The 56168-nt window shown below is 64.3% G+C and carries 56 protein-coding genes (1 of these 56 cut by a window edge); 26 read left to right on the top strand and 30 right to left on the bottom strand.

The genetic code is table 11. The annotated features are described in order from the left end of the window. From EO99_RS0102970 to EO99_RS0102960, 3 genes are all read left to right on the top strand, one after another. A protein-coding gene (locus EO99_RS0102970; RefSeq protein WP_029617160.1) for a BA14K family protein crosses the window boundary here: on the top strand, positions 1-159 show its 3' portion. 294 nt of this gene lie to the left of the window's left edge; 159 of the gene's 453 nt are visible here — the last part of the coding sequence; the start codon falls outside the window, past its left edge; it ends in the stop codon at positions 157-159. A 183-nt stretch (positions 160-342) separates the two neighbouring features. After that, positions 343-2121 carry an acyl-CoA dehydrogenase gene (locus EO99_RS0102965; RefSeq protein WP_029617159.1) on the top strand — a complete coding sequence of 593 codons (1779 nt, stop codon included), beginning with the start codon at positions 343-345 and terminating at the stop codon, positions 2119-2121. Positions 2122-2131: 10 nt separating this feature from the next. After that, on the top strand, positions 2132-2893 hold the full coding sequence (locus EO99_RS0102960; RefSeq protein WP_029617158.1) for a crotonase/enoyl-CoA hydratase family protein: 762 nt from the start codon (positions 2132-2134) through the stop codon (positions 2891-2893). 24 nt (positions 2894-2917) lie between these two features. Here EO99_RS0102960 and EO99_RS0102955 read toward each other — a convergent pair whose 3' ends face one another. From EO99_RS0102955 to EO99_RS0102945, 3 genes are all read right to left on the bottom strand, one after another. Next, positions 2918-4504, bottom strand: a complete 1587-nt coding sequence (locus tag EO99_RS0102955; RefSeq protein WP_029617157.1) for a peroxidase family protein — start codon at positions 4502-4504, stop codon at positions 2918-2920. A gap of 144 nt (positions 4505-4648) precedes the next feature. Next, the gene (locus EO99_RS0102950; protein WP_029617156.1) at positions 4649-5893 is read right to left on the bottom strand and encodes a class I SAM-dependent RNA methyltransferase; all 1245 of its coding nucleotides are present in this window, start codon (positions 5891-5893) and stop codon (positions 4649-4651) included. Beyond that, positions 5890-6642, bottom strand: a complete 753-nt coding sequence (locus EO99_RS0102945; RefSeq protein ID WP_029617155.1) for a TlyA family RNA methyltransferase — start codon at positions 6640-6642, stop codon at positions 5890-5892. The genes EO99_RS0102950 and EO99_RS0102945 overlap by 4 nt, the downstream gene beginning before the upstream one ends. Before the next feature lie 220 nt (positions 6643-6862). Between EO99_RS0102945 and EO99_RS0102940 the strand changes: the two genes are divergently transcribed. Further along, complete coding sequence (locus EO99_RS0102940; RefSeq protein ID WP_029617154.1) at positions 6863-8911, top strand: methyl-accepting chemotaxis protein; 2049 nt, start codon at positions 6863-6865, stop codon at positions 8909-8911. 79 nt (positions 8912-8990) lie between these two features. Here the strand turns inward: EO99_RS0102940 and dxs are convergent, their stop codons facing one another. From dxs to EO99_RS0102900, 8 genes are all read right to left on the bottom strand, one after another. Beyond that, positions 8991-10910: a 1-deoxy-D-xylulose-5-phosphate synthase gene (dxs, locus tag EO99_RS0102935; RefSeq protein WP_029617153.1), complete on the bottom strand. Its 1920-nt coding sequence runs from the start codon at positions 10908-10910 to the stop codon at positions 8991-8993. Between the two features lie 91 nt (positions 10911-11001). After that, a complete protein-coding gene (locus tag EO99_RS0102930) occupies positions 11002-11925 on the bottom strand; it encodes a pirin family protein (RefSeq protein WP_029617152.1) in 924 nt (307 codons plus the stop codon). Between the two features lie 102 nt (positions 11926-12027). Next, a complete protein-coding gene (locus EO99_RS0102925; protein WP_029617151.1) occupies positions 12028-12972 on the bottom strand; it encodes an acetamidase/formamidase family protein in 945 nt (314 codons plus the stop codon). Between the two features lie 71 nt (positions 12973-13043). Then, positions 13044-13415 carry a DUF1850 domain-containing protein gene (locus EO99_RS0102920; RefSeq protein WP_029617150.1) on the bottom strand — a complete coding sequence of 124 codons (372 nt, stop codon included), beginning with the start codon at positions 13413-13415 and terminating at the stop codon, positions 13044-13046. After that, the gene (locus tag EO99_RS0102915; protein WP_051679681.1) at positions 13412-15523 is read right to left on the bottom strand and encodes a TRAP transporter permease; all 2112 of its coding nucleotides are present in this window, start codon (positions 15521-15523) and stop codon (positions 13412-13414) included. The genes EO99_RS0102920 and EO99_RS0102915 overlap by 4 nt, the downstream gene beginning before the upstream one ends. A gap of 79 nt (positions 15524-15602) precedes the next feature. Beyond that, a complete protein-coding gene (locus EO99_RS0102910; protein WP_156034619.1) occupies positions 15603-16538 on the bottom strand; it encodes a TAXI family TRAP transporter solute-binding subunit in 936 nt (311 codons plus the stop codon). 132 nt (positions 16539-16670) lie between these two features. After that, positions 16671-16937 (bottom strand): exodeoxyribonuclease VII small subunit, encoded by a 267-nt coding sequence (locus EO99_RS0102905; RefSeq protein WP_029617147.1) that lies wholly within the window; start codon positions 16935-16937, stop codon positions 16671-16673. Positions 16938-16939: 2 nt separating this feature from the next. After that, positions 16940-17872, bottom strand: a complete 933-nt coding sequence (locus EO99_RS0102900) for a histone deacetylase family protein (protein WP_029617146.1) — start codon at positions 17870-17872, stop codon at positions 16940-16942. Positions 17873-17998: 126 nt separating this feature from the next. Here EO99_RS0102900 and EO99_RS0102895 point away from each other — a divergent pair, with 126 nt between their 5' ends. The 3 genes from EO99_RS0102895 (at position 17999) to EO99_RS0102885 (ending at position 20527) form a co-directional block, all read left to right on the top strand. Continuing rightward, positions 17999-18397 carry an acyl-CoA thioesterase gene (locus EO99_RS0102895; RefSeq protein ID WP_051679680.1) on the top strand — a complete coding sequence of 133 codons (399 nt, stop codon included), beginning with the start codon at positions 17999-18001 and terminating at the stop codon, positions 18395-18397. 274 nt (positions 18398-18671) lie between these two features. After that, positions 18672-19928 carry a PQQ-dependent sugar dehydrogenase gene (locus EO99_RS0102890; protein ID WP_029617144.1) on the top strand — a complete coding sequence of 419 codons (1257 nt, stop codon included), beginning with the start codon at positions 18672-18674 and terminating at the stop codon, positions 19926-19928. Further along, on the top strand, positions 19928-20527 hold the full coding sequence (locus tag EO99_RS0102885) for a c-type cytochrome (protein WP_029617143.1): 600 nt from the start codon (positions 19928-19930) through the stop codon (positions 20525-20527). Before EO99_RS0102890 ends, EO99_RS0102885 begins: the two co-directional genes overlap by 1 nt. Here the strand turns inward: EO99_RS0102885 and EO99_RS0102880 are convergent, their stop codons facing one another. Genes EO99_RS0102880 through EO99_RS0102870 form a run of 3 tightly spaced genes read right to left on the bottom strand, consistent with a single transcriptional unit; the run spans position 20528 to position 22399 of the window. Continuing rightward, on the bottom strand, positions 20528-21091 hold the full coding sequence (locus tag EO99_RS0102880) for a biotin transporter BioY (RefSeq protein ID WP_029617142.1): 564 nt from the start codon (positions 21089-21091) through the stop codon (positions 20528-20530). A 10-nt stretch (positions 21092-21101) separates the two neighbouring features. Beyond that, entirely contained in the window at positions 21102-21722 is a 621-nt protein-coding gene (locus EO99_RS0102875; protein ID WP_029617141.1) for an energy-coupling factor transporter transmembrane component T family protein, read from the bottom strand. Continuing rightward, complete coding sequence (locus EO99_RS0102870; protein ID WP_029617140.1) at positions 21719-22399, bottom strand: energy-coupling factor ABC transporter ATP-binding protein; 681 nt, start codon at positions 22397-22399, stop codon at positions 21719-21721. Before EO99_RS0102870 ends, EO99_RS0102875 begins: the two co-directional genes overlap by 4 nt. Before the next feature lie 110 nt (positions 22400-22509). Between EO99_RS0102870 and EO99_RS0102865 the strand changes: the two genes are divergently transcribed. Genes EO99_RS0102865 through EO99_RS0102855 form a run of 3 tightly spaced genes read left to right on the top strand, consistent with a single transcriptional unit; the run spans position 22510 to position 24912 of the window. Next, positions 22510-23700, top strand: a complete 1191-nt coding sequence (locus tag EO99_RS0102865) for a winged helix-turn-helix domain-containing protein (protein ID WP_029617139.1) — start codon at positions 22510-22512, stop codon at positions 23698-23700. A 60-nt stretch (positions 23701-23760) separates the two neighbouring features. Further along, entirely contained in the window at positions 23761-24213 is a 453-nt protein-coding gene (locus tag EO99_RS0102860; protein ID WP_235776747.1) for an antitoxin Xre-like helix-turn-helix domain-containing protein, read from the top strand. Beyond that, positions 24214-24912: an RES family NAD+ phosphorylase gene (locus EO99_RS0102855; RefSeq protein WP_029617137.1), complete on the top strand. Its 699-nt coding sequence runs from the start codon at positions 24214-24216 to the stop codon at positions 24910-24912. Between the two features lie 7 nt (positions 24913-24919). On the opposite strand, the gene ribB is transcribed toward EO99_RS0102855, so the two are convergent. The 3 genes from ribB to EO99_RS0102840 form a co-directional block, all read right to left on the bottom strand. Then, positions 24920-26020, bottom strand: coding sequence for a 3,4-dihydroxy-2-butanone-4-phosphate synthase (gene ribB, locus EO99_RS0102850; RefSeq protein ID WP_029617136.1), 1101 nt, complete (start codon positions 26018-26020; stop codon positions 24920-24922). Positions 26021-26031: 11 nt separating this feature from the next. After that, positions 26032-27129: a chorismate synthase gene (aroC, locus tag EO99_RS0102845; RefSeq protein WP_029617135.1), complete on the bottom strand. Its 1098-nt coding sequence runs from the start codon at positions 27127-27129 to the stop codon at positions 26032-26034. 93 nt (positions 27130-27222) lie between these two features. Continuing rightward, positions 27223-30351, bottom strand: a complete 3129-nt coding sequence (locus EO99_RS0102840) for a bifunctional diguanylate cyclase/phosphodiesterase (RefSeq protein WP_235776746.1) — start codon at positions 30349-30351, stop codon at positions 27223-27225. Between the two features lie 294 nt (positions 30352-30645). Between EO99_RS0102840 and EO99_RS0102835 the strand changes: the two genes are divergently transcribed. Further along, on the top strand, positions 30646-30906 hold the full coding sequence (locus tag EO99_RS0102835; RefSeq protein ID WP_029617133.1) for a DUF1344 domain-containing protein: 261 nt from the start codon (positions 30646-30648) through the stop codon (positions 30904-30906). A gap of 18 nt (positions 30907-30924) precedes the next feature. Here the strand turns inward: EO99_RS0102835 and EO99_RS0102830 are convergent, their stop codons facing one another. The 4 genes from EO99_RS0102830 to EO99_RS0102815 all read right to left on the bottom strand — a co-directional run bounded on the left by EO99_RS0102830 (position 30925) and on the right by EO99_RS0102815 (position 34299). Then, positions 30925-31515, bottom strand: a complete 591-nt coding sequence (locus tag EO99_RS0102830; protein WP_029617132.1) for a histidine phosphatase family protein — start codon at positions 31513-31515, stop codon at positions 30925-30927. A 17-nt stretch (positions 31516-31532) separates the two neighbouring features. Beyond that, entirely contained in the window at positions 31533-32351 is an 819-nt protein-coding gene (gene fabI, locus EO99_RS0102825) for an enoyl-ACP reductase FabI (protein ID WP_029617131.1), read from the bottom strand. Positions 32352-32486: 135 nt separating this feature from the next. Continuing rightward, positions 32487-33668: a J domain-containing protein gene (locus tag EO99_RS0102820; RefSeq protein WP_029617130.1), complete on the bottom strand. Its 1182-nt coding sequence runs from the start codon at positions 33666-33668 to the stop codon at positions 32487-32489. A 178-nt stretch (positions 33669-33846) separates the two neighbouring features. Then, a complete protein-coding gene (locus tag EO99_RS0102815; RefSeq protein ID WP_029617129.1) occupies positions 33847-34299 on the bottom strand; it encodes an RT0821/Lpp0805 family surface protein in 453 nt (150 codons plus the stop codon). Between the two features lie 62 nt (positions 34300-34361). On the opposite strand from EO99_RS0102815, the gene pdxH reads away from it, so the two are divergent. Beyond that, positions 34362-34982, top strand: a complete 621-nt coding sequence (gene pdxH / locus EO99_RS0102810) for a pyridoxamine 5'-phosphate oxidase (RefSeq protein WP_029617128.1) — start codon at positions 34362-34364, stop codon at positions 34980-34982. Between the two features lie 61 nt (positions 34983-35043). Here pdxH and EO99_RS0102805 read toward each other — a convergent pair whose 3' ends face one another. The 5 genes from EO99_RS0102805 to EO99_RS0102785 all read right to left on the bottom strand — a co-directional run bounded on the left by EO99_RS0102805 (position 35044) and on the right by EO99_RS0102785 (position 39604). Further along, a complete protein-coding gene (locus tag EO99_RS0102805; RefSeq protein ID WP_029617127.1) occupies positions 35044-36099 on the bottom strand; it encodes a polysaccharide deacetylase family protein in 1056 nt (351 codons plus the stop codon). A 96-nt stretch (positions 36100-36195) separates the two neighbouring features. Beyond that, entirely contained in the window at positions 36196-36987 is a 792-nt protein-coding gene (locus EO99_RS0102800; RefSeq protein ID WP_029617126.1) for a sulfite exporter TauE/SafE family protein, read from the bottom strand. A gap of 99 nt (positions 36988-37086) precedes the next feature. Beyond that, positions 37087-37524 (bottom strand): bleomycin resistance protein, encoded by a 438-nt coding sequence (locus EO99_RS0102795; protein ID WP_029617125.1) that lies wholly within the window; start codon positions 37522-37524, stop codon positions 37087-37089. A gap of 10 nt (positions 37525-37534) precedes the next feature. After that, positions 37535-38950, bottom strand: coding sequence for a metalloprotease TldD (gene tldD / locus EO99_RS0102790; RefSeq protein ID WP_029617124.1), 1416 nt, complete (start codon positions 38948-38950; stop codon positions 37535-37537). A 78-nt stretch (positions 38951-39028) separates the two neighbouring features. Then, positions 39029-39604, bottom strand: a complete 576-nt coding sequence (locus EO99_RS0102785) for an invasion associated locus B family protein (protein ID WP_029617123.1) — start codon at positions 39602-39604, stop codon at positions 39029-39031. A gap of 307 nt (positions 39605-39911) precedes the next feature. On the opposite strand from EO99_RS0102785, the gene coxB reads away from it, so the two are divergent. The 12 genes from coxB to EO99_RS0102725 all read left to right on the top strand — a co-directional run bounded on the left by coxB (position 39912) and on the right by EO99_RS0102725 (position 49920). Further along, positions 39912-40802 carry a cytochrome c oxidase subunit II gene (coxB, locus tag EO99_RS0102780; protein ID WP_029617122.1) on the top strand — a complete coding sequence of 297 codons (891 nt, stop codon included), beginning with the start codon at positions 39912-39914 and terminating at the stop codon, positions 40800-40802. A gap of 15 nt (positions 40803-40817) precedes the next feature. Next, positions 40818-42518, top strand: a complete 1701-nt coding sequence (ctaD, locus tag EO99_RS0102775) for a cytochrome c oxidase subunit I (protein WP_029617121.1) — start codon at positions 40818-40820, stop codon at positions 42516-42518. Between the two features lie 56 nt (positions 42519-42574). Continuing rightward, positions 42575-43531, top strand: coding sequence for a heme o synthase (gene cyoE, locus EO99_RS0102770; protein WP_029617120.1), 957 nt, complete (start codon positions 42575-42577; stop codon positions 43529-43531). Beyond that, the gene (locus EO99_RS27295) at positions 43528-43668 is read left to right on the top strand and encodes a hypothetical protein (RefSeq protein WP_156034605.1); all 141 of its coding nucleotides are present in this window, start codon (positions 43528-43530) and stop codon (positions 43666-43668) included. Before cyoE ends, EO99_RS27295 begins: the two co-directional genes overlap by 4 nt. Positions 43669-43672: 4 nt before the next feature. After that, positions 43673-44284, top strand: coding sequence for a cytochrome c oxidase assembly protein (locus EO99_RS0102760; protein ID WP_029617118.1), 612 nt, complete (start codon positions 43673-43675; stop codon positions 44282-44284). A 50-nt stretch (positions 44285-44334) separates the two neighbouring features. Continuing rightward, a complete protein-coding gene (locus EO99_RS0102755; RefSeq protein ID WP_029617117.1) occupies positions 44335-45210 on the top strand; it encodes a cytochrome c oxidase subunit 3 in 876 nt (291 codons plus the stop codon). A 94-nt stretch (positions 45211-45304) separates the two neighbouring features. Continuing rightward, the gene (locus tag EO99_RS0102750) at positions 45305-46066 is read left to right on the top strand and encodes an SURF1 family protein (protein ID WP_037111000.1); all 762 of its coding nucleotides are present in this window, start codon (positions 45305-45307) and stop codon (positions 46064-46066) included. A gap of 77 nt (positions 46067-46143) precedes the next feature. Further along, entirely contained in the window at positions 46144-47160 is a 1017-nt protein-coding gene (ispH, locus tag EO99_RS0102745) for a 4-hydroxy-3-methylbut-2-enyl diphosphate reductase (RefSeq protein ID WP_029617115.1), read from the top strand. A 96-nt stretch (positions 47161-47256) separates the two neighbouring features. Further along, positions 47257-48234: a homoserine kinase gene (locus EO99_RS0102740; protein WP_029617114.1), complete on the top strand. Its 978-nt coding sequence runs from the start codon at positions 47257-47259 to the stop codon at positions 48232-48234. Continuing rightward, positions 48231-48671: a ribonuclease HI gene (gene rnhA / locus EO99_RS0102735; RefSeq protein WP_029617113.1), complete on the top strand. Its 441-nt coding sequence runs from the start codon at positions 48231-48233 to the stop codon at positions 48669-48671. The genes EO99_RS0102740 and rnhA overlap by 4 nt, the downstream gene beginning before the upstream one ends. Positions 48672-48730: 59 nt before the next feature. Next, on the top strand, positions 48731-49540 hold the full coding sequence (locus tag EO99_RS0102730; protein WP_029617112.1) for an endonuclease/exonuclease/phosphatase family protein: 810 nt from the start codon (positions 48731-48733) through the stop codon (positions 49538-49540). A gap of 71 nt (positions 49541-49611) precedes the next feature. Then, positions 49612-49920, top strand: a complete 309-nt coding sequence (locus EO99_RS0102725; RefSeq protein WP_029617111.1) for a Dabb family protein — start codon at positions 49612-49614, stop codon at positions 49918-49920. Positions 49921-49975: 55 nt separating this feature from the next. Here EO99_RS0102725 and EO99_RS0102720 read toward each other — a convergent pair whose 3' ends face one another. After that, positions 49976-50461, bottom strand: coding sequence for a peroxiredoxin (locus EO99_RS0102720; protein ID WP_029617110.1), 486 nt, complete (start codon positions 50459-50461; stop codon positions 49976-49978). A 56-nt stretch (positions 50462-50517) separates the two neighbouring features. After that, entirely contained in the window at positions 50518-51372 is an 855-nt protein-coding gene (locus EO99_RS0102715; RefSeq protein ID WP_029617109.1) for a protein-disulfide reductase DsbD domain-containing protein, read from the bottom strand. Positions 51373-51510: 138 nt separating this feature from the next. Here EO99_RS0102715 and EO99_RS0102710 point away from each other — a divergent pair, with 138 nt between their 5' ends. Both EO99_RS0102710 and EO99_RS0102705 read left to right on the top strand, forming a co-directional pair. Continuing rightward, a complete protein-coding gene (locus EO99_RS0102710; protein ID WP_051679687.1) occupies positions 51511-52143 on the top strand; it encodes a YqgE/AlgH family protein in 633 nt (210 codons plus the stop codon). A 92-nt stretch (positions 52144-52235) separates the two neighbouring features. Further along, entirely contained in the window at positions 52236-52427 is a 192-nt protein-coding gene (locus EO99_RS0102705; RefSeq protein ID WP_029617107.1) for a CsbD family protein, read from the top strand. A gap of 77 nt (positions 52428-52504) precedes the next feature. On the opposite strand, the gene EO99_RS0102700 is transcribed toward EO99_RS0102705, so the two are convergent. Next, positions 52505-55366: an EAL domain-containing protein gene (locus EO99_RS0102700; RefSeq protein ID WP_235776749.1), complete on the bottom strand. Its 2862-nt coding sequence runs from the start codon at positions 55364-55366 to the stop codon at positions 52505-52507. 41 nt (positions 55367-55407) lie between these two features. After that, a complete protein-coding gene (locus EO99_RS0102695) occupies positions 55408-56019 on the bottom strand; it encodes a GNAT family N-acetyltransferase (RefSeq protein ID WP_029617105.1) in 612 nt (203 codons plus the stop codon). Between the last annotated feature and the right edge of the window lie 149 nt (positions 56020-56168).

Genomic DNA, 56168 nt, shown 5'->3' with positions numbered 1-56168 from the left:
TACGTCGAGCCGGCTCCGGCTCCCGTCTACCGCGCCAGCGGCATCAACCCGCGCCACTACCAGTGGTGCGAGGCGCGCTACCGGTCTTACGACAGCTATTCCAACACCTTCCAGCCCTACAGCGGGCCCCGGCAGACCTGCCTCTCGCCCTACTACTGATCGCCTCCTGAAGGAGTGCGCGTTCGAAGCCCGTCCGGTCTTGCACCGGGCGGGCTTTTGCATGCCTATTGCCGGTCTCTGAAGCGGCAGCGATTGACAAGCTGAATTACGTTTACGTAAAATGCAGCAACGCTGCTGGGTCCGCCCTGTCGTGTCTCAGCGGGTCATGAGGAGGATCCAAGCATGTACAAAGCCCCCGTCGAAGACATCGCCTTCACGCTGAACCACGTCGCCGGCCTTGCCGATGCCATCGCCGCCGGAAAGCTGGGCGACCTGGGCGCGGATCTGGTCGAAGCGATCCTGGACGAGGCCGGCCGTTTTGCCACCAACGAGATGGCCCCTCTGGGAGAAATCGGTGACCGGCAGGGTGCGCGCCTGCAGGACGGCGTGGTGACGACGCCGGACGGCTGGGCCGATCTCTACCGGTCCTGGCGCGAGGGCGGCTGGAACGGCCTGACCGGTCCGGAAGCCTACGGCGGCCAGGGCCTGCCGCACATGCTGAATGTTGCGGCGCTCGAAATGTGGAATTCCTCCTCCATGGCCTTCGCATTGGCGCCGACGCTGACGATGGGCGCCATCGAAGCGCTCGACAAGCATGGCAGCGAAGCACTGAAGGCAAGATACCTGGAGAAGCTGGTCTCCGGCGAATGGACCGGGACGATGAACCTGACCGAGCCGCATGCGGGCTCCGACCTCGGCGTCCTGAAGACCCGTGCAGAACGCAGTGATGACGGCAGCTACCGCATCTTCGGCCAGAAGATCTACATCACCTGGGGCGAGCACGACGCCGCCGACAATATCATTCACCTCGTGCTGGCCCGGCTCCCCGATGCGCCGGCCGGCACCCGCGGCATCTCGCTCTTCCTGGTGCCGAAGTTCCTCGTGGAAGAGGATGGCGCGATCGGCGCCCGCAACGATGTCTTCTGTCACTCCATCGAACACAAGCTCGGCATCCACGGTTCGCCAACCTGCACGATGATCTATGGCGACGGCAAGTTCGGTGAAAAGGGCGCGATCGGCTGGCTGATCGGCGAGGAGAACAAGGGCCTCGCCTGCATGTTCACGATGATGAACAATGCCCGCCTCGCGGTCGGCATGCAGGGCGTCGCGATCGCCGAAGCCGCCACGCAGAAGGCCGTCGCATTTGCCCGCGAGCGCACCCAGGGCAAGGCACCCGGCTGGACGGGTGCGGGCATGAGCCCGATCATCGAACATCCCGACGTCGCGCGCATGCTGCTGACCATGACGGCGCTGACGCAAGGCTCGCGTGCTATCTGCTACGCCTGCGCCCATGCCATCGACATGGCCCATCGCACCGAGGGCGAAGAGGCACGGATGTGGACCGAACGGGCCGCACTCCTGACGCCGATCGCCAAGTCGTTTGCGACCGATGCCGGCGTCGATGTGGCCTCGCTCGGCATCCAGGTCCATGGCGGCATGGGCTTCATCGAGGAAACCGGGGCAGCTCGCTATCTGCGCGATGCCCGCATCGCACCGATCTATGAAGGCACCAACGGCATCCAGGCGATCGATCTCGTCGCCCGCAAGCTGCCGCTGTCGGGCGGCGCCCAGGTCAGCGGCTTTATCGGCGAGCTGAGAACGATTGCCGACCGTGTCGCCAGCGCGGCGGACGCAGGGCTCGGCGAAACGGCCGAGCGGCTGAAGGCATCGATCGACGAACTGGAGGCCGCAACGCAGTGGCTGCTGAAGGCGCAGGCCGCGGGGCAGGTGGCCGAGGCACTGGCAGGCGCGACGCCCTATCAGCGCCTGTTCGGACTGGTCCTCACCGGGGCCTATCTCGCCAAGGGTGCCCTGGCGAAGGTCGATGACGGCAAGACGGATGGTCGCATTGCCCTCTGCCGGTTTGCGGCGGAAAATCTGCTGCCGGAAACGGCAGCCCTGAAGCGGCAGGTGGTCGAAGGCGCCGAAAGCCTCGCCGCCGCCCGCATCGTTCTGGCGTGAGGAGAGAGCAATGACCGAGACCCATGTCCTCATCGAGCACCCGCAGGCGCAACCGGGCGTGATGGTGATCCGGCTCAACCGGCCGGACAAGAAGAACGCCATCACCACCGCCATGTACGACCGCTTGACGGCGGCATTGCACGAGGCGAACAACCATCCTGCCGTCCGCGCCGTGGCCTTCCTCGGCACCGACGGCTGCTTCTCGGCTGGCAACGACATGGCCGATTTCCTCGCCTTTGCCATGAGCGGCGAAGGGCGTCCGGCGGCGGCCGTTTTCCTGCAGGCGTTGGCCACCTGCGACAAGCCGATGGTCTCCGGCGTCGACGGCCTGGCGATCGGCATCGGCACGACGCTGAACCTCCACTGCGACATGACGATCGCCTCCGACCGCAGCCTCTTCCGCACCCCCTTCGTGGATCTGGCGCTCGTCCCGGAAGCCGCCTCCAGCCTCCTGGCGCCGCGCATCATGGGCCACCAGCGCGCCTTCGCCATGCTTGTCGCGGGCGAAGGGTTTTCTGCCGAGCAGGCCCGCGAGGCCGGTATCGTCTGGAAGGTCGTGGCGCCTGGGGAGGTGGAGGCGCAGACGCTGGCACTGGCCGCAAGCCTCGCCGCCAAGCCGCCGCATGCGTTGAAGATTGCCCGCAACCTCATCCGCGGTAATGGCGACGATGTGCTCGCCCGCATGGACGAGGAACTCGTTCACTTCACGGCGCAGCTGCGAAGCGCCGAGGCCCGCGCCGCCTTCGAGGCCTTCATGACCCGCAAGGGCTGACGCGGTCTCGGCACCAGGTCGCGGTCAGGCCGCAGGGCCAATCGGGTTGACGTCGCCGACGAAGCGGATCAGGTCTGCCATGGTGAAGTGGCCCTCGGTTGCGCAGGGCAGCTCCGGCTTCCAGTTGGAGCGCTTCCAGAGGAAGGACTCCTGGTCGCCATGGACCATGCCGAGGAAGGTCTCCGCCACGATGGTGGAGGCCATCGGTCCAAGTCGTGCACCCTTGTAGTGGTGCTCCGCTTCCTTCAGCACGTAATACCAGAGCGGCGTCGTCTCGTGCAGCCCGTGCTTCTCGGCAACCTCGCCGTCCGGTCCTGTGGCAATCTCGTCGGGTGTCATCGGCTCGATGCCCATCGCCCGGCAGATCGCCTGGCCCGACGGCAGCCCGATCTGCACGCCGCGCCGCAGGTTGCGGAAGGCGAGGTTCGCCTCGCTCCGGCCCTGCTCCGTCGGATCGTCCCGAAGTCCTGGAAGGCTGTGCAGCGAGGGGGCGATGAACGGGTCGAGCTTGCGCGAGAAGTTGAAGGTGAAGTCCGGCCCGCCCTGACCGGCGATGTCGAAGAAGCGTCGCCAGTCGATCACCCAGTTCGACGGCAACTGCTTGAGGGGTGGCAGCGGCGGTGGCGGCGGAGAGGGGTCCGGTGCCAGTTCTCCGACGATCTTCCCGGATTTGCCCGTGAAGAAGAACAAGAGGTCCAGGCTGCCGTTGGCGAATGTGCCGTCTTCCGGCCCGAAGACCCGGTTGTGGCTGTAGGTCTCCCGCACCATCGAATGGCCGAGCCGGTAGCAGGCTGCGGCAAATTCCGACGGCATGTAGGGGCGCAGCTTGAACCGGTAGAACTGGCGGCCATGCGTCTTGATCTTCGTGACCAGCCCCGGCTCCGTCAGCCGCTCCACGAAGTCGAACAGTACGATCCACTGGTAGTGCCAGGTGACGATCCGGCGCGCTTCGCTGAAAAGCGCCATCCCTTTCAGCGTCGGATCCTTGTGCTGGAGCCAGTAGACGACAGCATTGTGGAACCTCAGCATCAGCAGGTGCATCTGCGCCACCAGCAGGTTCTCGTCGTTGCGTTCGTCGAAGATCAGCGCGTGACCCACCTGGTTGCGCGGCAGATCGTTCGGCAGGGAGGGTATCTTTTTCCCCGCCTGGTCGGTCGATTCCGCCGTGTGACCGATCAGCATCTTCGGAATGATGGCGAAGCTCGTCACGTCGCGCTGGTAGAGATAGGGATGGATGCCCGGTCCGTCGCCGTAGACGGAATCGAGATCCAGCGCCGGCGTGCGAAAGTTCTCCGTCGCCTTCGGATCGGCCTTCTGCTGGTCGAGCGGCGTCGTGTCGAGTGTGATGTCGTGGTCGATGAACTGGCCGAGATAGGTGTATCCCGCCGGGATGCTCCGGTTGTCGCCCTCGGGATCCGGGTTGTCCCCCGGTTCTCCCTTGTCCCGCATCGCCTCTGCCAGTTCGAACAGGGCGTCGTCCTCGGCATTCAGCGGCACGAGACCGGGAAACATGATGCCGAATTTGCCGGGATCCCCGATCCCGTTGAAAGAATGCAGCGTCCCGCGCTTCATGCCGCGGACGCCATGGCCATGCATGGCGATGTCAGTCATGATAAACCCCTCCTGATGGCGCAGCCTCTGGTTATTCCCCTCTGGAAATAATCGCCATGATTGCATCACTCGGCAAGTGCCACAACCAACCGGAGACTCAACCGGTGGATGTCGCGGGTTGTTCATTGGGCCGTGGCCGGAAGCTCAGCGGTCGAGCAGTGCGACCGCCTCGACATGGGTCGACCAGAGAAACTGGTCGACGGGAGTAACCGACCGGATGCTGTAGCCGGCCTCCACGAGGATGCTCAGATCCCGTGCGAGCGTCAGTGGGTTGCAGCTGACGGCGGCGATCTTCTTGACGCCTGAGCGTGCCAGTTCCCTGACCTGCACTTCCGCACCGGCACGCGGAGGGTCGAAGACCACGGCATCGAAGGGCTTGATCTCCTGCGGGGTCAGCGGCCGGCGGTAGAGGTCGCGCCGTTCGATGCTGATCGGCTTCAGCCCCTGGGTATTGCGCGCCGCATGGTCCAGCGCCTTCAGCGGCTTTTCTTCGCCTTCCACGGCATGCACGCGGGCAATGCGGGCAAGGCGCAGCGAGAAGGTCCCTGAGCCGGCAAACAGATCGAGCACCCGCTTCGCCTTGCCGATATGCGCCAGCACGAGCGCGGAAATGGCATCCTCGGCCTCCCGGGTCGCCTGCAGGAAGGTGCCGGGTGGCGGTGAGACCAGCACGCCGCCGAAATCGACGAGCGGCTTCTGCGGCTCCACCAGAATTTCGCCGTTGACGGTGACGCGGGCGACACCCTGGGCGAGCAGCACCGTCTCGATGATGCGCCGGCGCTGCTTGTCGCCGAGCGGCTTGACGCCCTCGGCGGCCAGATCAAGTCCCGAGACCGTCTCGGTGACCGCAAGCCGGAAGGTTTCGGCGCCACTGGCGATCGAACTGGCAACAGAGCGGATCGCGCCGAGCTTGCCGACGATCCCCGGCGAGGAGATGGGACATTCCACGACGGCGAAGATGTGGTTGGTCTCGGCCCTGTTGAAGCCGACCAGCGCGCCGGTCTCCGTCTTGCGTACCGAAAACACCACCCGGCGGCGCTGTCCGGGCCGACAGGCCACCAGCGGCGCCACGTGCGGCGTTAGCCCCTTGGAGCGCAGCGCCTCTATGACGAGGTCGCGCTTGAAGGCCTGGTAGGGCGCGTCGGCGAGATGCTGCAGCGAGCAGCCGCCGCAGGCATCGCCGTCCGGGTCGAAGTGTCGGCAGGGCGGCTGGACGCGGTCGCTGGACACCGCTGCCATGGACATGATCGTGCCCTGGTTGCCGTTACGGGCAATCGCGACGGTCTCGCCTGGCAGCGCATAGGGCACAAAGATCGGACCCTCCGGACCATGCGCCACGCCATGGCCCTGAGCGCCGAGCCGGCTGATGGTGACGGTCTCGGTGCTCATGGCTTTTGCCCGCCGAGCAGGAATTCCTGGTTGCCGTCACCGCCGGCGATCGGGGAGGGGATCAGCCCGAGGCTTGTCCAGCCCATGTCCTCCACCAGCCAGCGCTCCAGTTCGGCGGCGACCGCAGGCGCGGTCTCGGGCTGCTTGAGAAGACCGGACTTCGCGATGTTCTCGCGACCCGCCTCGAACTGCGGCTTCACGAGAAGAACGCAGAGAGCACCCGGCTCGGCAAATTCCAGCCCCGGCGGCAGCGCCAGCTTGATCGAAATGAAGGAGACGTCTGAGACGACGAGCGAGATCTCCCGTCCCTCCAGATCGTCGAGCTCGAGTGCGCGGGCGTTGACGCCTTCGAGACAGGTGACGCGCGGATCCTCGGCGATGCGCGGATGCATCTGCCCATGGCCGACATCGACCGCGATGACATGCTCGGCACCGCCCTGCAGCAGAACCTCCGTGAAGCCGCCGGTCGAGGCGCCGATGTCGAGGCAGGTTCTGCCGGCGATGGCGATCTGGAAATGCTGGAGTGCGGCGGCAAGCTTCAAGGCCGCCCGCGACACATATTGCTGTGCCGGGTCTTCGATCTCCACGGAGATGTCGTCGGGGAAAGCCTGCGAGGGTTTGGTGACGGTCTGGCCGTTCACCCGGACAGTGCCCCGCATGACCGCGTCACGGGCGCGCGAGCGGCTGGCGAAAAGACCGAGGGCCACAAGCAATTGATCGAGGCGTTGGGGAGGTGAGGTGAGTGACATGATGTCTCAATGGGTCGCTTTTCCCCGATACGCAAGGACTTTGCGCGGAACAATCGCTTTCGTTGACGTGGAACCGATTTTCACCGCTCATTTCTCAATCGAATTTTAAGGGGAATGGGATTCCTTCTGTACAACGCTCTGATCTGCGCCGCGGCTCCCGTCCGTCCGAAATCATTTCGGATCTTCAGTTTCATCCCAGTCTGTGAACCGGCGGAAAAACATGGCCCTCCGAAACCTTTCTCTCAGTAAAAAGCTCATCGGCACCTTTGCTGCCGTGATGTCCGTCTGCCTGCTGGCGTCTGCCGGTGTCTTCTGGCAGGTGGTTCAGTCGACGCGGGCGTCCGTGGAGCAGACGAAGGCACAGACCATTCTGCGCCATGTGGACAATGCGCTGGAAAGCCTGCTCGAGCAGGCCGTCAGCCAGCGAGGCTACCTTCTCTTCCGCAGCGACAGCACCTACAACGAGGTGTTTGCACAGCGCGACAAGATGATTGCCGAGATCGAAGTGGCCAAGCGGGAAGCTGCCGGGGATGCCGCAGTCGTCGCTTCGCTCGACGAAATGCGTGCAGCGGCCGATGTCTTCCACAACCAGCTCAGCCAGCCGCAGCTTGCGGCACGCAGGACCACCGAGGCTCCGATCTCCGAAATCATCGAGATCGGTCGCAGCCAGTCGACTGGCCAGCTCGACCTGTTCCGCGAAGCGGCCGCCAGGATCAAGCAGGAGATCACTGCCAGGGCTCTGTCGTTGCAGGCCGAGCAGGAAACCGCCCAGTGGAACGTCATGCTGGCGCTGATGATCGGCGGCGGCGTCGCCGGTATCATCGCCACGGGCTTGGTCTGGGCCCTGTCGCGCGCCATCGTCACGCCGATCGTCGGCATGACCGATGCCATGTCGCAGCTGGCGGGCGGCAACCACGACATTCTGGTTCCGGCACTCGACCGTGGCGACGAACTGGGCCGCATGGCCCAGGCCGTCGCGGTCTTCAAGGATGCCGCCATCGAGAAGCTGCGCCTGGAGCGCGACAGCGATGCTGCCCGCTCCGCCGCCGAGCGCGAGCGCATGAGCAATGACGAGCTGAAGGCCCGCGAAGCCGGCGAGCTCGAGTTCGCGATCGATTCGCTGGCGAGAGGACTTTCCAGCCTCTCGAACGGCGACGTCGCCCATCGCATCGAGGCACCCTTCGCCGGCAACCTCGACCGCCTGCGCACCGATTTCAACGAAGCCGTCGGCAAGCTGCAGGCAGCTCTCCAGTCGGTTGGCGCGAATGCCGCCGCGATCAATGCCGGTGCGGAGGAGATCCGTGTGGCAGCCGACAACCTCGCCCACCGCACGGAGCAGCAGGCAGCCTCGGTGGAAGAGACGGCTGCGGCACTGGAAGAGGTCACCACCACGGTCAGGGACGCGGCGAAGCGCGCCGAAGACGTCGGGCAGCGCGTCGAGCGCGCCCGCGCCGGTGCCGAGCAGTCGGGCGTCGTCGTGCGCCGCGCCGTCACCGCCATGGAGCAGATCTCCAAGTCCTCGGGCGAGATCATCAACATCATCAGCGTCATCGACGACATCGCCTTCCAGACGAACCTGCTTGCCCTCAATGCCGGTGTCGAAGCAGCCCGTGCGGGCGAGGCCGGCAAGGGCTTTGCCGTCGTCGCCCAGGAGGTCCGCGAACTCGCCCAGCGCTCGGCCAATGCCGCCAAGGAGATCAAGTCGCTGATCACCACCTCCTCCGATCAGGTGGATTCGGGCGTCGCCCTCGTCGGGGAAACAGGCAAGGCGCTCGAGGCTATCGTCGGCGAGGTCCAGGAGATCAACGAGCACATCAAGGCAATCGTGGTCTCCACCCGCGAGCAGTCGACGGGACTTCAGGAAATCAACGTCGCCGTCAACGCCATGGACCAGGGCACCCAGCAGAACGCCGCCATGGTCGAGCAGCAGACCGCCGCCAGCCATTCTCTCGCCAGCGAGGCGGAGTCCCTGAACAGCCTGCTGCGGCAGTTCAATCTCGGCTCGCAGGGCGCCAGCCGTCCAGCCGCCGCCTTCGTCAGCAAGCCGGCTGTCGCCGCAGTCGCTCCGAAGCCCGCACCGTCGTCCTTGGCAAAACCCGCTGAGAAAACTGTCGCGCGACCCGTCCCGGCACGCGTTCCGGCACCCGCCAGCCCCCAGTCACGCCCCGCACCGTCCCCGGCAAGCGCACTGCATGGGAAGCTGACGGCGGCCTTCGGAAGCACATCGGCCGCGGCCAAGCCAAGCGAGGAAAACTGGGAGGAGTTCTAGGGCTCCTTCGCCGACAGAACGAGAAAACGGCCGGTCGCTCCGGCCGTTCTCATTTAAGGCTTCGGCAAACGGCCAGCCGTCAGCTGGCGGCGCCGATGCCCACCTGCTTCTGGCCCAGCGCATTGAAGACGGTGGTGACGATGCCGGCGCGGTCGAGGCCGGCCTTGGCGTACATGGCGTCGGGGCTCGCCTGGTCCATCCAGACGTCCGGCAGCACCAGCGATCGGATCTTCAGCCCGTGGTCGAGCCTGCCCTCGGCGGCGAGGAAATGCAGCACATGGGCGCCAAAGCCGCCGACGGCGCCTTCCTCGATGGTGACCAGCACCTCGTGGTGGCTGCAGAGCTGGCGGATCATCGCGTGGTCGAGCGGCTTGGCAAAGCGCGCATCGGCAACCGTGGTGGAAAGTCCTGCGGCATCGAGGTCCTCTGCCGCCAGCAGACAGTCCTTCAATCGTGTCCCGAAGCACAGGAGCGCAACCTTGGAGCCTTCCTTGACGATGCGGCCCTTGCCGATCTCCAGGATCTGGCCGCGTTCCGGCATCTCGACGCCCACGCCTTCGCCGCGAGGGTAGCGGAAGGAGATCGGGCCCTCGTCATAGGCCGCGGCCGTGCGTACCATGTGCTTCAGCTCCGCCTCGTCGGCGGCCGCCATCACCACCATGCCGGGCAGGGCGGCGAGGAAGGTGGTGTCGAAGGAGCCGGCATGGGTCGGGCCATCGGCGCCGACAAAGCCGGCGCGGTCGATGGGGAAGCGCACCGGCAGGCCCTGGATCGCCACGTCGTGGACGACCTGGTCGTAGCCGCGCTGCAGGAAGGTCGAATAGAGGGCACAGAAGGGCTTGTAGCCCTCGGTCGCGAGGCCGGCCGCAAACGTGACGGCATGCTGCTCGGCAATGCCGACGTCGAAGGTGCGCGCCGGGAAGATCTCCGCCAGCTTGTCGATGCCCGTGCCGTTCGGCATGGCGGCGGTGATGCCGACGATCTTGTCGTCGAGCCGCGCCTCCTGCACCAGAGCCTCGCCGAAGACGCTCGTATAGCTCGGCGCATTCGGCTTCGCCTTCGCCTGCGTGCCGGTGATGACGTCGAACTTGTTGACGCCATGATACTTGTCGGCGGCCGCTTCCGCCGGCGGATAGCCTTTGCCCTTCTGGGTGCAGACATGGATCAGCACCGGGCCGCGGGCATTGTCGCGCACATTGCGCAGCACCGGCAGCAGGTGCTCGAAGGAGTGACCGTCGATCGGGCCGATATGGTAGAAGCCCATCTCCTCGAACATCGTCCCGCCGGTCACATAGCCGCGCGCATGTTCCACTGCCCGGGTGATCGCCCTATCGACGCCCTTGCCGAGGTAGGCGGTGAGCTTCTTGCCGATCTCGCGCACGCCCATGTAGGTGCGGCCCGAGGCAAGGCGGGCGAGATAGGCGCTCATGGCGCCGGTCGGCGGCGCGATCGACATGTCGTTGTCGTTGAGGATGACGATAAGCCGGGCGTCCAGCGCGCCGGCATTGTTCAGCGCCTCATAGGCCATGCCGGCCGACATGGCGCCGTCGCCGATCACCGAGATCACGTTGCGCTTCGATCCAGACAGATCCGAGGCGACGGCCATGCCGAGGCCGGCGGAGATCGAGGTGGAGGAATGCGCGGCGCCGAAGGGGTCGTATTCGCTCTCGGCGCGCCGGGTAAAGCCGGAAATTCCGTTCTCCTGGCGGAGCGTGCGGATGCGGTCGCGCCGCCCCGTCAGGATCTTGTGCGGATAGCACTGGTGGCCGACGTCGAAGATCAGTCGGTCGTCTGGCGTGTTGAACACCTTGTGGATGGCAATGGTAAGCTCGACCACACCAAGGCCTGCGCCAAGGTGGCCGCCCGTCTTGGAGACGGCGTCGATCATCTCGTCGCGAAGCTCGCGGGCCAGCCGCGGCAGGTCGCGGTCCTCGATCATCCGCAGGTCTGCAGGAAACTTGACGGTGTCGAGCAGCGGCGTCTGGGGGAGAGGTGTCACGGAGTCTGGCCTTTTCTGCTCTTTCCGGATGCGGGTAGTCCTCCAACATGAGGAGGAACCGGGCTTTTTCAAGTAATTGCCTTAGCGGATTTCATTTCTCGGGCAAAGGGACAAACTCTTCCTCGTCCCCCGGCACGATCTCGAAGCGGCCCGTGCGCCATTCCTCCTTCGCCTTCTCGATCCTCTCCTTCGACGAGGACACGAAGTTCCACCAGATGTAGCGCCTGGAGTTGAGCGCCGCGCCGCCGAACAGCATCATGTGGCAGCCCTGAGGTCCGGCTTTCAGCGTGATCTCGTCTCCCGGTCGGAAAACCAGAAGTTGGTTGGGAGCGAAACCATCGTCTGCCACCGAAAGTTCCCCCGCAAGCACATAGACTGCCCGTTCTTCATGAGCGGCTGGGAACGGAAAGCTGCGCCCCGGCTCGAGCCGCAGGTCGACGTAGAGCGTATCGGTAAAGGTCGGCACCGGCGATCGCAGACCGGCGAAATCGCCGATCACCACCCGAGCCTTCGCACCTTCGTTGTCGATCAGCGGCATGGTGCCGGCATCGCTGTGGGAAAATGCAGGATCGATCTCCTCCCGGTCGTCGGGAAGCGCCAGCCAGGTCTGCAATCCCGATACCGAAAGCGGCTTGCCGCGCAGGTTCTCCGGCGTCCGCTCCGAATGGACGATGCCGCGCCCGGCCGTCATCAGGTTGATGTCGCCCGGCTTGATGACCAGTTCGGTACCGAGGCTGTCGCGGTGCTTGATCTCGCCGTCGAAGAGATAGGTCACGGTCGACAAACCGATATGGGGATGCGGCTTGACGTCCAGCGCTTCGCCCGCCCGCATCAGCGCCGGTCCCATCCGGTCGAAGAATATGAACGGCCCGACCAGCCGCCGCTGCCGCGACGGCAGCGCCCGGCGCACGGCAAAACCGCCGATGTCGCTGGAGCGCGGGATGATCAGGTTCTCGATGGCATCGCAGGCGAAGCTGTTGCCGGGCTCGGGATCGGTGCCGGGAAAGAAGGACATCGTCGTCTCCTGTTTGCTCCGATCCTAGCCCCCGCGCGACGCCCCGCCAAGCGGCAACAGGGACGTGAGGGCGCGACGTCGCTGTGACGGCAGATTGTGCCTTTAATACAGCACGATCCGCGGGAAGTAGAAGCAGACGACCCAGTTCGGCTGGTCGACGATCTCGCTGATGCGCAGGTCTCCGCAGACCGAGCAGAGCATATAGGCGTCGACCGGGTTCATGCCATGCTCGGCGCCCAGCAGGTCGATCATCCGCATCAGCGCCTCGCGGGCGCCCGTCATCAGGTCGGGGCCGATGCCGGTCGTCACCTCGTAGCCGGCGCCATCGAGGTGGCGGGTGACGGGACCCGTTGTGGTAAAGCGCGGCGTCTTCAGGTTGGCGCCCTTGACGAGATCGAGCGTCAGCTCGACGTTCATCTGGCTTTCGATCGCTGTGCCGCAGACTTCGCCATCGCCCTGTGCGGCATGCGTATCGCCGACGGAAAACAGCGCTCCCTGGCATTCGATCGGCAGGTACAGCGTGACGCCGGCGCTCAGGTCGCGGATATCCATGTTGCCGCCGACGCGCCTTGGCGGAACGACGGAATGCAGTCCCGGTTCTGCCGGGGCAACGCCGATCGTGCCGGTGAACGGCTTCAGCGGCACCTTGCCGCCGGGGCCGAAGGCGGCCGGGGCCATCGATTGTGTGTCATAGCTCCAGACATGCAGCGCCGGATCCTCGAAGTGGTCGGCAAGCAGGCCGAAGCCGGGGATGTTGGCGGTCCAGCCATGGCCGCTGGGGTGGAACTTGTTGATCGTCACCTTCAGCGCATCGCCGGGCTCCGCGCCCTCGACGTAGACAGGTCCCGACACCGGATTGATCCTGCCGAAGTCGAGGTTCGCCAGCGTCTCCAGCGTCGCATCCGCGCCGATCTGGCCGCCGGAGGAATCCAGGCATTCGAACAGGATGGTCTCGCCGGGCCTTGCCGTGATCGCGGGCGGAAAATCCCTGTTCCAGCCGAAATTGTGTTGGGCCGAATGGATGGTGTGGTTGCACGCGACGCACATGACGATACCTCCTGTTTGTCTCGTGTTACCTCAGAGTGATCCGGCTGCAAAGACGCCGGCAGGCCTGGGGCCTATCGGCACGGACTGAGCACGGCGGTCTCGCCCGCCTCTGCGCCGATCTCACGACACTCCGGCCCGGCGCAGAGCGTCCAGCCACCGCCTGTGGCGCCGGACGCGGCAAGGCTGAGGCGGGACTGTATCGGCAAGTCCGGCTGCCATGTCCACCAGCCGTCCCGCAACACGGCATCTGGGCCGGGTTCCATCCCGGCGCCCGAGCCTTTTACGGAAGCTTGCGTCAGTTGCAGGCCGGCCGGCGTGACCGACCATTCCTCCCGCCATTCCGTCTTCTGTACCGAGTGGGTCCAGGAGAGGGTGAAGATCGAGGCGGCAAACATCGTCGTCTTGCCCGCGGAGAGAAGGCAGAGGGCGACGCCGGCACTCATGGCGCCGCGGCGACCCGGTTGCTCCGGCGCGACCGGTACCAGTGTTGCGCCACGACGGTGATGCCGAGCACCCAGCCGATCTCGTCCGTCAGCGGCAGCGCGATGATGGTGCAGGCGCCGGCGGCAAAGGCCAGCAGCCGCTCCCAGAGCGCCAGCGGCGCAAACAGGAAGCCGACGACCGCCGCGCCCCCGAGCGCGATGCCGAAGCAGGCTTTCGCGAAGACGTAAGCCACTTCCACCGGATACCCCCAGGCGGCGGCAATCGGCCCCGCGTCCTGCAGCATGAGCGACGGCGTGTAGACGGCCATGAACGGCACGATGAAGCCGGCGAGCGCGAGCTTCGTCGCCTGTATCGATATCTTCAGCCCGGAGGTCTTTGCCATCGGCGCCGCCGCAAAGCAGGCGAGCGCGACCGGCGGCGTCAGATCGGCCATGATGCCGAAGTAGAAGACGAACATGTGGCTGACCAGCAGCGGCACGCCGAGTTCCAGCAGGGCAGGGCCGGCGAGCGACGAGGTGATGATGTAGTTGGGGATCGTCGGAATGCCCATGCCGAGGATGAGGCAGGTGATCATCGTCAGCACGAGCGACAGGAACAGGCTGTCTTCGCCCACCCGGATGATGAAGCCGATGAAGGTCGAGGCGATGCCGGTCAGCGTCAGCGTGCCGATGACGATGCCGACGATGGCGCAGGCGATGCCGACGGGCAGCGCGTTCTTGGCGCCCTCGGCCATGGCGTCACGGCAGATGCCAAGCGTCTCGCGGCCGCCGTTGATGAAGAAGCAGACGGCAATCAGCCCGAGGATGACGAACAGCAGCAGGTCCACCCCGAACTCCAGGAAGGACGCCGCCGCAAGACCGAGCGCCAGCCAGAAGACGACGCGGAAGGCGAAGGGTCCGATGCGCGCGGCAATCGGCATGCCGAGGATCAGCACCACGACGAGCGCCAGCCCCATCGTGCCGGCGAAGATCGGCGTGTAGCCGGCAAACAGCAGGTAGACGAGCGCGCCGAGCGGCAGGACCAGCGGCCAGTGCTCCTTGACGGCGAGCCAGGGATTGGGAAGTTCCGCCTTGCTCATTCCGCTCAACCCGGCCTTGCCCGCCTCCAGATAGACGGTCCAGAAGCAGACGCCGAAGTAGAGGATGGCCGGAATGAGCGCGGCCTTGACGATGTCGGCATAGGGCAGGTTCAGCGTCTCCGCCATGATGAAGGCGACGGCGCCCATCACCGGCGGCATGATCTGTCCGCCCATGGAAGAGGTCGCCTCGACGCCGCCGGCAAACGACGAGCGGAAGCCGAAACGCTTCATCAGCGGAATGGTGAACTGGCCGCTGGCCACCACATTGGCGACGCCTGAGCCCGAAATCGTGCCCATCAGCGCCGAGGAGAGGACGCAGACCTGCGCCGGACCGCCGCGCCAGGAGCCGACGAGGCCGAGCGCGAAATCATTGAAGAGCGCCAGCATGCCGGCCCGCTCGAGGAAGGCGGCAAAGACCACGAAGATGAAGATATAGGCGGCCGAGACATAGATCGGCGTGCCGTAGATGCCCTCGGTGCCGAAGCCGAAATGCTCGATGATCAGTTCGAAGTCGTAGCCGCGGTGGATGAAGGGCGCCGGGAAATACTGGCCGAAGAAGCAGTAGATCAGGAAGATCGCCGCGATCGTCGTGAGCGGCAGGCCCATCAGCCGCCGGGCGGCTTCAAACACCAGCACGATCATCACCGTCGCGACCGTCAGGTCGAGCGCCGTGTGGAAGCCGCTGCGCAGGATCAGCTGTTCGTAGAACACCCAGTTGTAGATGCCGGTCAGGAAGCCGGTGATCCCGAGCGCCCAGAACCACAGCTTTCCGGGTCGTGTCTTCGCCACCAGGTTGCCGATCAGCGCAAAGCCGAGCAGCAGCAGGAACCCGACGTGCATGGCGCGCACCACCTGGCTCGGCAACGTGCCGTAGGCTGCGGTCCAGAGCTGGAAAAGCGAGAAGGTGAAGGCGATCCAGAAGGCGATCCTTCCGCCTATGCCATCGCCGAAGCCCGCCGGAAGGCCCTCGATCGCTTCCTCCACCGATTTTGGTGCAGGCTTGGTTTCCACTGCTGCGAGATCGCTCATTCGTCCCTCGACCTGTCTCTGCAAATACAAATCCCCGCGGCGTGTCTCACGTCCGCGGGGATGGAGAGGCGATGCAGGATTACTGCATCAGGCCGGCTTCTTTGTAGTAACGCTCGGCGCCCGGGTGCAGCGGCACGGGCATCCCGTCGAGAGCCTTCTTGGGATCGATGCCCTTCGCGGCGGCATGCGATGCGGCCAGGCGGTCGAGGTTTTCGAAGAGCAGCTTGGTCATCTGGTAGACGGTTTCTTCCGGCACGCCGTCATGGGTGATCAGGAAGTTGCCGACGGCTGCGGTCGGCACGTCTTCCGTCTGTCCGTCGTAGGTGCCGGCGGGGATGACGACCGGCAGATAGGGCGCACCGATCTTTTCCACTTCCGCGGCCGGAACGGCGACGACGGTGATCGGGAGCGAAGTTGCAAGGTCGCGGATCGAGGCGACGCCGAGACCGGCCGACTGCAGGGTCGCGTCGAGCTGGCGGTTCTTGATCAGTTCGACCGATTCGGCGAACGGCAGATACTCGGTCTTGCCGAGATCCTCGTAGGACATGCCGGCAGCCTCGAAGATGGCGCGGGCATTGATCTCGGTGCCGGACTTCGGGGCGCCGACCGAGAGGCTCTTGCCCTTGAGGTCCGCCAGCGTCTTGACGCCGGACTCCTGGCTGGCGACGATCTGGATGTAGTTCGGATAGATGCCGGCGATGCCGCGCAGCTTGTCGAGCTTGCCGGGGAAGCCGGCCTCGGTATCGCCTTCCCAGGCCATCTGCACGGAATCGCCGAGCGAGAAGCCGATCTCGCCGCGGCCTGCCTGCAGCAGGTTGAGGTTTTCCACGGAGGCCTTGGTGGCCTGCACCTGGGTGCGCGAGCCTTCGATGTTTTCGCCGTAGATCTCCGACAGCGCGACGCCGAGCGGATAATAGACGCCGGACGTGCCGCCCGTCAGCACGTTGATGAATTCCTGCGCCCGTGCGCCGGTCGCCGCAAAGGTTGCGGAAACAGCCAGCGTGGCGGCGAGCATGAATTTGAATTTGTTTGATTTCACGATTGTTCCTCCCAAAAGCAATCACTCAGATACGCTATCATGGTGAGGCGGGCAGAGCCCGTCAATCGCTTTGTGGCGACAGACGGGCAAAGATGCTGAAAGCTTAAACTATCGCAGGGTGTCGTCGCCGTCGAGCGGCTCGACGCCCTGCGGCTTGCCGGCGCGGTCGAGGCGGATCTTCTCGATGCGGTTCTCGGCGGCCGTCAGAAGCTTCTCGCAGTGCTTCTTCAAGGCCTCGCCACGCTCATAGATGGCGATCGACTCGTCCAGCGCCACGTCGCCGCGTTCCAGCCGGGCAACGATGCTCTCCAGCTCTGCGACGGCCTTCTCGAACGTGTAGCCGCTGACATCGAGGGTCTCGGTGGTTTCGGTCATCTTCAGCCCTTCATCAGTCGGCAAATGTGCAGCCCCGCCGATTCGGCGAGCCCTTCCAGATCATATCCGCCCTCCAGCAGGCTGATAAGCCTGTTGCCGGAATACTTGCCGGCGATCTCCATCAGCCGCCCCGTTGCCCAGTCGAAATCGTCGCCGACGAGGTTGATCTGCGCCAGCGGATCGCGGTGGTGGGCGTCGAAGCCTGCCGAAATGATCAGGAAATCCGGGCGGAAGTTCTCCAGCGCCGGCAGGACCCGGGTCTTGAAGGCGTCGCGGAAATGTTCGCTCGCGGAATTGGCCTCCAGCGGCGCATTGACGATATTGCCCTTCGTGCCGGTCTCGTCGCGCGCGCCGGTCCACGGGTAGAGCGGCATCTGGTGCGTCGAGCAGAACAGCACGGAGGGATCGTCCCAGAAAATGTCCTGGGTGCCGTTGCCGTGGTGCACGTCCCAATCGACGATGGCCACACGCTCGACGCCATAGGTCTGCTGGGCGTGGCGGGCGGCAATCGCGGCGTTGTTGAACAGGCAGAAGCCCATCGCCTTGGTCTTTTCCGCATGGTGCCCCGGCGGTCGTGCGGCGACGAAGACATTGTCTGCCTGACCGGTGAAGACGTCGTCGACGGCGGCCATCGCACCACCAATCCCAGTCAGCGCCGCCTGCAGGCTCTTCGGTCCCACATAGGTATCGGCCTCGATCTGGCGGATCTCGTCGTCTTCCGGGATCTCGCGCATGACGGAAAACAGGTGTTCCTCCGGATGGGCGAGCAGCACCGCATCCTCGTTCGCCTGCGGCGCCTTCTTCCGGTCGAGCTTGTCGAAGTTGGGATGCTGCAGGGCGATCGCCAGAGACCGGAGGCGGTCCGCCCGTTCCGGATGTCCCTCCGGCGTGCGGTGCTCCAGGAAGATATCGTGCTCGTAGAGGCGGGTGGACATCGGCGGGGCATCTCCGTTTGCCACGACATGGCGCAGATCGCCCGGCTTTTCAAGCTGCGGCTGCAGCCGCGCTTGTGAAGCCGGAAGGAATGGGCTTACATGATCACGGGTGTTGCTGGAGGTAGCGTGAACAAAGAGCCTGTAGGATTTCTGGAGTTCGAGGTACCGTTCCGCGACGTGGACATGCACGGGGAGATGTATCGGGCCGTCTATGTCCACCGCGCCGAGGAGGCGCTCGCAACCTTCTGGGCCAGGCGTCCTGCCTCCAAGGGCGATCCGCATTTCACCTTTGCCAAGGTCACCTGCACCTTTCATGCAGCGCTGCGCCTCGGCGATGCGGTGCGCATGGACGTCCATGTCAGCAAGATCGGCGTCAAGTCTGCAGGCTTCATCGTGCGCATGACGCGCGGCAACGACGAGGTCGCGGAAGCCGAAATCGTCTGGACCGCCTGCGACCGGGAGAAGAAGGAGCCGGTGGCGCTGCCCGAAGACCTTCGCGACTGGCTCTATCAGTTCCTCGACTGAGGTCGTGAGGCCCGGCGGCACAAGCGCCGGCCCAGGCAAGCGGGCGTGGCCAATCCCTCTTCGCATCGGCACGCCTGTCTTCCGGATTGCCCGAGTGCAATCTTCGAATTGACATCCGGGAAATTCGGTTCCTAACTAGGCCGGTAGCGCGTGTTGGGAGGCATCTGCGCTACCGCATCCTGATTAAGACGACATGACAAGAATGTACTCCGGCACGCCTCCAACGCGTGGCGTGCGCATGCGCATGACGTAACAAATAATCTGGGAGGAAATCATGAAATACCTGATGTCATCCGTGGCGGCGCTCGCCCTTGCGACGAGCCTTGCTCACGCGCAAACGCCTGCCGTGCCCGACAACCTCGAGAAGCTGTCGAATTTCCAGTCCACGGGCACGACGGAATTCACCATGATCGAGCAGAAGGGGGAGTATGCCGACGGGATCAAGAAGAACCTGGAGCGGATCGAGCTGCCGCCGGGCTTCAAGATCGCGCTCTATGCGGTCGTGCCCGATGCCCGCCACATGGCGGTCGGGCCGCAGGGGATCGTCACCTTCGTCGGCACCCGCAAGGACAAGGTCTGGGCGGTCACCGACCGCAACAAGGATCGCGTCGCCGACGAGGTCAAGGACTTCGCGCCTTCGCTGACCTTCTCGATCCCGAACGGCCCGTGCTTTTCCAAGGACGGCTTCCTCTACATCGCCGAGCAGAACCGTGTCCTGCTGTTTCCGGCCGCCGAGTTCTTCTACGAGAGCCCGGATGTGGCGGCCTTCAACCTGATCAAGCAGGGTGAGCTGATCCCGCCCGAGCACGAGAGTTTCAACCACACCGCCCGCGTCTGCAAGGTGGGGCCGGATGGCAAGGTTTACATCTCGCTCGGCCAGCCGTTCAACGTCGCCCCCGCCGAAAGCCTGGACGAATTCGCAAAGTGGGGCATCGGCGGCATCATTCGCATCAATACCGACGGGACGGGCCGCGAGGTCTTTACCCGTGGCATCCGCAACTCCGTCGGCCACGATTTTCATCCGGAGACGGGTGAACTCTGGTTCACCGACAATCAGGTGGATGGCATGGGCGATGACATACCGCCCGGCGAGATCAACCGCCAGACCGCGGCAGGCCAGAACTTCGGGCATCCCTGGTATGGCGGCGGCTCGGTACGGACCACGGAATACGAGGGCCAGGAAGTGCCGGTCGAGGCTGTCATGCCGGCGGCCGAGATGGACGCCCATGCCGCCGATCTCGGCATGACCTTCTACACCGGCGGCATGTTCCCGGAGAAATACCGGAATGCGATCTTCTCGGCCCAGCACGGCTCGTGGAACCGCACCACGCCGGTCGGCGCCCGCGTCATGGTGACCTTCATCGACGAGGAGGGCAAGACCACCAGCGAGCCCTTCGCCCATGGCTGGATCGACGAGAACGGGGAATACCTGGGCCGCCCGGCAGACGTGGCGCAGCTGCGCGACGGCTCGCTGCTTGTCTCCGACGACCTGGCCGGCGCCATCTACCGCATCTGGTACGAGGGCAGCTGATGCGCGGCCGCTGGCTCTTTGCCCTGGGCGGGGTTTTCCTCGCCCAGGGCATCCTGTCGTCCACTGCCCTGGCGCAGGCCGTGGTGGGGGATCCCGCGGCCGGTCGCGGCAAGGCCGGAATGTGCCGCACCTGCCATGGACTGGAGGGAAAAGCTCGCATCCCCATCGCACCGCATATCGGCGGCGAGAGCGCGGCCTATCTGAGCCACCAGCTCACCGCCTTTCGCGACGGGTCGCGGACGCACGAGATGATGTCGGTGGTGGCCAAGGGGCTCGATGACCAGGAGATCGCCGATCTCTCCGCGTGGTATGCGGCGCAGACGGTGACGGCCCGACCGCCGCCCGGCCCTGCCGGAGAGGCGGCGCCGGAAGCCTGCGTCTCCTGTCACGGTGCCGACGGCCTGGCGGTCATCGAAGACGCGCCCCATCTCGCCGGCGAGAACGCGATCTACATCGCCACCCAACTCAAGGCCTTCCGCGGTGGCAAACGCCAGCATCCGGTGATGTCGGAGATTGCCGCCGGGCTGACGGACGCGGAAATCCGCGCCGTCGCCGACTGGTATGCCGGAACCGAGATCGAGATCGAGCCGGTGCGGTGATCAGGCCCTGGCCGGCAGGAGCGGGTAGCCGGCCATGACGGCGCGGGCAGCGAGTGCTGCGACAGCAGCCTTGATCAGGTCGCCGGGGATGAAGGCCATCGAGCCGAGGAAGGCCTTGCCGAAGTCGATGCCGGTGACGACCGCCAGATAGGTGATGCCGAAGGCGTAAAGCACCACCACGCCGCCGGCGACGGCGGCGGCAAAAAAGCCGAGGCTCTGCGCAAGGGCACCCTGCGCCGGACGGACCAGGCGCTCGGCCAGCGCGCCGGTGACGAAGGCGGCAAACACCCAGCCGATCAGATAGCCGGTCGTCGGCGCCGCGAAGACGGCGAGACCACCACGGCCGCCCGACAGCACCGGCAGGCCGATCGCCGCCAGCAGCAGGACGAGGAGAACCGCAACCGTGCCGCGCCGCGCGCCGAGGATGACGCCCGCCAGCATCACGCCCATCGACTGTGCCGTGATCGGCACCGGGATGAAGCCGAGCATGATCGGCGGCAGAAGCCCGAGGGCCACGATGATGGCGGCAAAGAGGGCGGCAAGGACGAGGTCGCGTGTCGACATGGGTATGCTCCTAGATTTTGTGCGGGCGTTTTTGCCCGCGTATGCCGCGCGCGTCAATCGCCGCAGCGATTTCGTCGGCGGACTTCAGCGTCTGGATGATCAGCGGCACGATCATCGTCGTTGGCCGCACCTTCAGGCCACGGGCCTGATGGGCCGTGCGAAGCGCCTGATAGCGGGAAATGACCTCCGGGACGAAGCGGATCACCAGGCCAACCGCAAGCCCGATATCCGAGGCCCTGACCAGTCCCAGCTTTTCCAGTGGCAGGGCTGCACGGGTCACGGCATCGATGAAGGCGCCGACGGGCGTCGTCGCAGTCACGGCCGCCGCCACCAGCATCAGCGTCGTCAGGCGCAACAGCGCGACGATCCCGTCTTCCACCGATTCCAGCAGCAGTGTCGCCAGCGCCACGATCGCGATCGTCAGCAGGATCGGCCGCAGACGTATCCAGCTCTGCCGCCAGCCGATGCCGAGCGACGCGTAGAGAAGCACGCCGGCAGCCCCAGCGCAGCCGAGGAAGAGCGGCGAGCGGGTGAGGAAGAGGGCAAGGCTCACCGCCAGCAGCAGCAGCAGCTTCAGGCCCGGCGGCAGCCGGTGGAGAAAGCTGTCGCCCTCGACATAGAGCGAATTCATAGCGTCGCGACCTCCCGGTAGCGCGCGATCACCTCCGAAGGCAGCCCGTCCGTGAGGAGGCGTCCTTCATGAAACAGGAGCACGCGATCGAAATCGGCAATCAGCGCGAGGTCGTGACTGATAACGAGCACGCTCTCGTCGAGCCCGTTGAGCGTCGCCTCGACGAGTGCCCGGTTCTTCAGGTCGAGCTGGTTGGTCGGCTCGTCGAGGATCACGATCTGCGGTTCCGTCACCAGCACCGAGGCGAGTGCCGCCAGCTGCAGCTCCCCGCCCGAAAGCTCGTGGGCACGCCGTCCCGCCAGATGCCCGATGTCGAACCGGCCGAGGATGCCTTGAACGGCAGCCTCCACCGCCGCCTCTGGCAGCCGCCGGCTCTTCAGGCCCAGCGCAATGTCCTCGCGCAGGATCGGCAGGATGATCTGGTTCTGCGGGTTCTGGAAAATGAAGCCCACCTGGCTGCGCACCGCCTCGGGATCATCGACGGTATCGACGCCGTTGACGGTGACGCGGCCCATGCTCGGGGTCACCAGCCCGTTGATCATCCGGGCAAACGTCGTCTTGCCGGAGCCGTTCAGCCCGATGATGCCGATCCGCCGTTCCGTCAGCGAAATCGTCAGCGGTTCCACCGCAAGGCGCCCTTCAAAGCGCGCGCCGGCCTGTTCGAAACGGATGTCCACGTCCAACCCTCATGTGTCGACGGCTGCTATAGACCGGATGGACGGGGAGGGGAACGCAAAACAGACCGTGAACATTGCAGCCGCCACGCCTTCGGCCTACTCTCCAGCGCATGGCGATTCTTCTGAGCAACGAGCAGGCGCGAAAAATCTTTCTGGAACGGCAGGGCCTTTCCCTGCCGCCCTCTCGCAGCCTCGACAAGGCAGGACTGCTGGCCCTGATCGACAAGCTCGGCTTCGTGCAGATCGACAGCATCGCGACCGTCGACCGCGCCCATCAGATGATCCTGTTTTCCCGCAGCCAGACCTACCGCCGCGAACACCTGCAACAACTGCTGGAGAAGGACGGCGAACTCTTCGAGCACTGGACGCACGACGCGTCGATCATTCCCGCCGCCTTTTTCCGCTACTGGAAGCACCGCTTCCGCCGCCGCGAGGCCGTCATCGGCGAACGCTGGCGCAAATGGCAGGGGGAGGATTTCGACAGCGCATTCGAGGAAACATATCAGCGGATCGTTGACGCCGGCCCGATCATGTCACGCGAGATGAAGGCCGAGGAGCACAGGTCCGGCGGCTGGTGGAACTGGCACCCGAACAAGACGGCACTCGAATACTACTGGCACACGGGAAAGCTGGCGATCGCCGGCCGCGTCAACTTCCAGAAGATCTACGACCTGACCGAACGCGTGCTGCCGGCCCATCACTACGCGCCGGAGGTCGACCACGCGGAGTTCGTCGACTGGGCCTGCCGCAGCGCCCTCCAGCGGCTGGGCTTTGCCACCCACGGCGAAATTGCAGCCTTCTGGGATCTCGTCACCCCGCAGGAGGCAAGGGACTGGGTCGACAGCCATCGCGAGGAGTTGACGGAGGTCACTGTCGAGAACGCCAAAGGCGGCCGCCCCCGCACGACGTTTGCCTTCGAGGGCTTCCCCACGCATCTCGGAGACATTCCCGAACCACCGGCACGGGTGCGGGTGCTGAGCCCCTTCGACCCGCTGCTGCGCGACCGCAACCGCGCCGAACGGCTGTTTGATTTCAGCTACCGCATCGAGATCTTCGTGCCCGAGCCGAAACGGCAATACGGCTACTACGTCTTCCCGCTGATCGAGGGCGACCGCATGATCGGCCGCATCGACATGAAGGCCGACCGCAAGGCCGGCAGCCTCGACATCCGCCGGCTCTGGCTGGAGCCGGGCGTGCGCGCCTCCAGTGGCCGGCTGGAGAAGCTCGAAGCCGAGCTTACGCGCGTGGCGAAATTCGCCGGCGTCGAGCGGCTCAATTTTCTGGACGGATGGCGCGGATAGCAGCGCATGCCTGCCGAGACTGGAAGATTTCCCTCAAATGACATATATAGGATCCGTCAGATGACGGAGATAACATCCATGGTTCAACCGGTGGAACTTGTGACCAGAGCGTCCGCGCCAGGACGTCAGGGATTTGCAGCCGAGGCTGACCGCGACCGCCTCGCAGCCACCGCCCTCAAGGCCTATCGCCGCCTGGTGGAGCAATGGGGCCTCACCGCAGCCCAGGCCGCAGCCCTCCTCGGCGTCTCCGTCAGCACCTGGGAGCGCCTGAAACCAGAGGGCCGGGCACGCTCGCTGACCCAGGACCAGATGACCCGCATCTCGATCCTCACCGGAATCTACAAGGGCCTGCATCTGTTGTTTGCCGATGCCATGGCCGACCGCTGGCTGCTCCTGCCCAATTCCGGCCCGATCTTCCAGGGCCGCAGCCCGGTTGCCGCCATGATGGATGGCGGCATCCCGCTGATGCTCGATGTCCGCCGCTATGTCGATGCGGTGCGCGGGGGATTGTAGGTGGACATCGATGGCATTCCGGTCGCCACCGTCGCCTATCCGAAGACGGTGCGGCTGGTCTCGACGGCGCGGCTGCGGCAGCCGGTCCTGGCGCCCCTCGTCGATGACGAGGACGAACTGGCGCAACTGGCCGAGATCGAGGGTGCGACAAGCAGCCGGACCATGGCGCAGACGACCGGAATCTCCGGCCTTTCCGCGCAGGAACTGGTCTACGATGTGCCGCATGCGCATTTCATCAACGCAAGCTTTGCCTACGCCAAACCGCGCGAGCCGGGCCGCTTCAACGGAGAAAACCGTGGCGCCTGGTACGCGGCGCTTGCGGTCGAGACCTGCCTTGCCGAGATCACCTTCCACATGACCGAATTTCTGGCCCGGACCGGCGAATTCGAAGCCGTGGTCGAATATGCGGAGATGTTCTGCAGCCTGTCGGGGGAGTTCCTCGATCTGGAGGCGCGTCCGGATCACGCGGCGCTGGCCCCGGACATCCAGACCGGATACCCGGTGGGCAACCTGCTGGCCGACCGGGCCCGTGCCCAGGGTCTGAACGGCATTCTCTACCCGTCCGTCCGTCATGCCGGCGGCACCTGCTTTGCCGTGCTGCGGCCGGCGGCGGTGCAATCGGTGCGGCAGGGCGATGTCTACCGGCTGACCTGGAGTGGCGAGCCGGCACCGGCCGTCGATGGACCGATCGCCGGCTAGGGTTTTCTCAGCAGATGACCGTTTCCGCGATCCGGATCCCGAAGCCCTCGAGGCCCACGTAGTGGCGTTCGCTGCGGGTCAGGAGCTTGATCGAGCTGATGCCGAGATCCTTCAGGATCTGTGCGCCGAGGCCGATTTCCAGCCACTCGTTGTCGCGTTCCTTCGCCTGCTCGTGCACTTCCTCGTCATGCCGGTGCCGGCGTCCGTGATCCTTCTGGCCGACGCCGACGGAACCCTCGCGCAGGTAGATGATCAGGCCGCGGCCTTCTTCGGCAATCTTCTGCATGTAGGTGTCGAGCGACCGGCGAACCCCGAAGACGTCGTCCGCGACGTTCTCCAGGTGCAGCCGGACGGGAATGTCGACGCCGTCGCGGATGTCGCCGAAGATCACGGCCACATGCTGCATCGGATCCCAGGGCAGGGAATAGGCATGGCCCTTGGCCTTGCCGTAGGGAGTCTCGACCTCGAACTTCGACTGCAGTTCGATCAGCGTCTCCTTGCGCTGCCGGTAGGCGATCAGGTCGGCGACGGAGACCTGCTTCAGCCCGTTCTTCTCGGCGAAAGCTGCCACCTGCGCGCCGCGCATGACCGAACCGTTGTCGTTGACGAGTTCGCAGATGACGCCGACCGGCGGCAGGCCGGCGAGCTTGCAGAGGTCGACGGCCGCTTCCGTATGGCCCGACCGCATCAAGACGCCACCCTCGCGGGCGATCAGCGGAAAGATGTGGCCCGGACGCACGAAGTCGGCGGGGCCGGCATTGGGGTTGGCAAGATTGCGGACGGTGAGCGTCCGGTCGTCGGCGGAAATGCCGGTCGTCGTGCCGTGCTTGAAGTCGACGGTGACGGTAAAGGCGGTCGTATGGGCGCTGTCGTTTTCGGCCACCATGGCGTTGAGGTTCAGCCGCTTGGCCTCTTCCCGCGGCATCGGCGCGCAGACGATCCCCGAGGTGTGGCGGACGATGAAGGCCATCTTCTCGGCCGTGCAGTGGACGGCCGCAACGATCAGGTCGCCCTCGTTCTCGCGGTCGTCGTCATCGGTCACGACGACGATCTCGCCGGCTTCGAAGGCGCGGATGGCATCGACGATGCGCTTCTGGTCATAGGCCATGCGGAATTTCCTTATCGCAGCCGGCCGGTCTGGCCCCGGTCCCGGAGGTAATGGTCGACGATGGCGCAGGCCACCATGGCCTCGCCGATCGGCACGGCGCGGATGCCGACGCAGGGGTCGTGACGGCCCTTGGTGCGCACCTCGACATTGTTGCCATCGGCATCGATCGACTGCCGTTCGGTCAGGATCGACGAGGTCGGCTTGATCGCAAAGCGCGCGACGATCGGCTGGCCGGTGGAGATGCCGCCGAGGATGCCGCCGGCATGGTTGGAGAGAAACAGCGGCACGCCGTCGTTGCCCATGCGCATCTCGTCGGCATTCTCCTCGCCGGAGAGCTCGGCGGACGCAAAGCCTTCGCCGATCTCGACGCCCTTGACGGCGTTGATGGACATCAGGAGCGACGCGATGTCCTGGTCGAGCTTGCCGTAGACCGGCGCGCCGAGGCCCGCGGGAACGTTTTCCGCGACCACCTCGATGACGGCGCCGATCGACGATCCGGACTTGCGGATGGTATCGAGATAGTCCTCCCAGACCGGCACGATCTGCGGATCGGGTGCAAAGAACGGGTTTTCGTTGACCTGGTCCCAATCCCAGTTGGCGCGGTTGATCTTGTGCTTGCCGATCTGCACCAGCGCGCCGCGCACCACGAGGTCCGGCAGCACCTTGCGGGCGACTGCGCCGGCGGCCACGCGGGCTGCCGTCTCGCGCGCCGATGAACGACCGCCGCCGCGATAGTCGCGGATGCCGTATTTCAGGTCGTAGGTGAAGTCCGCATGGCCCGGCCGGTAGCGACGGGCGATGTCGCCATAATCCTTGGAGCGCTGGTCGGTGTTTTCGATCAGCATAGAGATTGGCGTTCCCGTGGTGATCAAGGTCTCGCCGTCCTCGTCCAGCATCACGCCGGACAGGATCTTCACCACGTCGTCCTCGCGCCGTTGCGTCACGAAGCGCGACTGGCCGGGCTTGCGCTTGTCCATCCAGCTCTGGATCTCGGAAAGCGTCAGTCGGATGCCGGGAGGGCAGCCGTCGACGACGCAGCCGAGCGACGGCCCGTGGCTTTCACCCCAGGTGGTGACGCGGAAAAGATGGCCAAAGGTGTTGTGAGACATGACGGACCAATCGTGGAGGGGTGGCTGGTGCCGTACCCCGACGCGGGTTTCTTAAGGGCAACGGCGGCAGGCGACAAGCCCTTCTTCAAGCCGTCAGGCCGCCACCCTCGTCCAGTTCGCCAGCGCCATCGTCGTGAAGTCGTTGAAGGGAAGCGGCCGGGCAAAGGCGTAGCCCTGCAGCAGATCGCATCCCAGTTCGCGCAGCAGCGCTGCGTGCTGCATCGTCTCGACGCCTTCCGCGACGGTCTCGACGCCGAGCGACCGGGCAATCTCGATGATGGAGCGGACCAGCGCCCGCTCCTGCGGCGAATGCAGGATCGGCATCACCAGCTGGCGATCGATCTTCAGCCGCTTCGGCTTCAGCTTCAGCAGGCTGACGATGGAGGTGTGGCCGGTGCCGAAGTCGTCGATCTCGATGTCGATGCCGAGCGCCTTGATCTGTTCGAGGTTGGTCGCCGCAATATCCTCGTGCTCGTCGAGGAAAATCGATTCCACCAGTTCGAACGAGATCTGGTTCGGCGGAATATCGAGGTTGGTCAGGACCTCCACAAGGGATTGGTCGTGCAGGCGGCGGGAGGAGACGTTGACCGAGACCTTCGGCACGTGAAGTCCCATCTGGGCCCACCTTTGCTTGTCGCGCAGAACGGTCTCCAGCACGATATGGTCGAGAAGCGAGGTGACGTTGAGGTCTTCGGCGATCTTCAGGAAGCGGTCCGGCGCCAGGATGCCGTGATGCGGGTGCTGCCATCGCACCAGCGCCTCGACTCCCGTCAGTTCGGTTGTCACGGCGTCGAACTGCGGCTGGTACCAGGTGACGAACTCCTGCCTTTCGATGCCCGCCAGCAGTTCGTCGGCCGTGCGCTTGTGGCTGATGATCTCGGCCTGCAGGTTCTGGGTGAAGAACTCGTGGCGATTGCGCCCCATCGCCTTGGCGCGGTAGAGGGCCATGTCCGCATTGACCAGAATCCGGCGCGCGTCGATGTTGAGGCCGCTTGCCATCGCAATGCCGATGGAGACGCCGCAACGGCACTCGAAACCTTCGAAATCGATCGGCTGGCGCAGTTCGGTGATCACGCGGTTGGCGAGTTGTGCCATTTCCTCCTGGCTGTTGGTGCCTCTGGCGACAATCACGAACTCGTCGCCGCCGATCCTGGCAACAATGTCTGTCTGCCGGACCGTCCGTGACAGGACGTTGGCGGCGTGCACCAGCATCGCATCGCCGGCGGCATGGCCAAGCGTATCGTTGATCTGCTTGAAGCGGTCGAGGTCGAGGTGCAGGATTGCAAACGTCTGGCGCTCGTCGCGGCTTCCACGCGAGATCCCGTCAAGCTCCACATCGAGCTTGCGGCGGTTGGCGAGCGAGGTGAGTGGATCGTGCAGCGCGTTGTGCTCGATACGGCTTTTGGCGATCTCGAGTTCCATGTTCTTTGCGTCCGACTCTGCCTTTGCCGTCGTCAGCTCGGCCGTCAGCAGCGCATCCTCGGTCACATCGAAGGCAATCCCGACAATCTTGTTGTTGCCGTTCCGGTCGGTTTGCAGCTGGCCGACCGAGCGAACATAGCGCACGCTGCCGTCAGCCTGCAGGACGCGGACCAGCAGAACGTCATTCATGTCGCGGTTCTGAAGCCGCGAAGATACGTCGAGCGCAGCCTTCCTGTCGTCCGGATGGATGAAGGCCAGCCATTGCTCCTTCGAAACGATGCCATTGGTGTAGGGAACGCCGTAGAGCTGGCACATCCGCTCGTCCCAGCGTTCCGTGTTGGTGGCGAGATCGAATTCCCAGATCCCGCAGCTGTAGGATGCAAGGGCGAGGTCGAGCTTGTTGGAAAGCTCCTCCAGTTCCTGCTCGCGCCGCGAAATCTCATCGAGCGCAAGTTCCAGTTCGGCGTTCTTGATGTCGCTGACCTGCTTGGCCTGCCGCAGCGTCTGCGTCATCATCGCATCGGAGGTGACATCCCAGACGATGCCCGCCGTTCGCATGCTTCCATCGGGATTGCGATAGCTTGCGCCGGCCGAGCGGACATGGCGGACTGCGCCGTCCGGCGTGGCGATGCGATAGGTTTCGGTACAGGTGTGCTCGGCGCAGATGCAGGTGAAAAAATGGGCTTCGGCCGAAGCTCGGTCTTCCGGATAGATGGCGTTCAGCCATTCCTCCAGGCGGTTTTCGAGGCCGTTCCCCTGGCACCCGTGCAGGGCTGCCGCACGGTCGTCCCAGAACAGGTGCTGCCCATCGCCGATAACCTCCCAAACGCCGATCTTGGAGGCTTCCATGGCCAGGCTGAAGCGCTGCGACAGCTCCAGCAGATTGGCTTCGCGCACCTTCAGCGCGGCGATATTGCGGTTGCGCTCGCCGATCAGCAGGCTCGCCATGAGGATGGGAATGATCAGTGCAAGCCCGCCGAGTGCCAGCGAAAAGCGATATTGCATCTGGTCGGGGGCCGACATGGTCCAGCCGGCGGCGGGCACAGCGTGAATCTGCCAGGTCGCATCGGCAACCGACAGGCTCCAGGTCACAGGCGCCAGGTGATCGAGGGCGCTGTCTCCGAAGAAGAACTGGTCCTTTGTTTCCCGAATGTCGCGGACCGATATCGTCAACCAGTCAAGCGCCGGCAGTTGAGTATCCGCAGAGGATGAGTCGAACCCGACATCCAGCATCAGTTGTTTCTTGTCGATCAGGACCAGGACCGCACCCGCCGGTTTGGCGCCGGCCTTCGCCTCGTCCGGATGGATGAGGGTGAGGAAGTCCATGCCCGGATTGCTCATCAGCGTAAGCTTCTGAAGAGCAAGCGGCCCCTGGATGATTTCGGCAAGCTTTGCGTCGGGGCCGGCGGTCTTCGATCCGGGTACCGGAGCGCGGCTCAGAACCCGCGCCAGCTTGAAGCCCGGCGCAAGACCGAAGCCGATCAGGCGCGGATTCTTGGCCAGTTCCTGTTCTACAAATCTGTGAAGGATCTGCCCGGTGCCCTCGACCGGACCGCCGAGCAGCTGGCTGAGGCGCTGAGCTGCAGCAATATCCGACTCGATGGTCGTGACGAGACGGCGGGCGAGCGCTGCTGCGGCTTCCTCGGTCTGGTTGCGCAGCTCTTGCTGGTATCTCTGCTGGTGCCGCTGATCCAGTACGACGCCAACGGCAATCACCGCCATCGCGGTCGCGGTGACCGCCGCGACGGGAATGTGGACCTTTTTGAATGCTTTGTTGAGACGCGCCGCGAGCGACCGCAAGCTCCTATGATCCATTCGCCCCTAGCCCGTTGCACCCCATGTGGCTAGATCTAGCACCGTCGGGTTAATGTCCGATTGCCATAAGCTTTGGCTATTTAAGCAAAGCCGGAAGCGTGAATATGGCCATGGATGGATAAATCCGATGGAGAACTGCCGCCGGGCGCTTGATCGAAGTGAACACTGCAGTCCATACTTGTACCGAAAATGTCATGAGCGCGGGCGATTTTCGCCACAATCGGGAGGCTATCCTTGCATCGTCGAAACACCCCGAAGATCGCTTCGAAAGTAACGCTCATGCGCTTCCTGATTGCTGCTCTGCTCGCCACCGCCAGCCTGTTGTCGCCGCTGAGTGGCTTCGCGCAGAGTTCGGACGTCGAGGCGAGGATCGATGGCGTCGATGTCAACGATCTGACGCTGACGCTCGACGACGGCAAGACCTACAAGGTGCCGGAGGAGTTCAACTTCGAAGGGCTGGAATCAGGGGTGAAGGTCGTCGTCTTCTATACCGAGGTGGATGGCAGTCGCATGGTCGACGATCTGGAAATCGTCCAGTAGCATCCACCGGTTGCGCCGTCAGAACCACTCGAGCGTTCCCGCTTCGGTATCCGCCTTCAGGATCTTGTCCTGTGGCACGTCCATCGTCGCCGCTTCGTCTTCCGACACCGCGCCGACCAGCCGGAACATCGACCGGACGATGCCGCCATGGGTGACGCAGACGGTCGGGCGGGAAATCGACTGCAGCCAGGCGCCGACGCGCCATGACAGGATCTCGTAGCTTTCGGCAGCCGTCCCCGGCGGGATGAAGCTCCACTTCTGCTCGACCCGGGCAAGAAGCCGCTCGGGTGCGACGCGCCCTACCTCTTCGAGCGTCTGACCCTCCCAGTCTCCGAAGGACAGTTCGACCAGGCGCTCGTCGGTGCGGTAGGCGCCGGGTTCAAGGCCCATCGCCTGGCGCATCCGCTCCATGGTTTCGCGCGTGCGGGAGAGGGGGCTGGCCACGAAGTCGAAATCGGCGATCGCGCTTCCGGCAGACGACAGCAAGGTGCTGCCGTTGCGGGTCGCCTGCGCACGGCCGATCTCGTTCAGCGGTATGTCCTGCTGGCCCTGCAGGCGCCCTTCCGCATTCCAGTCCGTCTGGCCGTGTCGGATCATGTAGATGAGCACGGCAGACGTCCTTGCGATCAGTCCTTGACGACGGAGATGTCTGGGGCGTCGACGGCCTTCATGCCGACCACGTGGTAGCCGCTGTCGGCATGATGGATTTCGCCGGTGACGGAACGCGACAGATCGGAAAGCATGTAGAGCCCGACATCGCCCACGTCCTCGATGCTGACGGTACGGCGCAGCGGCGCGTTGTATTCGTTCCACTTGAGGATATAGCGGAAATCGCCGATGCCGGAGGCCGCAAGCGTCTTGATCGGACCGGCAGAAATGGCGTTGACGCGGATGTTCTTCGGGCCGAGGTCGACAGCGAGGTATTTGACGCTGGCTTCCAGCGCCGCCTTGGCGACGCCCATGACGTTGTAGTTCGGCATCACCTTCTCGGCGCCGTAATAGGTCAGCGTCAGCATCGATCCGCCGTCGGTCATCAGCTTCTCGGCGCGACGGGCGACGGACGTGAAGGAATAGACCGAGATTCGCATGGTCTTGTCGAAGTTGTCGGCGCTGGTGTCGACGTAGCGACCGGTGAGCTCGTCCTTGTCGGAAAAGCCGATGGCATGCACCAGGAAATCGATCTTGCCCCAGATCTTCTCGATCTCGGCGAAGGCTGCATCGATGCTGGCCTCGTCACCGACGTCACAGTCACCGGCCACGATGGCGCCGATCTCGGCGGCCAGCGGTTCCACTCGGCGCTTCAGGGCCTCGCCCTGATAGGTCAGTGCGATTTCGCCACCGTGCGCATGAATGGCCTTGGCGATCCCCCAGGCGATTGACCGATTGTTGGCAACGCCCATGATGACGCCGCGTTTGCCTGCCATAAGGCCGGAAGCCTGAACCATGCTATGTCCTCTGAGACCAAAGTCGCCTGCTGAATTTGAAGGTTGCCTATCGCATAGGCTGGACAGCCGTTCAAGTTGGCGCGGATCATCTCATGTAAGGCACCGTAACAATGGGTGCTCAGGCGCTGGCGGGTTTCAGATGTAGAGACCCTCGCGCATGTGGCGCATCAGGTCCGTGATCTTCTCGTCGGGCTTCTCATGAAGCAGGACGCGGATCTCGACGATGAAGCTGCCCCGACCGCCCTCGTCGTTGTGCAGCCCCAGTCCCTCCAGCGCGATGGTGCGGTCGGAGCCGGACCAGGCGGGGATTGTGACCGACCGCACGCCTTCCGGCGTCTCGACGTCGCGCTCAGTCCCGAGGACGGCATCTTCCAGCGAGATCGGCAGCACCGTGTGAAGATCAAAGCCATCGACGCGGAAGCGGCTGTCCGGCTTGATCCGCATCGTCACCAGAAGATCGCCGCGCTGCATGCCCTGGACCTTCAGGCCCTGGCCTTTCAGCCGGGCGGTGTGGCCGTCGGTCATGCCGGCTTCCAGCGGAAGGCGGACTTCCCGGTCTTCGGGCAGCGTGATCGTCAGCCAGTTCAGCTTCAGAAGATCGTCCAACGTGGCGACCGCCACGACGGAATGGTCGGGAGCTTTTTCCGGTCCCGAGGGGACGCCGCGGATCCGGCGCACCAGCGAAGCGATCAGATCGACCGCCTGGACGGCCAGCGGCTGGGGCTCCACCTCGGCATCCGGCTTGGCACTGTCCTCGGCTGACGGTTGTTCTCCTGCCTCGGCACCGGCACCGGCACCGGCACCGGCATTGGGTGCTGTCTGAGAGGCCTTCTGCTGCGCTCCGGATGATGCTCCTGGCGCGGCACCCGCAGTCTTGGTTTTCGGATCGCCGGCGGGGCCGAAGATGCGCTCGACCATGTCTTCCGCGGGCTCGCCGGCAGCGCCCGCATCTGCTTTCGCCTGGGCCTTGGCTGTTGCCTGCGCCTGCGCACGCTGGGCATTCGCCCGGGCAAGCTCTTCCATGACCTTCTCGGCGTTGGCCTTGGAGGCTGCGGCGCGTTCGGCCGCTTCCCGTGCCGCCTGGCGCTGCTGCAGGATGGTCTGATGGGCGTCGGCGGCGCGGTCGTAGCGTCGGCGACGCTCCGGATCCTTCAGCACGTCGTAGGCACGGCCCACTTCCGCGAACCGGCTGGTGGCCGTCGGATCGTCCTGATTGTGATCAGGGTGAATCGATTTCGCCTTCGACCGCCATGCCGACTTGATCTCGTCGGCATCGGCAGTTCGCTGGACACCAAGGACAGAATAGGGATCGCGCATCAATGACCACCGGTTCAACTGGGTAGGGTCCGCTGATCGGACCCCGATATTCGTGTAGAACGCCAGTGGAGTCTGCCGGTTCCTCTGACCCGGAAATCCCCACGTGTCCGGAGGCTACCAGCAGAGTCCTGAATCAGTGGTTACGGAGTCCGACAAGCCGTCGGTCAGGGTTAAAGGTCTACTGACGATCGAAAGCTGTCAGTAACCAGTCGCCGTTGCCGGTCAGGCAGGCCTGGCCGGAGAACATGGCGATTCCTTCGTAGGAATGGCGCGTCGTCGTGAAGTCGCGGCAGACCTGGTCCGCCCTGCGCGCTTCCCGGATCGTCGAGACCACACCGGCGCTGCCCGTTGCTGCGTTCGCCCAGGGCAGCGGCGCATTCCCCACCTTTGCAAGATCTGCAGAGGACACGGCATTGCGCACGGTGGCTTCGTCGGAAAGGGTGGTCTCTGAGCGGGTTTCCGGCACACTGCCCGTGGAGATCGAACGGTCGGGCTTCGGCGCGCTGTCGAACAGGTCCAGGCTGCTGGTACAGGAAACAGTTGAGAGCGCCGCCAGCCCCAGGACGAGGATACACGCAACCTTGCGCATGGCCCCCTTTGTGCGGGTGTTCGACTTTGCTATCAGTACCACCTTGCGTCCTGTCCGGGCGTGAGTCACGGGCAAATTCATCAGTCGGGAGTAATTAAGTCAATATGTCTGTAAGCGGGTTAACAACCGGTGACTTTACCGAGGAGAGCGAGCCTTTTGCCCTGTTTGGCCGTTGGCTGAAGGATGCGGAAGCGTCCGAGCTGAACGATCCCTCTGCCGTCGCTCTCGCGACAGTGGATGGGGACGGCCTGCCGAACGTCCGCATGGTGCTCCTCAAGGGCTACGATCAGGCCGGCTTCGTGTTCTATACGAACTTCGAGAGCCAGAAGGGCACCGAAATTCTGGGCCAGAAGAAGGCGGCGATGTGCTTTCACTGGAAGTCGCTGCGGCGTCAGGTGCGCCTGCGCGGCGAGGTCGAGGTGGTGACCGACGCCGAGGCGGATGCCTATTATGCGACCCGCCCGCGCGGCAGCCGGATCGGCGCCTGGGCTTCCAAGCAGTCCCGCCCGCTGGAGGGACGCTTTGCGCTGGAGAAGGCCGTGGCGGAATACACCGCCCGCTATGCCATCGGCGAGATCCCCCGGCCGTCGCACTGGTCCGGTTTCCGCATCAAGCCGCTGTCGATCGAGTTCTGGCAGGACGGCGCGTTTCGCCTGCACGACCGCATGGAGTTCCGGCGCTCCTCTCCCGAGGGCGCCTGGGAAAAGGTCAGGATGTACCCCTGACCTGGAGCAATTCCAGCGAAACCGGGAACCGGTTTCGCGGACGGAATTGCGTCAAAATGCTCTAGCGCCGTGGAGCCAGGAACGGAATGCCCGACGCCAGTGCGGAAACGTATTTCGGTCGCTGGAAATAGCCGTTCAGGGAAATCCGCGGCAGGCCTGTCAGCTTGTCCAGGGATTGCTCCGAAAGTGTGCCCGGCTGGGTCAGGACGGCGACGGAAAAGCCGAGCTCCCTGGCGATGTCGATATCGCGCGCCGACACCGCCTCGCGGGTCCCGTAGGGAAAGGCGAAGGTCGCCGGACGTTTCCCGGTGAGTTGCTCCAGCCAGTCGGCGGACTGGCGCAGCTCCTCGCGGGCATCTTCCGGAGACAGGCGGCTGATGGCCCGATGGCTGATCGTATGGGCGCCGAGGCAGGCGAGCGGATGCTCGAGCAGCTTCTTCAGGTCGTCCGGCCCCATCACAAGGCGTGCGGTCAGTGCCAGCGGATCGATCCCGTTCCGGCGCGCCAGGGCTTCGATGTGGCGGACGGCGTCCGCTTCGTCGTTCTCCCAGACGTATCGGACAAATTTCTTGAAACAGTCCTGGACCCGCACGGATGTCGAGAGGTCGATCGTCTCCGGCCCCTTGCCGAAGTCGAACTCCAGGCTGTCGCGCCGGGGAAGGATCTTTTCCAGGGTTTCCCACCAGAGAGAGTGCGTGCGCTCGGAAAAGCCGCGGGTGATGAAGATGGTGAATGGCACGCCGTGTCGCTCGAAGACGGGCAGGGCATGCTGCGCGTTGTCGTAGTAGCCGTCGTCCAGCGTGAAGGCGGCAAAGGGCGTCGTACTGGATGATTGCAGGCGCGCCGGAACCTCGTCCAGTCGCACGAACTCGTAGCCGTCTGCGCGTAGTTTGCAGATCGCCGCGTCGAGGAACTCCGGCGTCACCTCCAGATGCGCGTTCGGCTCGAAGACGGGCTGCTGCAGCGGGCGCACATGGTGCAGCGTGAAAATCGCGCCGCGGCCCCGGGCCTGGCCCATCAGGCCGGCTCGACTGACGAAATAGGCGGCATTGAGCGCACCGGCAATCAGGTTGCGCTTTCCCCCCCGGCGCCAGACGCCTTTTGCCCTGTGCTGTATATCGATTAGCTTCACGACCCATACCTCCGGAGACCAAGGGTATGATCGCGGCCTTAATGTTTCTTGAACGCGGCAATCGAAGGATTGCCGGTGGCTCTACGGCAGGAGGTTGTCCATCAGCGGCAGGCTGATCAGGGCGGCTGCGCCGATCAGCGTGTAGCAGATGCGCCGGAAGGTCGCCTCGTCTGCGAGGCCGAAGAGGCTGGAACCGATCAGCAGGCCCACGCCGTAGCCAGGCCCGACGGCGAAGGCCAACAGCAGGCTTGCCGACGTCAGGAGCCCGGCGCTGACGTAGAAGATTGCCGAGATGACGGAGGCGAGCGCGAAATAGACCACGAGATTGGCGCGGACGGTCGCACGCGGAATGGCGCCACCCAGCCAGTAGGCGACCACCGGCGGCCCGGAAAGCTGCGAAATGCCGCCAAACAGGCCGGCGACCGTGCCCGTTGCAATGCTGAGCGGCAGCTTCGGTCGTCCCGTGTAGCGCCAGCCGCTGATCAGGAAGACGAGCAGCCCCAGCACGATCAATGAGATTGCCCAGCGCAGTGCAAGCGGTGGCGCCAGCGCCAGAAGCGCTGTACCGGCCGGGACACCGACCAGCGAACCGATCAGCACCGTCGCGACCTGACGGCGATCGGCCCGCTTCAAGGCATCCGGAAGCATGCCGAGCGTCATGACTCCGTCGATGACCAGCAGCAGCGGCGTGGCAACCCTCGGGCCGGCAAGCGCACTCGCAAGCGGCACGAAGATCAGGGCACCGCCGAAGCCGGAGAAGCCGCGCGCCATGCCGGCAACCAGGGCGGTCGCAAAGAGAAGCGCGATCTGCTGCACCGGATGGGCGATCAACAGGTCGGCGATCTGAGCGGCGAGATGGTCGAAGAGGGACATGAGGCGGGCTCTGCGGGCGGGCGAGACGCATTTCGCTTCGCCCCACACCGGCTGTCAACCTGCTAAACTTTGAAGCCGCGGTGACGGACAGATTGCATCTCAGTTCCGGGGCGCGGAAAGGGGGCGTTCCCCCAGATCCTCGAAAAGCCTCAGCAGGTAGCCGTCCGGATCGGCGACGACGAACTGGCGGTTACCCACCTCGTGGTCGTCGCGGCGATACCATTTTTCCTCGAGCGGCAGGTAGAGCGGGACGTCTTCCATAGCCAGACGCGCCAGAATGCGAGATACATCGGGCACGCGGATCTGCAGGTTGAGGCCCCGCCCGAAGGGTTTTTGCAGAGGAGCATCCACGATGTCGAAGGTGCGCCCGAGGCCGATCTGGTCGATCATCAGCTGTGCCGCGCCGAGCGTCAGGTAACTAAACCCTTCCTCCGGGCGCTCGTAGAGAACATCAAAGCCGATGAGACCGGTGTAAAACGCGCGACTTACCGTCCAATCGCTGACGGCGAGTTCCGGCACGAGCGCGTTTTCGGCCACGACGGCGTCCCTAGGTGCGGGTGCCGCCGACGGTCACCTGGTCCATCCGCAGGTGCGGCTGACCGACGCCGACCGGAACCCACTGGCCGCCCTTGCCGCAATTGCCGATGCCGGTGTCGAGCTGGGTGTCGTTGCCCACCATGGAAACCCGCTGCATGGCTTCCGGCCCGTTGCCGATCAGCATCGCGCCCTTGATCGCCGGACCGATCTTGCCGTCCTCGATCATGTAGGCTTCGGTGCAGCCGAAGACGAACTTGCCGGACGTGATGTCCACCTGGCCGCCGCCGAAGGAAACGGCATAGATGCCCTTCTTCACCGACGCGATGATCTCTTCCGGCGTCTTCTCGCCCGACAGCATGTAGGTATTGGTCATCCGCGGCATCGGCACATGCGAATAGCCCTGGCGGCGGCCGTTGCCGGTGGGCGCCATGCCCATCAGCCGGGCGTTCTGCCGGTCCTGCATGTAGCCGACGAGCTTGCCCTTCTCGATCAGTACGTTGTAGGCCGATGGCGTGCCCTCGTCGTCGACGGTGATCGAGCCGCGCCGGTTGTCGATCGTGCCGTCGTCGACGACGGTGACGTTCGGCGAGGCGACCATTTCACCCAGTAGCCCGGCGAAGGCCGAGGTCTTCTTGCGGTTGAAGTCGCCTTCGAGTCCGTGGCCGACGGCCTCGTGCAGCATCACGCCCGGCCAGCCGTTGCCGAGCACCACATCCATGGTGCCCGCCGGCGCGTCGATGGCTTCGAGATTGACGAGCGCCTGGCGCAGCGCCTCGTCGGCGCCCGTCTGCCAGTTGCCGGAGGCAACGAAATCGCCAAAACCCATCCGGCCGCCGGTGCCGAAGGAACCGGACTCCTGCCGGTCGCCGTCGCCGACGACGACGGAGATGTTGACGCGCGTCATCGGGCGGATGTCGTGGACCCGGTGACCGTCGGCCCGCAGGATGTCGACCACCTGCCAGCTCGCCGCAGCCGTCGCCGTCACTTGCCGGACCTTCGGGTCCTTGCCGCGCAGATAGGCGTCGATCTCCGTCAGCAGCCTGACCTTATCCTCGAAGCTCGGCTGGCCGATCGGGTTCTCGTCGCCATAGTATTTCTTGTTGCTGCGCTGTGGCGCGGCCGCATAGGAGCCGGAATGGCCGGCGGTGACGGCGCGCACGGCGTCAGCCGCGCGATCGAGCGCTGCAGCGGAAAGCTCGCCCGAGTGGGCATAGCCGACCGCTTCGCCGGCCACCGCCCGCAGGCCAAAACCCTGGTCGGTGTTGAAGCTTCCGCCCTTCAGCCGGCCATTGTCGAAGGTCAGCGATTCCGATTGTGCGTGCTCAACGAAAAGCTCGCCGTCGTCGGCGCCGTTCAGCGTCTCCGCCAGGATACGCCGCAGGCGCGCCTCGTCGCAGTCGAACAGGTTGAGAAGATCGTTGGTCATGCTTGTGCTCCTTCGCTTCCCTTTGTATGTCCGGAAGCGTTTCGACCGATGTAGGTCCGGCGGCAGGCCGAAGCAAGGTCAGGGCAGGGCGTCGTAGCCGGCGGCAAAGCCGTTGAGCTCGATCGGAATGCCGACGCGGTCCTGGTCCACCGATTCGCGCAGCGCGAAGACGGCGTTCGTCCCGGCCCGCAGGATCCGCATCAACTCGTCGTCGATCTCCACCTCCACATAGCAGCCCTCGGAGAAGCAGCGGGTGAAATAGGCGCGGCCGATGTTGTTGTTGTCGACGAAGAGTTCCATGCCGTCCTTGAGCAGCACGCCGAGCGGCGCGAGGATGCGCAGGATCTTTGCCTTCCGGTCGGCGGTCTTCAGGATAACCACCGAAAGCCCGACTTCCGGGCGGTCTTCGGCGATGACGTTTTGCATCAGCGCGCATTGCTCGGTGGTGGCACCGGCGGGGCGGTCGCAGATGATCGACCAGGCGCCGTGATTTTCCCGGACCGTTCCAGGCTGCTGCGGCGACGTCGGCTGCGGCACTCGTTCCTGACTCGGCGCCTGCGGAACCGGCGCAGCAGGCTGCTGGGCCCCTGCGGGAAGCGACGAGCCGGCAACGGCAGCCGCGAGACAAGCGGCGATGATCGAAGAACGACCCATGGAACCCCCTAGATGGCGAATCGGTGCGCTATTCATGGCGTTCGCCGCCCGAAATGAAAAGCCCCGCCCTCATTCCAATGGAGTGAGGCAAAAATGGGACCCGGGTGGATCTGTGCCGTTGCCGGAGGATGTCGAAAGGCGCTAAAACACGTTTCGGCATATGCATTTGACAGAGCGCAAAAATGCCGCACGGGGTTTTCCCGCAAGATATTGCGGCAACCGGCAAACTGTGATTGAAGCAGACCACATAGCCTGGATTCTGCGTTTCGATTTGACTGAGATCAAACGCCTGAGGAGAATAGTTGTGATGAACAGAGCTCTTGCGGTGATGACGGCGCTCATCTGTCTGCTTTTTGCTTCTGCCGGTTTTGCCGACCAGCCGACGCCGTGGCAGGTGGACCTGCAGGCCCCGGTCACCCCGATCATGCAGGAAATCAAGTGGTTCAATAACTACACCCTGTGGTTCATTGTCCCGATCACCTTCCTGGTGCTCATCCTTCTGGTGGTCGTGGTCATGAAGTTCCGCGCCAGCGCCAACCCGGTGCCGTCGCGCACCAGCCACAACACGCTGATCGAGATCTTCTGGACCATCGGTCCGGTTCTCGTGCTCTTCTTCATTGCAATTCCGTCGTTCAACCTGTTGAACGCCCAGCTGACGATGCCGACCAATCCCGACTTGACGGTTAAGGCGACTGCGACGCAGTGGCTCTGGAACTACGAGTACGAGGGTGCAGAAGAGCCGCTGGCCTTCGATTCCTACATGTTGCAGGACGCCGACCGCGCCGAGATCGGCAAGGAAGATGTCGCGGCCTATCCGCGCCTTCTGGCCGTCGACAACGAGATGGTCGTCCCGGTCAACAAGACTGTCCGGCTTCTGGTAACGGCTGCGCCGACCGACGTCATCCACGCCTTCGCCATGCCTGCCTTCGGTCTGAAGATCGACGCCGTGCCGGGTCGCTTGAACGAAACCTGGTTCAGGGCCGAAAAAGAAGGTCTGTACTACGGGCAGTGCTCCGAGCTTTGCGGCAAGGACCATGCCTTCATGCCGATTGCCATCCGTGTTGTCTCCGACGAGCAGTATGCTCTCTGGGCGGCGGCTGCGCAGGAGGACCTCACCGGTGCCAACCGTGCGCTCATGGCGTCGGCCGGTCAGCCGACTGAAGCTGGCGTCCGCGTCGCGGCGACCGAAAACAACTAACGAGGAGTGAGGACAATGGCTGGACCAACTGCTCACGACGATCATGCTCATCCTCGCGATGCCTCGCACGGCGATGCACACGCGCACGGACACCACGACCATAAGCCGGGCTTCGTCAACCGCTGGTTATTCTCGACCAACCACAAGGACATCGGCACCCTCTACCTGATCTTCGCGATCACTGCGGGTATCGTCGGCGGCCTGATGTCCGTCGTCATGCGCATGGAGCTGCAGGAGCCGGGCATCCAGATCTTCCACGGCCTCGCCGCGATGGTCTACGGCTTCGAAGGCGATGCTGCCATCGATGGCGGCAAGCACATGTACAATGTCTTCACCACGGCACACGCCCTGGTGATGATCTTCTTCATGGTCATGCCGGCCCTGATCGGTGGTTTTGCCAACTGGATGATCCCGATCATGATCGGTGCTCCGGACATGGCCTTCCCGCGCCTGAACAACATCTCGTTCTGGCTGCTGCCGCCGTCCTTCCTGCTCCTCCTGCTCTCGCTCTTCGTGGAAGGCCCTGCCGGTGCCTACGGCGCAGGCGGTGGCTGGACGATGTATCCGCCGCTGTCGTCGGCCGGTCATCCGGGACCCGCGGTCGATCTGGCGATCTTTGCCCTGCATGTCTCCGGTGCATCGTCGATCCTCGGCGCCATCAACTTCATCACCACCATCCTCAACATGCGCGCGCCCGGCATGACGCTGCACAAGATGCCGCTGTTCGGCTGGTCCGTGCTCGTCACCGCCTTCCTGCTGCTTCTGTCGCTTCCGGTTCTGGCTGGCGCCATCACCATGTTGCTGACGGACCGCAACTTCGGCACGACCTTCTTCTCGCCCGAAGGCGGCGGTGACCCGATCCTCTACCAGCACCTGTTCTGGTTCTTCGGTCACCCTGAGGTGTACATCCTGATCCTGCCCGGCTTCGGCATCATCAGCCACATCATCTCGACCTTCTCCAAGAAGCCGGTCTTCGGTTACCTGGGCATGGCCTACGCCATGGTCGCGATCGGCGCCGTCGGCTTCATCGTCTGGGCCCACCACATGTACACGGTCGGCCTGTCGCTCGACGCGCAGCGCTACTTCGTGTTCGCCACGATGGTGATCGCGGTTCCGACCGGCATCAAGATCTTCTCGTGGATCGCAACGATGTGGGGTGGTTCCTTGACCTTCCGCACGCCGATGATCTGGGCGATCGGGTTCATCTTCCTGTTCACCGTCGGCGGCGTCACGGGCGTCCAGCTCGCCAACGCCGGCCTCGACCGCTCGCTGCATGACACCTATTACGTCGTGGCCCACTTCCACTACGTCCTGTCGCTCGGCGCCGTCTTCGCGATCTTTGCGGGCTGGTACTACTGGTTCCCGAAGATGAGCGGCTACATGTATTCCGAAAGGCTCGGGAACTTGCACTTCTGGGTCATGTTCGTGGGCGTGAACCTCGTGTTCTTCCCGCAGCACTTCCTCGGTCTTGCCGGTATGCCGCGCCGTTACATCGACTATCCGGATGCCTATGCAGGCTGGAACTACGTCTCGTCGATGGGCTCCTACCTGTCCTTCGTCGGCGTCCTGATCTTCCTGTATCTGACATGGGAAGCCTTCGCCAAGAAGCGTATCGCCGGCGACAATCCCTGGGGCGAGGGCGCCAGCACCCTCGAATGGCAGCTGTCTTCGCCACCGCCGTTCCACCAGTGGGAACAGCTTCCGAAGATCCGCTGATCAGACAGACAGGGCACCGCGCCAGCGGTGCCCTGAAACCAAGACAGGACGGCATGATGACGGTAATAGACAATCACGAAGCAGTAGGTCTGGACGGGGGTTTCCACCTGTCGGAAGCCGGTGCTCGCGATTTCTTCGAGCTCCTGAAGCCCCGCGTCATGTCGCTCGTGGTCTTCACGGCCTTCGTTGGCCTGATCCTTGCGCCGGGTGAGATCAACCCGGTTCTCGGCCTGATTTCAATTCTCTGCATCGCCGTCGGCGCCGGCGCCTCCGGTGCGCTCAACATGTGGTACGACGCCGACATCGACGCGATCATGTCGCGCACGGCAAAGCGTCCCATTCCGACCGGCCGGATCGAGCCGCGGGAGGCGCTTGCCTTCGGCCTGACGCTCTCCGTCTTTTCGGTCATCATCCTCGGCCTGGCGGTCAACTGGTTCGCCGCCGCGCTTCTCGCCTTCACGATCTTCTTCTATGCCGTCGTCTACACGATGTGGCTGAAGCGCTCGACGCCGCAGAACATCGTCATCGGCGGCGCTTCCGGCGCCTTCCCGCCGATGCTCGGCTATGCCTGCGTCACCGGCGGCGTGACGCTCGACAGCATCCTTCTCTTCCTGATCATCTTCCTGTGGACGCCGGCACACTTCTGGGCGCTCGCCCTGTTCAAGATGCGCGACTACGGCTCCGTCGGCATTCCGATGATGCCGAACGTCGCCGGCGAGCGGTCCACCAAGACCCAGATGGTCGTCTACACCGTGCTGACTGCGGCGGTCGCCGTCGGCCCCTATTTCACCGGCCTCGCGGGGATCGGCTATGGCCTGTTTGCCGCCGTCCTCAGCGCCGTCTTCATCTACTGTTCCATCGCCGTCTGGCGGATGCCGGACGGCGATGAGAAGATGGTCGCGGCAAAGAAGATGTTCGCCTATTCCGTCTTCTACCTGTTTGCGATCTTCTCGGCGCTGCTCGCGGACCACTTCGCGGCCGGGCTCTTCAACCTCGCAGGAGGTCTGCTGTGATCGAAACCGTCAAAGTCACCGAAAAGCAGAAGAAGTCGCGCCGCAACCGCAATGTCGCGCTTGGACTCGTCCTGGCCGGACTCGTGCTGCTTTTCTACGTCATCACGCTCGTCAAGGTTGGCGGGCTGGGGAACTGAGGAGATGACGATGAACCCTGCTTCGAAGCCTCAGCAAAGCAAGCGCCTCGGCAACGGCGCGATCATGGCGCTCTGCTTCGTCTTCGCCGGCGGCATGGTCGGCATGGCCTATGCGGCCGTTCCACTCTACCAGCTGTTCTGCCAGGTCACCGGCTACAACGGAACGACCCAGCGGACCGAACAGTACTCCGACACCATTCTCGAGCAGACGATGCCGGTCACCTTCGACGCCAATACGTCGAACGGTCTGAACTGGGAGTTCAAGGCCGCCAAGGGTATCGTGCCGAAGATCGGCGAAACCGTTCAGGTCAACTTCACCGCGAAGAACCGCTCCAGCCAGCCGACCACCGGCACGGCCGTCTTCAACGTGACGCCGATGGAAGCCGGAGCCTATTTCAACAAGGTGGAGTGCTTCTGCTTCACCGAGACGACGCTTCAGCCCGGCGAGACGCTGGAAATGCCGGTGGTGTTCTTCATCGATCCGGAGATCACCAAGGCCGAAGAGACGAAAAACATCAAGACGATCACGTTGTCTTACACTTTCTACCCTGCGCAACCCGCAAAGCCGGTTGCAGCAGTGCAGGAAAAGGGTAAGTCAGCCAATGGGCAACTTTGAGAGGTTCTGCCGGTTCGCCGACAGAGAAGCATGGACCTGGGGATTCTGACATGGCCGAAGCGCATCAGAAAAATCACGACTACCACATCATCGATCCGAGCCCGTGGCCGCTTCTGGCGTCCATCGGTGCCTTCGTCATCACGTTCGGCGGTGTCGGCTATATGCGCTACCTGAATGGTGGCTCGTTCGAGATGCTCGGCGTCAACTGGGCCTCGCCGTGGCTGTTCTACATCGGCCTGGCGATCATTCTTTACACGATGGTCGGCTGGTGGGGCGATACCATCAAGGAAGGCCGCGAGGGCGCCCACACCCGCGTCGTCTCGCTGCACCTGCGCTATGGCATGATCATGTTCATCGCCTCCGAGGTGATGTTCTTCGTGGCCTGGTTCTGGGCCTTCTTCGACGCCAGCCTCTATGCCAATGAGGCCATCCAGGCGACCCGGACGGAATTCCTGGGCGGACAGTGGCCGCCGGCCGGCATCGAGGTTCTCGATCCCTGGCACCTGCCGCTCTACAACACGGTCATCCTGCTCCTGTCGGGCACCTGCGTGACCTGGGCGCACCATGCCCTGCTGCACAACGACCGCAAGGGCCTCGTCAGCGGTCTTGCGCTGACGGTGGCGCTCGGTCTGCTGTTCTCCTTCGTGCAGGTCTACGAATACGCAACCGCACCCTTCGCCTTCTCCAACTCGATCTACGGCGCGACGTTCTTCATGGCCACGGGCTTCCATGGCTTCCACGTCTTCGTCGGCACGATCTTCCTGTTGGTCTGCCTGATCCGTGCCATGCGCGGTGGTTTTACCCCCACCAAGCACTTCGGTTTCGAGGCGGCTGCCTGGTACTGGCACTTCGTCGACGTCGTCTGGCTCTTCCTCTTCTTCTCCATCTACATCTGGGGTGGCTGGGGCGCGCCGCTCGCCCATTGATCCGGGCGATCACGATCACCAAGTTCAAGGGGGAGGGCGGCGTAAGCCGCCCTTCTGCTTTCGAGGGATTTGCATGACACGGGGCACGCACCAGATGACGGAAACACCGCGCAAATACGGTGGCGGACGAACCAAGATGGCGATCACCGGGGTTCTGGTGCTGGCGGTCCTGGCGGTCCTGCTGACACTCGGCACCTGGCAGGTCCAGCGGCTGCAGTGGAAGGAGCAACTGCTCTCCGACATGGCGGCGCGGCGCAATGCACCGCCGATCGGCGCCGAAGAGGTGGCCGCCATGCTCTCGCGCGGCGAGGACATCGAATACCGCACCATGCGCGTCAGCGGCACCTTCGACCACGGGGGGGAGCGGCATTTCTTCGCCACCCACAATGGCCAGCCCGGCTTTTACGTCTATACCCCCATGAGGCTGGAGGATGGGGCGGTTCTCTTCGTCAACCGCGGTTTCGTGCCCTATGATCTGAAGGACCCGGCGCTGCGGGCGCAAGGACAGGTCACGGGCGAAGTCACCGTCACCGGTTACGCCCGTGCCGAGCTTCTAGAGAAGCCGTCCGCCATCGTTCCCGAAAACGATCCGGCAAAGAACATCTTCTACTGGAAGGACCTGTCGACGATGACATCCACCACGGGGGTGGATGCAAACCTCGTGCTGCCCTTCTTCATGGACGTCGATGCCTCCCAGACCGTACCCGGCGGCCTGCCGCAGGGTGGGGTCACCCAGTTCTCCCTGGCCAACAATCACCTGCAGTATGCCGTCACCTGGTACGGGCTGGCGGGTGCGCTGGTGGTTGTCGTGATCGCTGTCGGCCTGCGCCGGCGAAAGCCGGATGATGCGGTCTGACGAAAGTTTTCCTTGGCGAGCGCGGACACGCTCGCCTATATGAACCACATCTGCCAATCACCAAGCAGCGGAACGGAATGAATATCCACGTCGATCAGCCAGTCGAAAAGCCGCCCTTGACGATCCGCCTCTGCGGCCCGCGCGGCTTCTGCGCCGGCGTCGATCGGGCGATCCAGATCGTCGTGCTGGCGCTGAAGGCCTATGGCGCGCCCGTCTACGTCCGCCACGAGATCGTCCACAACCGCTATGTTGTCGAAGGGCTGGAAGCCAAGGGCGCCGTCTTCGTCGAAGAACTCGACGAGATCCCGGCGGAGCACCGCCAGCAGCCGGTGGTCTTCTCCGCGCACGGGGTGCCGAAGTCGGTCCCTGAGGATGCCCAGGCCCGCAACCTCTTCTACCTCGACGCCACATGCCCGCTGGTGTCCAAGGTCCACAAGCAGGCCATGCGCCACCAGCGCCTCGGCCGTCATGTGATCCTGATCGGCCATGCCGGCCACCCAGAAGTCATCGGCACCATGGGCCAGCTGCCGGAAGGCACGGTCTCGCTGATCGAGACGATCGAGGACGCGGAAGTCTACGTCCCCGCAGATGCCGCCAACCTCGGCTTCGTGACGCAGACGACGCTCTCCGTCGACGACACGGCAGGCGTCATTGCAAAGCTGCATGAGCGCTTCCCGCTGCTGCAGGCCCCGGCGGCCGATTCGATCTGCTATGCGACCACCAACCGCCAGGATGCCGTCAAGGAAGCCGCCCCCGGCTGCGATCTCTTCATCGTCGTCGGCGCCCCTAATTCGTCCAACTCGAAGAGACTGGTGGAAGTGGCTTTGAGGGCAGGGGCGAAACAATCCATGCTGGTGCAGCGCGCCTCCGAGCTGGACTGGGACCAGATCGGCGCCATCGGTACGCTCGGCATTTCGGCCGGCGCTTCTGCGCCGGAGGTGATCGTCGAGGAGATCATCGAGGCCTTCCGTTCCCGCTATGCCGCGACGGTCGAGCTGGCGATCACCGCCGAGGAGACGGAGAACTTCCTGGTCAACAGGGAGCTGCGCAACGTGCCGCTCACCCGCGAAGACATGGCCTTCGTCAACGGGTGACGCGCCGGCCTCCGATAAGGTAGAACAGCCGATGATTCCTGCGGGAAGCGCCGCAGGGCGCCACTGCGGCAGCCCCCTGATCTGTGAGGACCCGAAGTGGCCGTTTATACCGACATGAGCGAAGACGACCTGAGAGCGTTTCTCACCCAGTACGACGTCGGCGAACTGACCTCCTACAAGGGCATCGCCGAGGGTGTCGAGAACTCCAATTTCCTGCTGCATACGACGCGCGAGCCGCTGATCCTGACGCTGTACGAAAAGCGGGTGGAGAAGGCGGACCTGCCGTTCTTCCTGGGGCTGATGCAGCATCTGGCGGCCCATGGGCTATCCTGCCCGCTGCCTCTGCCGCGCAGCGACGGGGAACTGCTCGGCGAGCTTTCCGGCCGCCCCGCCGCCATCATCACCTTCCTGGAAGGCATGTGGCTGAGGAAGCCGGAAGCACGGCATTGCCGCGAGGTGGGCAGGGCCCTGGCCACCATGCATGTTGCCGGCGAAGGGTTCCAGTTGAAGCGCCCGAACGCGCTGTCCCTGGAGGGCTGGAAAGGCCTGTGGCAGAAATCGGCCGAGCGCGCCGACGAGGTCGAACCGGGGCTGCTGGAGGAGATCACCGAGGAGCTCGCCTTCCTCGAGGCGCGCTGGCCGCGCGACCTGCCTTCCGGCGTCATCCATGCCGACCTGTTTCCCGACAACGTCTTCTTCCTGGGCGACGACCTCTCCGGGCTGATCGACTTCTATTTCGCCTGCAACGATTTCTACGCCTATGACGTCGCCATCTGCCTCAACGCCTGGTGCTTCGAGAAGGACGGCTCCTACAATCTCACCAAGGGCATGGCGCTGCTGGAGGGCTACCGGGAGGTGCGGCCGCTCTCGAAAGAGGAAATGGATGCGCTCGCGGTGCTTGCCCGCGGCTCGGCTCTGCGCTTCTTCCTGACCCGCCTCTACGATTGGCTGACGACGCCGGCCGGCGCTCTCGTGGTCAAGAAGGATCCTCTGGAGTACCTGAAGAAGCTGCGCTTCCACCGCGCCATCGTTTCCAGCGTTGAATATGGCCTAGCACCGGATATTGCATCATGAAGCACGTGGACATCTACACCGACGGCGCCTGCTCCGGAAATCCCGGTCCTGGCGGCTGGGGCGCCATCCTTCGCTATGGCGAGGTCCAGAAGGAACTCTTCGGCGGCGAGGCCGACACGACGAACAACCGCATGGAGCTCTTGGCCGCCATCACGGCGCTGGATGCGCTGAAGGACGCCTGCGAGGTCGATCTGCACACCGATAGCAAATACGTCATGGACGGCATCTCGAAATGGATCTTCGGCTGGAAGAAGAACGGCTGGAAGACCGCCGACAAGAAGCCGGTGAAGAATGGAGAGCTCTGGCAGGCGCTCGACAAGGCCAACCAGCGCCACAAGGTCAAGTGGCATTGGGTCAAGGGCCATGCCGGCCATCCGGAGAATGAACGGGCCGACGAACTGGCAAGGCTCGGCATGGCGCCGTTCAAGAAACGCTAGCCACCCGCATGGTGCGGCACGAAGGCGCCTGCGGGCATCCACGAGGGAGGGGTTGAACCATGACGCTGCGCATCATCTCCCTGAACGCCTGGGGCGGCCGTCTCCACGCACCTTTGATCGACTATCTGCGCGAGGCCGATCCCGACGTTCTCTGCCTGCAGGAGGTCACCCGCACCACCGGGCGCACGGACGGTTGGCTCCTCTACCGCGACGGCCCGCTGGAGCTGCCGCAGCGGGCCAACCTCTTTGCCGACCTCCGGACCGCCCTGCCGGATCACGATGCCTTCTTCGCCCCTGTGGCACGCGGTGACCTCTTCGATGGAGACGAAGTGGTGTCGTCGGAGTTCGGACTGGCGACCTTCGTCCGCAGCAGTCGCCCGGTCGTCGGCCAGGCGCTCTCCTTCGTGCACGGGGCCTATTCTGCGGATGACTGGGGTCCGCATCCCCGCTCGCGCAATGCCCATTGCTTCCGCATCTACAGCGCCGAGAGCCGTCGCTTTTTCACGGTCGCCCAGATGCATGGCCTGAGGGAACTGTCGGGAAAGCAGGACACGCCTGCCCGCATCGACCAGGCGCACGCCCTGGCAAGGGTGATCGATCAGGTGCGGCAGCCAAACGACGGCCTGATCGTCTGCGGCGATTTCAACGTGCTGCCCGACAGCCGGACATTCGAGATCCTGGGCGGGTTGGGGCTGACGGACCTCGTCACCGGCCGAGGCTTCACCGACACGAGGACCTCCTGGTACGAGAAGTCCGGTCGCTATGCCGACTACCTTCTTGTGGATGGCGGGGTCGACGTGCAGCGCTTCGATGTCGTCGCGGAGCCGGAAGTCTCCGACCATCGCGCCCTGCTGCTCGACATCGCCTGAATGCGCTTATCCTGTTGCCCTTCGTGGCGTTCTTCTTATTGTGCCCGGACGGGAGATTGCGGAGGTAGCAAATGATCCTTCATTGTGTGTTCTTGAGATTCAAATCTGCCCTGCAGTCCAGCGACAAGCAGGCGCTCTACGAGGAAGTGGCGGCGTTGAAGAGCGTGGTCCCGGGCATGCTGGAGGTCAAATACGGCCCCAACGTCTCTCCGGAGGGGCTGAACGGCGGCTTCCGCGACGGCTTTGTCGTCACATTCGAGAACGCGGATGCTCGCGACGCCTATCTCGTGCATCCGGAGCATGTGGCGGTCGGAGAGCGAATCGTCGCCTCCACGGACGGCGGACTGGCAGGGTTGCTCATCTTCGATCTTGAGGCCTGAAACAAAAAACGGAGCCAGCTGGCTCCGTTTTCATCTTGCCTTGAATCGCAGCTGCTCAGAGCTGTTCGATGATCGCGGCGGCGCTGGAGACGGTCGCCTGGCCGGGGCTCTCCTCGATGTTGAGGGATTTCACCACGCCGTCGTCGACCACCATCGAATAACGCTTGGAGCGGAGGCCGAGGCCGCCGCCGGAGAGGTCGATGTCGAGCCCGAGCGCCTTGGTGAAGGAGGCATCCCAGTCCGACAGGAAGTGGATCTTGCCCATGCCGCCGGAAGACTGCGCCCAGGCGCCCATGACGTGCCAGTCATTGACGGAAACGACGGCAATGTCGTCGACGCCGCGGGCGAGGATCGCATCACGGTTCTCCAGGAACCCCGGGAGGTGATTGAGCGAACAGGTGGGTGTGAAGGCGCCGGGGACGGCAAAGAGCACCACGCGCTTACCCTTGAACAGCTCATCGGTGCTGATTTCCACGGGACCATCCGTCGTCTTCTCCTTGAAGGTCGCGGCTGGCAGCTTGTCTCCGATAGCGATGGTCATGGGCAGGTCTCCTCTTGCGTCGGCGCCTTGGCCGGTGGGCGCACTATAGGTCCCTGCTAATTGAAGGCAAGCGAGGTTTCCATGGCGCGATCGCCGGCAATGACGAGAATTCCCCAGCGCTTGCCGCGCATGTCGTAATTCTTGGGAAGCTTCTCGATCGGGACCTCGAGCGCATAGTCCTCGCCATCCTGGCGCCCGTCCTTGCTGTCGAAGAAGACATGCCCCTGCGGCCCGGTGACGATGACCTGGGGTGGGGCGGCGAGGGCGCCCGGCAGGCGCAGCCTGAGGCGCAGCCTGTCGTTGCCGGTGAGCGCGTAATGGGTCAGCGCAAAGTCGCCTGAAGGGGCTTCGGGAAGCTTTGCCTCCGCCGATGCCAACAGCATGGCTTCCTGAACGGGCGTGGCGCCGGTACCGGCCAGCTGCAGGGCAAAATCCGCCTGGAAGGGGATACAGATGTTGCGGCAGAGACCGACGAAGGCGGACACGCCGATGATCAGGGGTTGTGCCGGGTTCTCGACGCGAAGCTCGAAGGGCAGGGTCACCGGATGGTCGTAGCCGATGTCGCGCAGCGTCCCGTTGTCGATACGCTTGGGCACGGGGTAATCGAGCCGGTCGAGCGTCACGCCGTCATCCGCAGAGACGATGAGCTGCGGCGGTATGCCGGCGTCGCCCGGCTCCTTCCAGTAGGTGATCCAGCCGGGGTTGGGCTCGATCTGTAAGGCACCACGCACGGTGCCGTCCGGGCTCGGGGGCAGGGCCACCAGCCGCATGCGCCCGCCCTCGTTCGTGGCCCAGTCGGTCATCTCTGCCTGCACCGGCACGGCGGACGCCAGCAGCAGGACGAGCAGCGAGGCGATCGAAGTCCTCGGCCGGCGGCTCGCGAAAACGTGTGTGGTTGGGTCAGTGGTCATGGAGGCAATGCTCTATCGGAAGTCTGTCGCACGAACCAGCCATCAGGCGGTGCCGGCTGATCATTTTAGGTTGATTGCCGGAGTGCCTTGCCCCATCTTTCAGTTATCACCAGCCTGGGGCGTGTGCACCGCATCGCCATGACCCGGGAAAAAACGGAGGCGGAAGTCGTGGTAGCTTCTCTACTGGACAAGAGCGAGCGGAGCTTTATGGACGGTCAGTTCCTGATCGCCATGCCAGGCCTGCAGGAAGGCACCTTCGTACGCACCGTGATCTACGTCTGCGCGCATTCGCCGGCCGGCGCCATGGGCTTCATCATCAACCGCCATCAACCCGTTTCCTTCCTCGATGTGCTGGAGCATCTCGACATACTCGGCGGCGAGGACCTCACGAAGTTGTCGAGCGAGGTGCGGCAGCTCCCGGTACTGATGGGCGGGCCGGTGGAATCGGGGCGCGGCTTCGTGCTCCATTCCGACGATTACGTTGGGGAATCCAGCATTCCGGTGACGGACGAGGTCTCCCTGACAGCAACCCTGGACATCATCCGGGCGATCAGCAAGGGCAATGGGCCGAAGCGTGCAACCATGATGCTCGGTTACGCCGGCTGGGGCCCGGGCCAGCTTGAAACCGAGATCGCCAGCAATGGCTGGCTGACCTGTCCCTCCGCCGACGAACTGATTTTCGACCCTTCGGTCGACACCAAGTATGAGCGTGCGCTGGCGCTCCTCGGCATCTCGCCAGCCGCCCTGTCGAGCGAAGCCGGACACGCTTGATCCGCCGCTGCGGCGCGTCGGAACGATGTTTGCGGCCCCGCGTTCTTCTTCCCAACGAGCCATTCCCGGCCGTATCAAGAAGGAGACCTGACATGGGTAGCACTGGCGACAAGATCGAAGGCAAGGCAAACGAACTGGCCGGCAAGGCGCGTCAGGCTGCCGGTGATGCGACCGACAACCACGAGATGGAAGCCAAGGGCGCCGCTCAGGAAGCCAAGGGCCATGGCCAGCAGGCCAAGGGTGAGGTCAAGGACGGCGTCAAGAAGATCGTCGACAAGGCTTGATCTGATTGCCTGAATGAAAAAGCCCGCTCCGGTTGCCGGAGCGGGCTTTTCTGCGTCTGCGGGCTGGAGGTGCTGCGTCAGGCGCGCTTGGTCAGTGGGAACCTTTCCTTCAGCAGCCGAAGCGTCGCCTCGCCGGTGGTCGGCGGGCCGAACAGGAAGCTCTGGCCGAACTGGCAGCCCATCTTCGCCAGCTCCGCCGCGTCCTCGTCGGTCTCGATGCCTTCGGCGACGACGTCCATCTCCAGCGAGCGGGCCATGCTGATTACGGAGCGCAGCAAGACGGCGCGCCGGTCCTGCACATCCTTCACCAGGGCCTTGTCCAGCTTGATCGTGTCGAACGGGAACTGCGTCAGATAGGCCAGCGAGGAATAGCCGGTCCCGAAGTCGTCAAGGGCAAGCCCGAGGCCGATCTCCTTGAGCTTGGTCAGCACTAGGCGGGCCTGCTCGGGGTTTTCCATCATCAGCGACTCGGTCAGCTCGAGCTTGAGCTGGCCAGGATCGCATTCGCTCTTCGCCAGAAGTGCGCGCACGTCGTTGTAGAGATTGTTGTTGAGCAGCTGTGCGCTGGACAGGTTGACCGACAGGAAGATCGGCAGAGCGCCGGTCTGTCGCTGCCAGTCGATCAGGTCGGCCGCGGCGCGCTCCAGGGCAAAGAGGCCCAGCGGTCCGATGAGGTCGGAGGCTTCGGCGATCGGGATGAAGTCCGACGGCGGTATGCTGCCGCGCCGCGGGTGCTCCCAGCGCATCAGCGCCTCGAAGCCCGCGATCTCGCCGTTATCGAGGCGGATGATCGGCTGGTAGGCGAGAGACAGTTCCTTGCGGTCGATGGCGCGTCGCAGGTCGGTTTCGATCTGCAGGCGGTCCGTGCCGGAGGTGCGGAAGATCGGCCGGAACGGCTCGACGCGATTTCCGCCACCGCGCTTGGCGCGGTACATGGCAAGCTCGGCGTCGCTCAGCAGTTCCGTCGAGTTCTCCTGGCGGTCGACCCAGGACGCCAGCCCGATCGAGGCGGTGAGGATGATCTCGCGGTTGGCGAAATTGATCGGCACCATGATCGCCTGCGACACAGCATCGGCGAAGTCCGCCACCTTGGCAGGATCCGGTTCGGAGACGAGGATCAGCCCGAACTGGTCTCCCGACAGCCGTGCCAGCGTATCCTGCGGCCGCAGCAGGCGCCGCAGCCTGCGGGTCAGCGCGATCAGGATGTTGTCGCCGGCGGCGATGCCAAGCGCGTCGTTCACCTGCTTGTAGCGGTCGATGTCGATCGCCAGCACGGTCGGGCGCACGTTGGGATTTGTCGAGGCGAGCGTCAGCACGGACTGCAGGCGGTCGAGGAAGACCTGCCGGTTGGGAAGCCCGGTCAGATTGTCGTGCATGGCATCCTGCAGCAGCCGCTCCACCGAGTTCTTCTGTTCGGTGATGTCGACGATCGTCCCGACGCAGCGGATGATTTCGCCGTTCGAGCCGAGCACGGGCCGGGCGCGGATCTGCAGCCAATGGAAATGGCCGTCTTCTGCCCTGATGCGGAATTCGTGGCTGAGCCGCCCGCGCCGATGCTCGAGCAGAACGTCGAGGGTCGCCTTGAACCGGTCGCGGTCGTCGGGGTGCAGCCGGGGCAGCCAGTTGCGGACCGGGCCGTGCATCGTGCCGGCCGACAGGCCGAGCTTGCCGGACAGGTCAGGCGTCGTCACCACCCGGTCGCGGGCGACGTCCCAGTCCCAGACGGTGTCGCCGGAGCCGGTGAGCGCCAGCGACTGGCGTTCGAGGTCCGAAAACAGGCCCTGCTGGTAGGCGCCGCCGGCAAAGGCGTGCTGCATGACGGTAAAGCCGATCAAGAGCACGATCAGCACCAGGCCGCCGCCGAGCGCCGGCTGGATGATGTCGTTGTCGAGCTGCCCCGTCACGGTCAGCCAGCCGCCGAACAGCCAGACGAGGATCAGTGCCCAGGTCGGCACCAGCAGGATCGCCCGGTCGTAGCGGCTCAGACCCAGGTAGAAGATCAGCAGGATGCCGCAGGTTGCGGTGAGCGCGAAGGAAAGCCTGGCGATCCCCGAGGCGATCGACGGATCGTAGATGGCGACGCCGAAGAGGAGGCCGAGCCCGAGCACCCACGCGAGCGTCGCGTATCCGAGATGCACGTGCCATCGGTTCAGGTTGAGATAGGTGAAGAGGAAGATCACCAGGCTGGAGGCGAGCGCCACCTCCGCGCCGGCCCGCCAGATACGCTGGTCGCTGGCGGTGATGCTGATCAGCTTGTCGAGGAAGCCGAAGTCGACGCAGATATAGGCGAGAACCGCCCAGGCGAGCGCTGCCGCGGCCGGCAGCATCGAGGTCCCCTTCACCACGAAGAGGATCGTCAGGAACACCGCCAGGAGGCCGGCGATCCCGAGCACGATGCCGCGATAGAGGGTGAAGGCGTTGACGGTGTCCTTGTAGGCGGCCGGCTCCCAAAGGTAGAGCTGCGGCAGGGTCGGTGTCGAAAGCTCGGCGACGAAGGTGATGACGGAACCGGGGTTGAGCGTGATGCGGAAGACGTCGGCATCCGGGCTCTGCTCCCGGTCGAGCGCGAAACCCTCGCTCGGCGTGATCGCGATGATCCGCTGCGAGCCGAGGTCGGGCCAGAAGATCTTCGATCCCGCCAGTCGGAAATGCGGCGCGACGATCACCCGCTCGAGCTGTTCCTCCGAGACGTTGGCAAGCGAGAAGACGGCCCAGTCGCCATTGTGATCGGGAGAGCTGGCACGCACTTCGATGCGGCGGCGGATGCCGTCCGCACCGGCGGCCGTGGATACCTGGAAGGCTTCCCCCTGGTTGGTGTGGATGTCCGTCATCGCCGTCAGATCGAGGGCGGTGTCGTCACGCGAGATCTTCACCGGCTCTGACGACAGCGCCGCAGGGACCTGGCCGAGCAATCCTGCCGCCAGTGTGATCATCAGCATCATCACCCAGCGGAGACCCGCCATGTTTCTGTAGCGGGCGGTCATGGCCTCATCATCTTCCCGAATTCACCATCTTCCGGCAGTCGCGAGAACATCACGTGATCCCGCCACTCGCCGTTGATCTTGAGATACTGTCGCAAAAGACCTTCCCGCTCGAATCCGGTTTTTTCCAATAACCGGACACTCTTCCAGTTTTCCGGGATACAGGCTGCTTCGATCCGGTGCAACTGAAGTTGGCCGTAGATGTAGGGGATGGCAATTTTAAGGGCGGATTCCATGTGTCCCTGGCCCGCATGGCGCTCGCCCATCCAGTAGCCGATCATGCAGCTCTGCGCCGCGCCGCGCCGGATATAGCCGATGGTCAGCCCCCCGAGCAGCGTCATGCCTGGCCGCTCGAACAACAGGAGAGGCACGGAGTGTCCGGCCCGGTGTTCGTCGACGCCGCGATCGACCCTGGCACGGAAGGAGGACGCCGTCAGCTCGTCGTCGCGCCACCGCGGTTCCCACGGCTGCAGGAAGCCACGGCTTTCGGAGCGGAGGCTGTGCCACTGGCCGTAGTCGCCATGGCGGGCGAGACGCAGGAGGTGGGCATCGCCATAAAGAAGCGGGCCTTCCGGCTGCCGTGACAAAAACCGAAACATCGATCTCGTCATGTCCCACTCCAGAAGCTCATCGGGCCGCGGACGCTCCCGGTTGACGTGAAGTGCCGAAAACTCCGACACTGGAGGCAGTCCCCGGACGGGGCTGCGGGACGGCTGCCGGCTGGCTGCCTCGTGGATAGTGTTCCGGACAGCCAGCAGGA

Origin of the sequence: Pseudorhizobium marinum (assembly GCF_000705355.1) — a bacterium.
In the GTDB taxonomy this organism is placed as follows: Bacteria; Pseudomonadota; Alphaproteobacteria; order Rhizobiales; family Rhizobiaceae; genus Neorhizobium; species Neorhizobium pelagicum.
The sequence above is the reverse complement of the archived record's forward strand: the minus strand, read 5'-3'. Positions and strand labels throughout refer to the sequence as shown.

Bases quoted from the DNA above. Each gene is read 5' to 3' on its own strand.
- EO99_RS0102965 (WP_029617159.1), top strand. From the start codon at position 343: ATGTACAAAGCCCCCGTCGAAGACATCGCCTTCACGCTGAACCACGTC.
- EO99_RS0102960 (WP_029617158.1), top strand. From the start codon at position 2,132: ATGACCGAGACCCATGTCCTCATCGAGCACCCGCAGGCGCAACCGGGC.
- EO99_RS0102955 (WP_029617157.1), bottom strand. From the start codon at position 4,504: ATGACTGACATCGCCATGCATGGCCATGGCGTCCGCGGCATGAAGCGC.
- EO99_RS0102950 (WP_029617156.1), bottom strand. From the start codon at position 5,893: ATGAGCACCGAGACCGTCACCATCAGCCGGCTCGGCGCTCAGGGCCAT.
- EO99_RS0102945 (WP_029617155.1), bottom strand. From the start codon at position 6,642: ATGTCACTCACCTCACCTCCCCAACGCCTCGATCAATTGCTTGTGGCC.
- EO99_RS0102940 (WP_029617154.1), top strand. From the start codon at position 6,863: ATGGCCCTCCGAAACCTTTCTCTCAGTAAAAAGCTCATCGGCACCTTT.
- EO99_RS0102930 (WP_029617152.1), bottom strand. From the start codon at position 11,925: ATGTCCTTCTTTCCCGGCACCGATCCCGAGCCCGGCAACAGCTTCGCC.
- EO99_RS0102925 (WP_029617151.1), bottom strand. From the start codon at position 12,972: ATGTGCGTCGCGTGCAACCACACCATCCATTCGGCCCAACACAATTTC.
- EO99_RS0102920 (WP_029617150.1), bottom strand. From the start codon at position 13,415: ATGAGTGCCGGCGTCGCCCTCTGCCTTCTCTCCGCGGGCAAGACGACG.
- EO99_RS0102915 (WP_051679681.1), bottom strand. From the start codon at position 15,523: ATGAGCGATCTCGCAGCAGTGGAAACCAAGCCTGCACCAAAATCGGTG.
- EO99_RS0102910 (WP_156034619.1), bottom strand. From the start codon at position 16,538: ATGCTCGCCGCCACGCTGGCTGTTTCCGCAACCTTTGCGGCGACCGGC.
- EO99_RS0102905 (WP_029617147.1), bottom strand. From the start codon at position 16,937: ATGACCGAAACCACCGAGACCCTCGATGTCAGCGGCTACACGTTCGAG.
- EO99_RS0102900 (WP_029617146.1), bottom strand. From the start codon at position 17,872: ATGTCCACCCGCCTCTACGAGCACGATATCTTCCTGGAGCACCGCACG.
- EO99_RS0102890 (WP_029617144.1), top strand. From the start codon at position 18,672: ATGAAATACCTGATGTCATCCGTGGCGGCGCTCGCCCTTGCGACGAGC.
- EO99_RS0102885 (WP_029617143.1), top strand. From the start codon at position 19,928: ATGCGCGGCCGCTGGCTCTTTGCCCTGGGCGGGGTTTTCCTCGCCCAG.
- EO99_RS0102880 (WP_029617142.1), bottom strand. From the start codon at position 21,091: ATGTCGACACGCGACCTCGTCCTTGCCGCCCTCTTTGCCGCCATCATC.
- EO99_RS0102875 (WP_029617141.1), bottom strand. From the start codon at position 21,722: ATGAATTCGCTCTATGTCGAGGGCGACAGCTTTCTCCACCGGCTGCCG.
- EO99_RS0102865 (WP_029617139.1), top strand. From the start codon at position 22,510: ATGGCGATTCTTCTGAGCAACGAGCAGGCGCGAAAAATCTTTCTGGAA.
- EO99_RS0102860 (WP_235776747.1), top strand. From the start codon at position 23,761: ATGACGGAGATAACATCCATGGTTCAACCGGTGGAACTTGTGACCAGA.
- ribB (WP_029617136.1), bottom strand. From the start codon at position 26,020: ATGGCCTATGACCAGAAGCGCATCGTCGATGCCATCCGCGCCTTCGAA.
- aroC (WP_029617135.1), bottom strand. From the start codon at position 27,129: ATGTCTCACAACACCTTTGGCCATCTTTTCCGCGTCACCACCTGGGGT.
- EO99_RS0102835 (WP_029617133.1), top strand. From the start codon at position 30,646: ATGCGCTTCCTGATTGCTGCTCTGCTCGCCACCGCCAGCCTGTTGTCG.
- fabI (WP_029617131.1), bottom strand. From the start codon at position 32,351: ATGGTTCAGGCTTCCGGCCTTATGGCAGGCAAACGCGGCGTCATCATG.
- EO99_RS0102820 (WP_029617130.1), bottom strand. From the start codon at position 33,668: ATGCGCGATCCCTATTCTGTCCTTGGTGTCCAGCGAACTGCCGATGCC.
- pdxH (WP_029617128.1), top strand. From the start codon at position 34,362: ATGTCTGTAAGCGGGTTAACAACCGGTGACTTTACCGAGGAGAGCGAG.
- EO99_RS0102800 (WP_029617126.1), bottom strand. From the start codon at position 36,987: ATGTCCCTCTTCGACCATCTCGCCGCTCAGATCGCCGACCTGTTGATC.
- tldD (WP_029617124.1), bottom strand. From the start codon at position 38,950: ATGACCAACGATCTTCTCAACCTGTTCGACTGCGACGAGGCGCGCCTG.
- EO99_RS0102785 (WP_029617123.1), bottom strand. From the start codon at position 39,604: ATGGGTCGTTCTTCGATCATCGCCGCTTGTCTCGCGGCTGCCGTTGCC.
- coxB (WP_029617122.1), top strand. From the start codon at position 39,912: ATGAACAGAGCTCTTGCGGTGATGACGGCGCTCATCTGTCTGCTTTTT.
- ctaD (WP_029617121.1), top strand. From the start codon at position 40,818: ATGGCTGGACCAACTGCTCACGACGATCATGCTCATCCTCGCGATGCC.
- cyoE (WP_029617120.1), top strand. From the start codon at position 42,575: ATGACGGTAATAGACAATCACGAAGCAGTAGGTCTGGACGGGGGTTTC.
- EO99_RS0102760 (WP_029617118.1), top strand. From the start codon at position 43,673: ATGACGATGAACCCTGCTTCGAAGCCTCAGCAAAGCAAGCGCCTCGGC.
- EO99_RS0102755 (WP_029617117.1), top strand. From the start codon at position 44,335: ATGGCCGAAGCGCATCAGAAAAATCACGACTACCACATCATCGATCCG.
- EO99_RS0102750 (WP_037111000.1), top strand. From the start codon at position 45,305: ATGACGGAAACACCGCGCAAATACGGTGGCGGACGAACCAAGATGGCG.
- ispH (WP_029617115.1), top strand. From the start codon at position 46,144: ATGAATATCCACGTCGATCAGCCAGTCGAAAAGCCGCCCTTGACGATC.
- rnhA (WP_029617113.1), top strand. From the start codon at position 48,231: ATGAAGCACGTGGACATCTACACCGACGGCGCCTGCTCCGGAAATCCC.
- EO99_RS0102730 (WP_029617112.1), top strand. From the start codon at position 48,731: ATGACGCTGCGCATCATCTCCCTGAACGCCTGGGGCGGCCGTCTCCAC.
- EO99_RS0102725 (WP_029617111.1), top strand. From the start codon at position 49,612: ATGATCCTTCATTGTGTGTTCTTGAGATTCAAATCTGCCCTGCAGTCC.
- EO99_RS0102720 (WP_029617110.1), bottom strand. From the start codon at position 50,461: ATGACCATCGCTATCGGAGACAAGCTGCCAGCCGCGACCTTCAAGGAG.
- EO99_RS0102715 (WP_029617109.1), bottom strand. From the start codon at position 51,372: ATGACCACTGACCCAACCACACACGTTTTCGCGAGCCGCCGGCCGAGG.
- EO99_RS0102710 (WP_051679687.1), top strand. From the start codon at position 51,511: ATGACCCGGGAAAAAACGGAGGCGGAAGTCGTGGTAGCTTCTCTACTG.
- EO99_RS0102705 (WP_029617107.1), top strand. From the start codon at position 52,236: ATGGGTAGCACTGGCGACAAGATCGAAGGCAAGGCAAACGAACTGGCC.
- EO99_RS0102700 (WP_235776749.1), bottom strand. From the start codon at position 55,366: ATGCTGATGATCACACTGGCGGCAGGATTGCTCGGCCAGGTCCCTGCG.
- EO99_RS0102695 (WP_029617105.1), bottom strand. From the start codon at position 56,019: ATGACGAGATCGATGTTTCGGTTTTTGTCACGGCAGCCGGAAGGCCCG.